The organism is Mycoplasma anseris ATCC 49234 (assembly GCF_000702805.1).
Classification (GTDB): Bacteria; Bacillota_I; Bacilli_A; order Mycoplasmatales; family Metamycoplasmataceae; genus Metamycoplasma; species Metamycoplasma anseris.
The window spans coordinates 1-57,671 of the sequence record NZ_JNJX01000003.1; the positions used below are offsets into that span (position 1 = coordinate 1).

General features: G+C 25.6%; 31 protein-coding genes and 3 tRNA genes (1 of these 34 running past the window's edge). 14 read left to right on the forward strand and 20 right to left on the reverse strand.

What is annotated here, in order from left to right; genetic code table 4:
* Positions 1-318 precede the first annotated feature (318 nt).
* On the forward strand, positions 319-10,701 hold the full coding sequence (locus T401_RS06490; protein ID WP_033178629.1) for a rhoptry family protein: 10,383 nt from the start codon (positions 319-321) through the stop codon (positions 10,699-10,701).
* Between the two features lie 72 nt (positions 10,702-10,773).
* Here the strand turns inward: T401_RS06490 and T401_RS06495 are convergent, their stop codons facing one another.
* The 3 genes from T401_RS06495 to T401_RS0100925 form a co-directional block, all read right to left on the reverse strand.
* Positions 10,774-19,056, reverse strand: a complete 8,283-nt coding sequence (locus T401_RS06495) for a hypothetical protein (protein ID WP_033178630.1) — start codon at positions 19,054-19,056, stop codon at positions 10,774-10,776.
* 9 nt (positions 19,057-19,065) lie between these two features.
* On the reverse strand, positions 19,066-20,679 hold the full coding sequence (locus T401_RS0100920; protein WP_033178631.1) for a TrkH family potassium uptake protein: 1,614 nt from the start codon (positions 20,677-20,679) through the stop codon (positions 19,066-19,068).
* Positions 20,680-20,900: 221 nt separating this feature from the next.
* Positions 20,901-20,976: transfer RNA gene (locus tag T401_RS0100925), tRNA-Lys, on the reverse strand.
* 222 nt (positions 20,977-21,198) lie between these two features.
* Here T401_RS0100925 and T401_RS06500 point away from each other — a divergent pair.
* The 5 genes from T401_RS06500 to T401_RS0100950 all read left to right on the forward strand — a co-directional run bounded on the left by T401_RS06500 (position 21,199) and on the right by T401_RS0100950 (position 31,968).
* Entirely contained in the window at positions 21,199-23,721 is a 2,523-nt protein-coding gene (locus tag T401_RS06500) for a lipoprotein 17-related variable surface protein (RefSeq protein ID WP_033178632.1), read from the forward strand.
* 99 nt (positions 23,722-23,820) lie between these two features.
* Positions 23,821-26,760, forward strand: a complete 2,940-nt coding sequence (locus T401_RS06505) for an SMC hinge domain-related protein (protein ID WP_033178633.1) — start codon at positions 23,821-23,823, stop codon at positions 26,758-26,760.
* Between the two features lie 157 nt (positions 26,761-26,917).
* Entirely contained in the window at positions 26,918-27,289 is a 372-nt protein-coding gene (locus T401_RS06510) for a Virulence-associated protein D (protein WP_033178634.1), read from the forward strand.
* Positions 27,290-27,387: 98 nt separating this feature from the next.
* Positions 27,388-29,070: a P80 family lipoprotein gene (locus T401_RS0100945; protein WP_033178635.1), complete on the forward strand. Its 1,683-nt coding sequence runs from the start codon at positions 27,388-27,390 to the stop codon at positions 29,068-29,070.
* Positions 29,071-29,088: 18 nt separating this feature from the next.
* Positions 29,089-31,968: a cation-translocating P-type ATPase gene (locus T401_RS0100950; RefSeq protein WP_052169641.1), complete on the forward strand. Its 2,880-nt coding sequence runs from the start codon at positions 29,089-29,091 to the stop codon at positions 31,966-31,968.
* 34 nt (positions 31,969-32,002) lie between these two features.
* On the opposite strand, the gene T401_RS06515 is transcribed toward T401_RS0100950, so the two are convergent.
* From T401_RS06515 to T401_RS0100980, 6 genes are all read right to left on the reverse strand, one after another.
* A complete protein-coding gene (locus tag T401_RS06515) occupies positions 32,003-32,914 on the reverse strand; it encodes a hypothetical protein (protein ID WP_033178636.1) in 912 nt (303 codons plus the stop codon).
* Between the two features lie 8 nt (positions 32,915-32,922).
* Complete coding sequence (locus T401_RS06520) at positions 32,923-33,819, reverse strand: DnaD domain protein (RefSeq protein WP_033178637.1); 897 nt, start codon at positions 33,817-33,819, stop codon at positions 32,923-32,925.
* Positions 33,820-34,154: 335 nt separating this feature from the next.
* Positions 34,155-35,048, reverse strand: a complete 894-nt coding sequence (locus T401_RS0100965) for a 5'-3' exonuclease (RefSeq protein WP_033178638.1) — start codon at positions 35,046-35,048, stop codon at positions 34,155-34,157.
* Positions 35,041-38,025, reverse strand: coding sequence for a DNA polymerase III subunit alpha (gene dnaE, locus T401_RS0100970; RefSeq protein ID WP_033178639.1), 2,985 nt, complete (start codon positions 38,023-38,025; stop codon positions 35,041-35,043). The genes T401_RS0100965 and dnaE overlap by 8 nt, the downstream gene beginning before the upstream one ends.
* A gap of 96 nt (positions 38,026-38,121) precedes the next feature.
* Positions 38,122-39,276: a tRNA uracil 4-sulfurtransferase ThiI gene (thiI, locus tag T401_RS0100975; protein WP_033178640.1), complete on the reverse strand. Its 1,155-nt coding sequence runs from the start codon at positions 39,274-39,276 to the stop codon at positions 38,122-38,124.
* Positions 39,277-39,285: 9 nt separating this feature from the next.
* Positions 39,286-40,953, reverse strand: coding sequence for a hypothetical protein (locus T401_RS0100980; protein WP_033178641.1), 1,668 nt, complete (start codon positions 40,951-40,953; stop codon positions 39,286-39,288).
* Between the two features lie 112 nt (positions 40,954-41,065).
* Between T401_RS0100980 and rpmG the strand changes: the two genes are divergently transcribed.
* The 3 genes from rpmG to nusG are packed head-to-tail and all read left to right on the forward strand — an operon-like array spanning position 41,066 to position 42,045.
* Positions 41,066-41,215 (forward strand): 50S ribosomal protein L33, encoded by a 150-nt coding sequence (rpmG, locus tag T401_RS03405; protein ID WP_084274535.1) that lies wholly within the window; start codon positions 41,066-41,068, stop codon positions 41,213-41,215.
* A complete protein-coding gene (gene secE, locus T401_RS06525) occupies positions 41,215-41,448 on the forward strand; it encodes a preprotein translocase subunit SecE (RefSeq protein ID WP_033178642.1) in 234 nt (77 codons plus the stop codon). Before rpmG ends, secE begins: the two co-directional genes overlap by 1 nt.
* Positions 41,449-41,457: 9 nt before the next feature.
* Positions 41,458-42,045 carry a transcription termination/antitermination protein NusG gene (gene nusG / locus T401_RS06530; protein WP_033178643.1) on the forward strand — a complete coding sequence of 196 codons (588 nt, stop codon included), beginning with the start codon at positions 41,458-41,460 and terminating at the stop codon, positions 42,043-42,045.
* A gap of 61 nt (positions 42,046-42,106) precedes the next feature.
* Here the strand turns inward: nusG and T401_RS06535 are convergent, their stop codons facing one another.
* The 6 genes from T401_RS06535 to T401_RS0101015 all read right to left on the reverse strand — a co-directional run bounded on the left by T401_RS06535 (position 42,107) and on the right by T401_RS0101015 (position 47,204).
* Complete coding sequence (locus T401_RS06535; protein ID WP_033178644.1) at positions 42,107-43,333, reverse strand: sialidase family protein; 1,227 nt, start codon at positions 43,331-43,333, stop codon at positions 42,107-42,109.
* A 167-nt stretch (positions 43,334-43,500) separates the two neighbouring features.
* On the reverse strand, positions 43,501-44,637 hold the full coding sequence (gene metK, locus T401_RS0101000; protein WP_033178645.1) for a methionine adenosyltransferase: 1,137 nt from the start codon (positions 44,635-44,637) through the stop codon (positions 43,501-43,503).
* Between the two features lie 222 nt (positions 44,638-44,859).
* Positions 44,860-44,934, reverse strand: a tRNA-Gln gene (locus tag T401_RS0101005).
* Between the two features lie 3 nt (positions 44,935-44,937).
* Positions 44,938-45,021, reverse strand: a tRNA-Tyr gene (locus T401_RS0101010).
* A gap of 182 nt (positions 45,022-45,203) precedes the next feature.
* The gene (locus T401_RS07345) at positions 45,204-45,440 is read right to left on the reverse strand and encodes a hypothetical protein (RefSeq protein WP_371836245.1); all 237 of its coding nucleotides are present in this window, start codon (positions 45,438-45,440) and stop codon (positions 45,204-45,206) included.
* A gap of 150 nt (positions 45,441-45,590) precedes the next feature.
* Positions 45,591-47,204 (reverse strand): ABC-F family ATP-binding cassette domain-containing protein, encoded by a 1,614-nt coding sequence (locus T401_RS0101015; RefSeq protein WP_033178646.1) that lies wholly within the window; start codon positions 47,202-47,204, stop codon positions 45,591-45,593.
* Between the two features lie 113 nt (positions 47,205-47,317).
* Between T401_RS0101015 and T401_RS0101020 the strand changes: the two genes are divergently transcribed.
* Positions 47,318-48,208: a diacylglycerol/lipid kinase family protein gene (locus T401_RS0101020; RefSeq protein WP_033178647.1), complete on the forward strand. Its 891-nt coding sequence runs from the start codon at positions 47,318-47,320 to the stop codon at positions 48,206-48,208.
* A 22-nt stretch (positions 48,209-48,230) separates the two neighbouring features.
* Here T401_RS0101020 and T401_RS06540 read toward each other — a convergent pair whose 3' ends face one another.
* From T401_RS06540 to T401_RS06555, 5 genes are all read right to left on the reverse strand, one after another.
* Positions 48,231-50,414 (reverse strand): hypothetical protein, encoded by a 2,184-nt coding sequence (locus T401_RS06540; protein ID WP_033178648.1) that lies wholly within the window; start codon positions 50,412-50,414, stop codon positions 48,231-48,233.
* A gap of 35 nt (positions 50,415-50,449) precedes the next feature.
* A complete protein-coding gene (locus T401_RS06545; RefSeq protein ID WP_033178649.1) occupies positions 50,450-51,622 on the reverse strand; it encodes an ABC transporter permease subunit in 1,173 nt (390 codons plus the stop codon).
* Positions 51,622-52,584 carry an ABC transporter permease subunit gene (locus T401_RS0101035; protein ID WP_033178650.1) on the reverse strand — a complete coding sequence of 321 codons (963 nt, stop codon included), beginning with the start codon at positions 52,582-52,584 and terminating at the stop codon, positions 51,622-51,624. Before T401_RS0101035 ends, T401_RS06545 begins: the two co-directional genes overlap by 1 nt.
* 11 nt (positions 52,585-52,595) lie before the next feature.
* A complete protein-coding gene (locus tag T401_RS06550; RefSeq protein ID WP_033178651.1) occupies positions 52,596-54,470 on the reverse strand; it encodes an MYPU_1760 family metalloprotease in 1,875 nt (624 codons plus the stop codon).
* An 81-nt stretch (positions 54,471-54,551) separates the two neighbouring features.
* The gene (locus T401_RS06555; RefSeq protein ID WP_033178652.1) at positions 54,552-55,271 is read right to left on the reverse strand and encodes a hypothetical protein; all 720 of its coding nucleotides are present in this window, start codon (positions 55,269-55,271) and stop codon (positions 54,552-54,554) included.
* Between the two features lie 156 nt (positions 55,272-55,427).
* Between T401_RS06555 and T401_RS06560 the strand changes: the two genes are divergently transcribed.
* The 4 genes in view from T401_RS06560 to T401_RS06565 are tightly spaced (at most 48 nt apart) and all read left to right on the forward strand, a layout consistent with a single transcriptional unit that may run on beyond the window.
* Positions 55,428-56,087: a hypothetical protein gene (locus tag T401_RS06560; RefSeq protein WP_033178653.1), complete on the forward strand. Its 660-nt coding sequence runs from the start codon at positions 55,428-55,430 to the stop codon at positions 56,085-56,087.
* 44 nt (positions 56,088-56,131) lie between these two features.
* A complete protein-coding gene (rsmD, locus tag T401_RS0101055; protein WP_033178654.1) occupies positions 56,132-56,674 on the forward strand; it encodes a 16S rRNA (guanine(966)-N(2))-methyltransferase RsmD in 543 nt (180 codons plus the stop codon).
* Positions 56,675-56,722: 48 nt separating this feature from the next.
* Positions 56,723-57,352 (forward strand): guanylate kinase, encoded by a 630-nt coding sequence (gmk, locus tag T401_RS0101060; protein WP_033178655.1) that lies wholly within the window; start codon positions 56,723-56,725, stop codon positions 57,350-57,352.
* A gap of 20 nt (positions 57,353-57,372) precedes the next feature.
* Positions 57,373-57,671 carry the 5' portion of a PP2C family protein-serine/threonine phosphatase gene (locus tag T401_RS06565; RefSeq protein WP_052169642.1) on the forward strand. The gene runs 445 nt beyond the window's last position, so 299 of the gene's 744 nt are visible here — the first part of the coding sequence; it begins with the start codon at positions 57,373-57,375; the stop codon falls past the right edge of the window.

Sequence of the window (57,671 nt, forward strand, 5' to 3'; positions counted from 1 at the left end):
CCTGGAATTCAAAACAGCAAAAATCCTAATCAAAAAGCTTTATCAATCACACAAAAAGGTGACAAATACTATTTAGTAGTTAAATTTAGTGCTCAACAAATAGAGCCATATTGAATCCTTTTGAATTAAAAAAAGAAATTAAAAAAGTTGATTAAGTTCAACTTTTTTTCTTCTAAAAATTATTGAAAAACAATCATTTTTCTTGATTTTTTGAAAAAAAATTTTTTTTTTTTTTTTTTTGTTTAACAAATAAACCAAAAAATATATTTTTTGGTACAATACTGAATATTTTAAGAAAAACAAATTTTGAGGTTATATATGAAAAAAAAGTTAAAAATTATATTAGGTGTTTTATCTATTGCGACTGCCACTTCAACTATTGGAACAGTAATTGTTTTATTGCAAAAAACCAGATATGAAATTTTTAAAGAAAAGTTAAGAGGATTAGAACAATTAAATAAATTTCTAAAAGAACAAGATGATACTGATTTTTATGATGAAAATCAACTACAAAGTCAAGTAGATAAATTTAAGGCAATTGAAGACATTATTAAAAATGACAATGAAAAAATAGAAGAAAGTATCAAAGAAATTGATGCCATTTTCGATTCATACATTAATCAAACTAAGGAATTATTAAACAAATTCAAAGAACAAATGGAATCAATAAAAGATAGTGAAGGTATATCAAAAAGCGATAAAGCTGAAATCGACAATTTAATTAAGGAAATCGATAGACAGCTAAAATATAAAGAACTATACGAAAGTTTAGCAACTGTTGAACAAAGCGACAAATTAGCTAAAGCCATTGAAACTAATTTAGATGCCGAATTAAGACAACTAGATGCAAAAGCAAATAAATTAATCAATGATAATCAAAACAACCCACTATTTACCAATGATGTTGCTGAATTAAAAAATGTAAAAGATAATGTCAAAGCTAATGCAAATACCATTTTAAATAAAGCTCAAGGAGTTATCGACTTAAGAGCTGCTATTGAAAAATTCGAAAATAAATTAAAAGCAGAAAATGAAAGCATTAAGAACAAAATTGATGAATTATTAAGTGAAATTGCAACTTTAGAACCAAATCCATTTTTCAAATCAGAAGTATTAAAAAATACTGTTAAGGTCGAAAAAGACAAAATTAAGCAAATACCTGAAAATGATTTTAAAAAGATGAATGAGGAAATTCCGGTTTTAATTGACTTAATTAACAAAATTAAAGAAGATATTAAAGCAAACCAAGATCAAGCATTAGAAGAAGCGCTTGAAAAATTAAGACAAAATATTAACAATGCTAATGGTAAAAAAGAGGCTTTTGTATCTAATGAAGCCAAAAATATTCTTGAAAATGGTATTCAAGATGCATTAAGAGTTCATGAAGATCCTCAAGCTAACATCGATCAAGTAAATAATGCAATTGATACTTTAAAAGAAGTATTAAAAAGAGCAGAAGCAGAAAATCAAAAATACATCAAAGACGGTAAAATTGCTGATCACTTAGAATTAGTTAAATTAGCAAACCAATTAGCTAATGATGATGCTTATTTAACCAACAAAACAATTAGTGAAGCTCAAAAACAAGTAATTACTGATACTATTAATGCTTTAAAAGAGGTGATTGCTGATAATACATTAGATGTAATTAATAATGCTGATAACATTAGCATTGAAGAACTAGATAATGCTAATAAAAATCTAAAAGATAATTATCTTAATGCTAAAGATACAATTAAAGCAATAATTGTTAATGAATTTATTAAATATGCAAATGACATTATTAGACAAACTGAAACCTTTGTGGATTCAACATCAAAAATTCATAACCAACCAAATGAAATGGTTGTAGTTTTAACTTCTGAAAAAAATGATTTCAAAACCAAAATTGATCAATTGAATTTATCAGAAAACAAATTCGAAACTGATTTAACTGAATATAACAATGCTTTAAAACACTTAACCGATAATTTAAATAACACCAAAGAAACATATAATGAATTTGATAGCATTTTAAAATTAATTAAACAAGATAAAGAAGCTTTATTAACAAAAATTAACCAATTAAATGAATTGGGGGCTGATACAACTAAATATCAAACCATTTTTGACAAACATAATGACGATTTAACTACTACTACCACATTAGAAACTTTAAAAGGTTATGATGAAGAACTAAAAAAAGCTATTAAAGAAGCTGATGCTGAAATTCAAAAGACTCCTTCAAAACAAAGTACAATAGCTGAAATTAACAAGTTGATTGAAAAAGGAGACAAGATTTATAGTCATTTAGAAGATTCTGAAATTAAAAGAGAATTTAATGGCTTAAAAGATGAAGCTGATAATAAAGATAATTTAAATGAAACAGAATTAACTAAATTAAAAGATAAGCTTACTAATTCAGTTGCTAAAGGAGAAGAAGCATTACGTAAAAAACTACTTGATGCAATTAGATTGAATTTAGAAGAAGCAAACAGTTTATTAGCTAAATTAACAACTCCATTTTTAAAAGTACCAAAAGCATTTTTAGAAAATGTTATTAATAGTATTACAAATTATGAAAATGATGGCTTTGAAAATTTATTAGTTAAAAAAAATGCGCTTGATTTTGCAATTAGAAATTCAAAGTTTGAAATTGAAAATGATAAAGAATCTAATTCTTATTTAGAATATGTTGATAAATTAAATGCCTTATTAGCAAATGAGGATGTTAAAACTAATACTAAATTAGCTTCAACTATTGCTAATATTAAAACCAATATGCAATCCTTAGCTTCTAAATACAATGATTTAAAAGATCAAACCGGTGGAGATAATTTAGCTGATAAAAAAGATAAAATGATCAGACTAAGACAAGATATTGTTAATAAACATGACACATATTTAGCCGAAATTAAACAATCATACCTAAATGATATTAATGAATTAATTACTAAAGTTACTGAAACAGAACCTCATTTAGTACATGAAACAACTAAGAAAACACAATTATTAGATGTAATAAAACCACAATCAACAAATATTACTGAATCATCAGATTTACAAAGCATTATTGATTACCAAAAAAATCTAAAAACTGCTTTAAATGAAGCAATTCAAGCTGAAAAAAATGTGTATAAACAATGAAGTTTGGACAATAAAGACCAAACTGCTTTAATCAATCAATTAAAAGAACTTGGGCTAACTAGTGAAGCTGATAATTTAGCAAGTAAATTAACTGAATATTCAACTATTTTAGAATCAGCTGACAGCCAATTAGCACAATTAGCACCAACTAAGAAATTAATGGAAGATTTAATTGCTAATGCCAAAGCCAAGCCAAGTAGTCACACTGAATTTAAGAAATTACAAACTCAATTAGCAAAATTATTAACAGAAGCTGATGGAATTAAGAAATTAATTACTACTCCAAATGGAAATGATATTAAAACCGAATTACAATCTGCAGTTGATTCAGCTAATATTAAAACCAATAATAACAACCCAAGCCTAAATGATGGTTATGAAAATGTAATTGCTAAATATAATGAAGTAATTCCACAATTAACTAAAGCTATTAATGCAGCAAAAACTAAGTGAAAAGCTAAAGAAGAAACTAGATACAATGATATTCATGCTAAAGCGGTTGAATTAGGAAACTACAATGAATACTTAAGCAACAAAAACATTGATGATGACCAAAAACAAAAAATTACTAACGCTTTAGAAACTTTAAAACAAATTATTAAAACCAATACAATCGATAATTTAACTGAAGCTGAAGTTAATCACATTACTGAAGCTGCTAATAATTTAACTGATGGATATAATAAAGCAAAAAATCAAATTTCATTAATTATTACTAATGATTTTGTTTCTTTTTCAACAGAATGAACAACCAAAGTTGATGAATTCATTGCTTCAAACCAACACATTAGTGATATAACTGATAATACAATTTCTGAATTAAGTAATTTAAACAAAGAAATGAAAAATCAAATTAATGCTTTAAATTCATCACCTAATAAAGATCACACCAATCTAGCACCATATAACCAAAAATTACAAACTTTAATTAAAAAATATGAAAGTGCTAAAAAAGAATACCAAGCATTTTCAGATGCTTTAAGTGCTATTAAAAGCAATAAAACTATATTAAATAATAAAGTTGAAAAACTGAACAATGAAGGATATGACACCCAAGAATATCAAACTTTATTAAATAAATACACTGAAGAACAACTAAAAGCATTGACTATTGAACAATTAAATACTTATAATCAAGAATTACAAGATGCAATTACTAAAGCTGAACAACAAATTAATGTAATTCCATCTAAATCACAAACCATTGATGAAATCAATAAACTAGTTGAAAAAGGAAATGGATTATTTGATAAATTAGGTGATTCTAGTCAAAAAACTGAGTTTGCGGCTCTAGCCGAAAAAGCAAAGAATGCTTCAACATTGAATTCCACTGAATTACAAAAATTAAAAGATAAATTAATTGAATTAGTTTCATGAGCAGAAGAAGCATTAAAAAATAAATTAATTGAAGATATTAATGCAAAACTCGAAACTGCAAAAGCATTATTACCCAAAATGGCTTCAAATTTCTTAAGCAAACCAAAAGAATTTTTAGAAACACAAATTGCTGAAGTTGGTACAGATCATACTAATGATTCTTTAGAAAAACTACAAGCAAAAGTAGATAAGATAGATAAAGCAATTAAAAACAGCAATCAAGAAATCGAAAACAATTCTAATGCTGAAAAAATTGAAGCAATTATTGCCAAAATGAAAAAACTTGCTGAAACCCCTGATATTAAAGCTAGTGAAAACCAAACAATTAAGGCAACTTTAGTTCAATTAATAGCTGATATTAGTGATGTGGAAAGAGATTATGCTACACTAAAACAACAAACTGGTTCTGAAAACTTAGATACCAAAAAAGCAGCTTTAGCTAAATTAGTACAAACAAGTGGAACTAAATACTTTAATGATTTAAATGGCTTTAAAAATGAATTTTATAATGAATTACAAGCTGTTATTACTAAAGCAAATGACACAATGCCTTTATTAACTAATGAAACAGAGGCTAAAAGTGCTTTAACAACTAATAAACAAGCAGCTGAAGCACTTCAAAACAATAGTGATTTAAACAGCATTATTGAAAATAAAAATACATTAGCTTCATCATTAAATAATGCTATTGAAGCTGAAAGAAATGTTTATAAAGAATGAAGCATAGCAAATAAAGACCAAACTACTTTAATCAATGAATTAAGAAAACTTGGACTAACTAGTGAAGCTGATAATTTAGCAAGTAAATTAACTGAATATTCAACTATTTTGGAATCAGCTGACAGCCAATTAGCACAATTAGCACCAACCAAGAAATTAATGGAAGATCTAATTGCTAATGCCAAAACCAAGGCAAGTAATCATACTACATTTAAGAAATTACAAGATAAATTAAGTAGTTTATTAACTGAGGCAAATGATTTAGCCGGTTTAATTAATAATGAGATTGCTTCAAATGTTATTAATAAACTAAAACAAGCTATTCAAACAGCTAATACAGATACTAATAATAACAACCCTGATTTAAGTAATGGATATGATGAAGTTAAAGTTAAATATGATGAAGTAATTTCAAATTTAACTAATGCTATTACTAAAGCCAAAAACGATTGAAAAGAACTAGAAAAAGCAAGATATGATCAATTAAAATCAAATGCAAATGCTTTAATTGGCGATAAAAGTTATTTAAATGACAATGCTTTATCAAAAGAAGCTAAACAAACTATTACTAGTGCTTTAGAAGCTTTAAATGATGTAGTTTCAAACAATAACATAACTAACCCAGAAGCAACTGGTAATGATCTAAAAACTGCTAGTGATAATATTAAGAATAAATATGATGAAACCAAACAAATAATCAAGGATAATCAAGCTAACGCTTTAATTGCCAAGGCAAATGACTTAACTGGTAAGATTGATCAATTTTTAGCTGCTGATAATCATATTAGTAATTTCACTAATACAAAAAATGCACAACTTTCAACTAATAACCAACAACTTAAAAATAAAATTGCTGAATTAAGCGCTATTAAAGACAAAAAGGATTTAGATTTAAGTTCATATACTGAAACAATTAATGCTTTAACTACTGAGTTTGAAGAAGCAAAAACATTGTATGAAAATTACAAAAATGCTTTAGATACAGTAAAACAAAGCAAACAAACATTGTCTTCTAAAGAACAACAACTAAGAAATGAAGGCTATAACACCCAAGAATATCAAACTTTATTAAAGAAATATGATGAAAATGGATTAAAAGCTTTAAGTGTTGAGCAATTAAATGCTTATAATCAAGAATTACAAGATGCAATTACTAAAGCTGACCAACAAATTAATGCAATTCCAACTAAATCACAAACCATTGATGAAATCAATAAACTAGTTGAAAAAGGAAATGGATTATTTGATAAATTGGATAATTCAACCGAGAAAAATGAATATAAAAAATTGGTTGAAAAAGCAAAAAATGCTTCAACATTAAATGCTGCTGAATTAAAAGATTTAAAAGATAAATTAACCAATTCAGTTGCATGAGCAGAAGAAGCATTAAAAAATAAATTAATTGAAGATATTAATTCAAAACTTAATACTGCTAATTCATTATTACCTCAAATGAATTCAAATTATTTAAGTAAGCCAAAAGAAGCATTAGAAAGGTTAATTACTCAAGTTGGTACAAATCATACTAATGACTCATTAGACCAATTATTAGCCAAAGTTGATAAATTAGATAAAGCAATTCAAAGTAGTAATTTAGAAATTGAAAATAATACTAATGCTGCTAAACTTGAAGCTATTATTGCTAAAATGAAACAACTAGCTACAAAATCAGATATTACTAATAGCCAAAATCCGGCAATTCAATCAACTTTATCTCAATTAAAGGCTGAAATTAGTGATGCTGAAAGAGAATATGGCAATTTAAAACAACAAACTGGTTTAGAAAATGCAAAAACTAAACAAACTAGATTAGCAGAATTAGTAACATCAACTGGAGCCAAATACCAAAATGATCTAACAAGCTTTAAAAATGCATTTCACAATGAATTACAAAGTGTTATTGCCAAAGCAAATGAAACATTACCTTTATTAACTAATGAAACACCAGCTAAAGCCACTTTAACAACCAATAAACAAAATGCGCAAGCAATTCAAAGCAATGCTGATTTAAATACCATTATTGAAAATAAAAACACATTAACCTCTTCATTAAATAGCGCTATTGATGCTGAAAGAAATGTTATTAAACAATGAAGTAGAGATAACAAAAATCAAACTGCTTTAATAGAAAAATTAAAAACCCTTGGTTTAACTACTGATGCTAATAATTTAACAAGTAAATTAACTGAATATTCAAGCGTTTTAGAATCAGATCAAACCCAATTATCAAAATTAGCTTCAACTAAAACATTAATGGCTGATTTAATTAATGATCTAAAAACAAAAGCTACTAAACACGAGGATTTTTTAGCTGAACAAAGAAAACTTACAGCATTATTAACTGATGCAAAAAGTTTTATGGATTCATTGCCTCAACCTGAAGCAGATCAAATTAAAAATACCTTGTTAACTGCTTATAATCAAGCAAATACTCAAACCAATAACAATAATCCTGATTTAAGTCATGGTTATGAATCAATAATGCAAAAATATGCACAAGTTATTTCACAATTAACAAGTGCATTAACTAAAGCTAAAAACGATTACAAAGCCCTTGCTTTACAAAAATACAATAATCTTCATACTGAAACAGCTGACTTTATTAACAATAAAGTAAACAATGACCCAACGTTACAAAGCAACTTTAGAGATCAATTCAATACTAATTATGGTGGTTCGGTTGATAATCTAAGCGCAGACGCTATTTTAGCGAAATACAATCAATTAGTACAATTTAATAATTCTATTATTGGTCAAGCCTGAAATAAAACTGTTCAAGATACTAATAGAACAATTGAAGAAGTTAGAACATATCCTCACAATGAGAAATATTTAACTTCATTAAATACTCAATATACAGAGGCAACTGAAAGTGTAGGTCAAACTAATACAAATGCTAATAAAATTGCTCAAAGAGATAAATTGATTACAGCAATGACCCTAAAACAACAAATGCTAGATAATGCTTTGGCACAATGAAGAACATTATGAGATGCTTCAAATGAATATAATAAAAATCCATGATTAACTAATAGAGCTTATCCAAATACAAATTTTAATACTTATTTTAAAACTATTCCTCGCAATAAATTTAATGATTCTCCAAGAAATTTAGAAGAATATAAGAAAGTTTGAAGTGCCATTGAAGAGTTGCAAGGCAAATTATTTGATGCAAATAATCAAATGATAGGATTATTTAAAACTCATCCAATTAAACGTCATTTCACATGAAAATCAGAAGATTTATCTATGAAATATACTGAATTATTTGTTTCTTACATAAAAGAATATACAATGTTAATTAAAAATGGTAATTTTGATTTATTAAATGATCGTCTAGAAAAAGCACAAGGTTTAGAGCAATTTTCAAGAACCATTTCAAAATATTGAAATTTAAGAAAACAATTTAATTTCATTAGCTCTAATTACACAGAAGAACCATATAACACTATAATGGGTTCATATGTTAAGGCAATGCAACCAATATTAATTAAAGGTGTTGATGCTGATTCTTCAGTCGATGAACTATATACAAAATTATTAAAAGATATGGAAATAGGAAAAATGATTAGTGACAAATTTGATGAAGGCAATGGGTTTGCTGAATTCTTAGCTAAAAATAATAATTTCCGAAACAGAACTCAATATTTAGACAACATTACTCAAAAATTTGAAGATAAATATGAAAAAAATGCATCTTTAATTACATCTCAAGGTGTACTAATGCATAAAGCAATTACTGAATATCTAGAAACTGAATGAAATAAATTATCAAACTTAGTACTTACAATCTTACCAACAACAGCAAGTAATATTGCAAATCAAATTACTCAGGGATTAAATGCTACTGAAACACAAAAAAATGTTGCAATAAACCCTAATACACCTAATAATACTTTAACAACATTAGAAACTGATGAGCAGCTTTTAAGAAATTTAGTTTCAACTAGAGCACTAGTCGATGATGCTTTAAAACAATTAAACTCAGTGGCAACAAGAAATTACACTACTACTTTGTTGGGTTCTACTAAGATTCAATTAGCAACAATTAAGAATAAATTAAGTTCATTATTACCAAACCCAACTTATAACAGTGATATTGCTGGTTCATTAAGAAGCGGATTGAATAATTTCATTAATTACTTTAACCAACAACACGAATTATTAACTAGATTGTTTGAACAAACTAAATCAGCGCCTAATGAAAATATCAATCTAAGAATTCAAGTACTTCAAAAAACAATTGAATATGCAACTATTTATTTAGAAAGATTTATAAGCTACACAACCGTTGGAGATGTTGGATATGAAATTGATGAATTAGTAAGTAGATTCTTTAGAACTTATTATTCAACCAATGTAAGCAAAGGGCAATATGGTTGATTAAATAAAGAAGCTGTTTCCATGTTTATTCCAAAACTAGATTCACCTGATGCTCCTAATAATTATTTAACAAGAGATAATGCCTTTAATTATATATATGATATGAAAGATTCAAGAGGTAATGCTCAATCTAGAGCTATTAACCACATCTTAATTCTTGACGGTTTTCTACCTTATGTATATCAATCATATAAATCATTGGATGATTTATTAACCAAATTAAATAATTGAAATACAATCAAAAATGATTTCATTAGATCAGCAAAATCTACAGGAACAACTCAAGTTGAAAATGTTAAAAAAGTATTAAATTCTGTTGAAAAAGAAATATTTGATTTTTATCAATACTTTGTCACTGAAAACCCAATTCCATGAAAACCAACTGTTGCTGATGATATGACTCCTCAATATAATAAAATTCTAAATGTTGTTCAAGAAAAAGCTGAAAAAACAAATGATGGTACTTCATTTGGTAAATACATTAGATCTAGAATTTATGAAATAACTTCAATGGTAGCAGCTAATAAAGCTAATGCAAGTTCTTTATGAACTGCTATTACAATGTTGCATAACACAAATCATACTTTTGAAACAATGCGTAATTCAAGTAATGATTTTGAATTAACTATTTTTAATGAAGGGTATTTCCCTGGATTTTATAAGACCGCTAATAAAACAGCCGATCTACTTACAACCTTAAAAATGTTGAATGACAAATTTGCTAATACTTCAAAAACTTTTGCTGTTCTTCCACAATTAACAATTCCAAGAACAGAAACTGCAGGTCAATTATTCCATTATGGAGAAAGAAAATATGATGAAAAATTTGGTTCATGAAAAGAAAACGAAAGTGAATTAGATAATAAAAATCCAAACTTTGCTGTTTTCAAACAAAATGAATATACAATTCATACTCAATATAAAATATGAGCTAAATACATATATCGTTTTAAAATCTTTGAATTAGATGAAAATAAATTAAATAGATTAAAAGAAATTGAAAGAAATGCTTTAATAAAATATAACGCCAATGCTCCTGAAGAAGCAATTGCAATATTAAAAGCAGGATTAAAAGAATTATACAATTTCCAATAAAAAAGCCAACAACACTGTTGGCTTTTTCTTTTAATATTTAAAAATCATATTTTTGATTTCTATTACATTTTTTTATTCAAATTTTGTTGTGTTTTTTAAATGGCTTCATTTGCTAATTGATTTTTGGTTGTTTAATGCCATAAATTTTGCAAATCCACCTTCTTTTAAAGTTAATAAAATATATTCTTTTTTAGAGATTTCATTGGGTTGCCCATTTTTAGAAATCTTGAATTTGAATGGTTTTAATTTATTTTTTTCTTTTTCATTATAACCAGAAGATACAATCAAATACATAATTGAATCAGGCCCATAATTATCTTCATTATAATAATCATAAACATATTTAAATTTACTTCATTCTCAATGATAATCAATAATATAATTATTCATTTCACGACGATATTTTTCTTCTAAATAATATTGCATACCAGCAAATTTGGAAGAAAGGCCAGGAATTGCTTTAATATTTGTTCCTTCTTGAAGTTCTCAAAGAATTGATCTAACACCAGAATATAGATTTATAAAACCGTTTGAATCTCTTTGACTTACTAATGTTTCCCTACCAAACATTTCAAATAAAGCGAAATTAATAACATTGGTGAAGCGATACATTGCTTGGTATTCAGGCAATTTTGCTCTTATATGATAATTATCGTTTGCTCCCGGTGTGCGTTTAATAGCTTGATTTAATTGATTTGCCATCATTTTATATAAAGTGTCAATTGTTCTAAAAATATCTACACTAACAGTAATATTATCGGGATCACTAGTATCACCTGTTGCGCCTGGTTTAAAAGCGTTTTTAATAGTATTTGAAATTTGATCATTTAAATATTTCATTGTAGTTCTTTTTGAAACGTCAGGATCTTGATTTAAGTTGCGTAAAGCATTATATAGCACTGAATTTTCGAAATTAGATTTTCCAAAGAAAATGTTAATTAGTTTCACTAGTTTATCTCCAGTTACAACTCTATTATCTCCTATTAAAGGAATAATTACCAATACATCATTAAAACTAAAGACAGATGTTACTTGGTCAAAGGCATCTTGTAGTCATTTTGAAGGGTTTGCAATATCAAAATCTTTTGCATGTTTTGCTAATTGAACAATAGTTCTATTTAAGAATTTTCTTTGATATAACTCGGTTTTGGTTAATTCAGGAATTAAATCTTTAATTAAAGTTGCTAAGAAGGTTTTGTCATCAGGAGTTATATTTTCTAATTTCATAAATTGAACTAGATTGTCAATAATAATATTAATAATTTCATCATCTTGGGCAAATTTCAAAATTACATTGGTAATATTTTGTTTTAAATTATCTTTGATTTTCAAAATAATTTTTGATAATAATTCACCAAAATTGCTTGCTTCAGTTACCTTTGAACCAGCCATAAAATCATTAATTAAAGTATCAATAATATTTTTTGTTTCATTATAATTAACTACTTTTGTAATAATTGATTTCAAGACATCTGTAGACAAAACAGGGTTTTTAAAAAGAGAATAATCTAAAGCACTGATTTGGTCTTTTAATATTCTATATAATACATTACCTAAAGCAGTTTTACCATTGACATTATCTTGTTTAATTGAACCATTTAAAGCACTTAGACCGTTGAATAATAATTTTTCAACTTCGGCTAAAAATGCTTGTTGTTTAGCATTATTAGTTTCTGTGTTTGCTTCGTTTGGGTTGGTTTCGGCAGATGAAGAAACATCTAATGAATTATTTTCTTTTTTATTAAATTTATTTAAATTATGAACAATAAATGAGTATAGTGCTCATAATTCTGATTCAAGTTGACTTACATCTAAGGTTTTGTCTAAGATGGTTTCTAATAAATCTTCAATATTTGCTGTTGTTAAATATTTACTAAACTGAATTGATTTTATTGTATTGATAATATCACCAATTAATCCTTGTTGATTGAAATGACCATCATTGTCTAAAATATTGATAGTAGTTGTTAATTCTAAGAAATCATCAATTAAGGATTCAACAATGTTTAAAGAACCTAATTTCATTACTACTCTTTTTAGTAATGATTTAATATGATTAATTTGATCACTAGTTGTATCTAAATGATATTCTTTGATACTTCAATCTAAAATGAATTGAATTGTCTTATCTACTGTTTCTTCATTGCTTAACATGTAATCAATAATGTGATTTACAAATGATTTAAAGGCAGGTTTATTGGTTCTAATTAGATATGAGAACAATTGATTAAAATCATTAATTGTTTCAAAGGTTTCATGATTGATTGAAATTAATGAAATTAATAATGAATCAACTAGGTCCTTAGTTGCTTGGTCTTCAAAAATAATATGGTCAATTGATTTAATAATTTCATCAGCTAATTCAATACCTGATTGATCTAAATTAGGAATATTTTGTTTAATTTTTTGAAGTTGTTGATTTACTCAAATACGCATATTTGGTTCATTGATAAATCAAGTTGATAATTTTGGCACAGCAGCAATAACTTCTTGACGGTCTTCTTCGTTTAAAATGGTAAACACTGATTTAAATAAATTAAAGAAGACATTGATGTTAATAGTAATGTTGCCTTCAAATACAATAATTGGTCTTTTTTGTGTGCTTGAATTTGAATTTGGTTCTGAAACATTATCAGAATTATTATTGCTTTCAGTGGGTGATAATTGAATAATGTGACTAAATTTATCAATATTGTTTAATAACAACAACATAACATTTTTTAATTCTTGTGAAGTTAAATCATGAATATAATGATCAATATTGTCAAAATTTAATTTATTAATAATGGCTACCAAATTAATTGTTTTGGCAAAATCATATGTAGCAAAATTAAAGCGGTTGGTTTCAAGATTTTTAACAATAACATCTAAGACATTTGGCACTAATCCATCAAACAATTTAAAGCTTGGAATATAACCCATTAATTTTTCTAAAGTTGATATTAAACTTTGTTTACCTGTTTGGCCAAATTCAACCCCTTGAAGATCTTGATCCATTAATTCAACTAAGAAAGTTGCTAGGGCGTTTTTTAGAATTGAACCCTTTTCACCATTAACAAAGTTTTCAAAAATGTCATTAATCTTAGTCAATAAAAATGTTTTGTTTTGCTTAATAAAGTTTGCAACTCAATTATGGAAACTGGTTGCTTTTAAGGCAACTTCATTACTAAATAAGTTAGCAATTAATTCTTTAGCTAAAGGGACAATAAAGGTGTTATATTTTTCATTAAAGAAATCTTTTAAATAAGTTTTTACAATTTCTAATTGAGCTAAAGTGGCTTGGTTAAATCTTATTTGATCAAAAGCAATATTATTAATTTGATCAAGTACTAATTTCTTAATATTAATAGTATTAAAGATTCAATCAACAAATGTTTCTTTATCCATTAAAACTTTAGCAACTTGAATAACTTCATTAATATTGTATTTATCACTCACTAATGTAATTTCAAAAATTTGGTTTATTAATTCATTGTTGTTTTTTAGATCTTCTTTTATATTGTTAATTAATAAATCTTTTAATTCCTCAAAAGTTTCATTACCAGTTAGGTTGTTTGCTAAAGTGTTATAAATTAAAGTTTTTAAATGATTAAATAAAGTGGCATTGTCTAAATTCTTTAATACTTCTTTAATATAAGTAGTCAATTTTTCGCTTTCAGCACTTGATAAAGTTGTATTGGTTTTAATCTTAATTAAGGCTAATAAAACATTATTAACTTTATTTAATAAATCATCATTATGAGTAATATTGTTTATTAATTTATCAACTAAAGTACTTAATGAATTTTGGTTTATATTTTTTAACACCTTTATTAATAATTCTTGTGGAGTGTTTCAAGTATATAAATCACCATTTAAGACCATATGAGTTAATACTTCTTTAAATAATGAAATATTTTCATCATTAATTAATTCACTTAATAAAATATCGACAACTGATTTGGCATATTGATCAACATTTCTATCAGTACGATCTAAATGAACCATTTCATCAAGAATTGGGCGTTCAATTTGTAATAAAGCTTTTTTGATGAAATCTTTTAAAACTTCATTAATTTGTTTATCTCTAACAATGGTTTTTATTGTTTCACTTGATTCATTAATAATTTGTAATTTGTCATCTTTTGATAATTTATTTAAAATGGCTTTAATTATTCTAATGATTGTTTCTTGATTTCATGATGAAGCAGTTGCATCTGGAGTTGATGAATCTGCATTAAAATCAGTGGTTTCATTTGGATTTGTATTGTCGGAATTAATAGTCTCTTTAAATGAAATTTTAGACAAAATAAATGAGGTATTATCGAATAATATTTGAATAATATTTCTAATATCTTCATTGTTTAAATCATCATTAATAAAGGCAATGACATCATCAGGATTAAAAGCACTTAATAAAGCCTTAATATTAATTAGGTCTTGGAAATTATACTTAGTTGTGTCAAAACCAAAATTATTAATGTTTTCAGTGATTTTAGAAATAAAGTTTTCAATTAATGAATTATGAACATTTAATTTATATAACTTACGGATTAATTTTTCTAATGTCTTATTTAAAATGGTTAGTTTTTCTGGTTTTAAGACTAAATCGGGTACTTTTTGTTTTACAATGGTTAAAATCAACTGAGTGGTTAATTGAATTCTATCTGGAGCTTGTTTGTCAAATAAGAATTCATCAAATAAAATCCCAGTAATTTCTTTTAATAATGATTTAGCATCATTTAATCCATTAACAATAAATTCCTCTAATGTATTTGAACGATCAACATTTTCTTTGCTAAAAATTCTAGTAATTAATTGTTTAATTTTAATTAGAATAATTGAATCTCATTTTTCATTAATAAAGCTTTTTAAATCAACTAACAATGTAATTAAATCATTTTTGGCTATTGAATCTAAACCTAAACTGTCTAAGTTAATTTGATCAATAGCATTTAAAATAATAGTTTTAATATCCAATTTATTAAATATATAATTGATTAAAGTTTCTTTTGATAAGATGATTGATAAATTCTTAATCAATTCTTTTGATTCAACTTTGGAAATATTGCTTTTATCTTTAACAAAAATGACATCCAAAATTTCATTTACTAATGTTTGGTTATTAAATGAGAAATAAGTTAAAATGTTTTCTTTTAAATAAACCACAAAATCATTTATATTAGCAATATCTGAAACAACTAATTTGTTTGCTTGCTTATTAATATGCGCTACAAAATTACTAAAGAATTTGGAATCAGGAATATTGCCTATCATTTTTCTTATAAAGCTTTTTAATGAAGTTTTTTCTTCATTTGTAAATGTGGTTTTAGTTTCATCTTTAACAAAACCAAATAAAATGTCAACTCCTTTATTTCATATTTCATCATTATTAACAATGTTTTTAATTAGACTAGCTATAATATTTGGAAATTGATTATTTGGGGCTTGTTTAAAGATTTTTACTAATAATTCATGAGGTTCATTAAATTGATAATTTTGATTATTATTGATAATATCATGAATTAAATATTTGACTGAATCAACTAAATCAGTAGAAATAACACCATCATAAATAGAATAGAATCAATTTTTAACATAATCTTCTAAATTAGCAAATTCAGAATTAGCTAAAATTTCAGCTTCTAAATGTTTTTCTCTTAAATAATTTGTAATTGGAAAAACACCTAAATATTCAATCACATGGTTGTAAATTTGTTGTAATAATGAGTTTTTAGCAAAAGCATCATTAAAAATTGAATCAATTGTTGCATTGAAGAAATTTTTGGCTTGAGCATTTAATAAATTAGCATCTGCCTTTAAAATGTTTTTAAATAGATTGATTAAATTGTTTCGGTAATTATTATCCGTTAAATAAGTTAAGTTTTGTGGTCTTAAAGCATCTAAGGTTTTAATAAAACTAATTCCTAAAACATTCAAGCCATTTTGGTATTTAGTTTCATCAATATGATTTGGTTTGAAACTTAAAAAGGCAAATAATAATTTATGGCTTTTATTAACATCAAAGTTATTTGATTCATTGTCAAACAAATTATAAATAGTTTGACTAATAAGATTTAATGATTCTTTATTGCCTAAATTTTCTTGATTACGTTTAATAAAGGTTTGCACTGCTAAAGAAACAAAATCATTGATTTTTTCAAAAGAATTAAAATTATCAATAAAAGTATTCACAAAATATTTAAAATCATCAATTTGTTGTTGATTAAAATGTTCATTGTTAATTAAGTATTTAGCGCTAATAACATCAATCATATTTTGTTTAAATACATCAATTACTTTAACTTGTTTGTCTTGGATTAAAACGGTTTTTTGTTTTGCTAAATCAAGAATGGTTTTAATTAATTCAGTAATTTTAGTATTAGATGAGGCAAGGATTTTGTTTAAAAAGGCTAAACTAGTATCAATATTTTCGAAATAATCAACTGGATTATTAATAATTTCATCCAATACGTCATCAAAAATCGCTAACATTTTTTGTTTAATAGTTTTTTCTTCTAAGAAATCAGAAACAATATTATCCAATTTGGCATTAAATAATTTGTTAATTAAATCTTTATTAAATAAACAATCCAAAATACTTCTTAAAGAAGTTTTAAAATGTTGCTGGTTATTTGAATTTAATAAAAATCCTGAAACACTAATTTCTTTAAAAATAGCAAAAATATGATCAGCAGATGTTAAATCATTTGCAATTGCTTGTTTAAATTGATCAAATTGAATTTCATTTGGTAAGGTGTTTTTAAAAAGAACATCAATATCGTAATTTAATTTGTTTATTTGTTTATTTAAATATTTATTATCACAAACATTATTTATTAAATTAATTACAAATTCTTTAAATTCAGCATTAGTTAATAATTCATTTAATTTGTTTGTAATTGGTAAAAATTGTTCATTTGGAAAACCAATAATATTGACAATTTTATTAAAGAAGTCAATTAGCATTTCATTAGAAACATTTTTGCCATTATTAAAATAATATTTAAAAGATCTTAAAATATTTTGATCATATTTTTGATTCAATAATTTGTTTAAAATAACTTGGTTATCATTAATTTTTTCAAATTCATATTCCTTTTTAAAAGAAGTAACATTATCACCTAAAACACCAACAATCTGGGTCTTAATGCTAGTTGGTTTTGATTTGAAATCAAACACTTGATAATAAGGCTTTTTAACAATTGGTTGAGCTTCAGGATTTGGTTGTTTAGATTCATTTACAATATTAGTATTTTCTAAAGATTTTATTATTGGATGAGAATAATAATTTTGAATCAAATTAATGTAATCATTTTCAGATAAAGACATTTTCATAAAAATATCTTGGATCATTTTTTTAATTGCTAATACATTCGGTTTAACGCTTAAAAAACCATCACTTAAATAAGAGATATTTTTATTTAAATATTCATTATCAGTATAACTAAAGAAATTAATATTATTGTCTTTAGAAGCAGTTTCTAAAGATTTATTTAAAACGTTGGTTAATTCAAATAAAACATTCTTGTTTGAACTATTTTCAATTACTTTAGCTAATTTTAAATATGGAGTAGCATAACCAATTATATTAATATTAAGATGTTCATTAATTTTTCTTAATTCTTTAATTAATAAATTAATCTTGGTATAAACAAGATTCGCCCTTTGTTGGGCTTGAGTAATTAAATTTTGAATAAAAGTTTGGGTTTCTTCATTAGTTTTGCTTTGAGTTAAATGGAAAACGATGTCTAATAATTCTTGTTTCTTAAAAAAATCATTAAAACCTAATGAAATAGTCATGAAATTAGCATTAGCAATTGAATTTGATAAGAAGCTAAATTTGTTGTCTTCTAATTGAAAATTATTGAATAATTTTGCTAATTTAGCTTGGTTTTCAATCATTTCATTAAGGTCTTTTTGTACATTTAGATTGTAATCAAAATGATTTTGATTAAAACTTGAATATTTTGTTGGATTTAATAAGTATAATCAATCATCAATTGTAGTATTAGCTAAACTAAAATTGTAAAATGAAGATAATTTGGTATATTCATCATCAAGCATATGAATAGCATTAGCTAAATATGAAGCATAAGAAAGCCCATATATTTCATTACGTTCTTTATTGAAATAATTTGCCTCATGGCTTTTTAAAGAAATTTCAGCACTGCTTGATCATTGATCACCAATGGCAACATAATTAACATCGCCTTTAATCATGGCTTGTTTTGGTTGTTCAATAATTTCATTTTTTTTGGTAATGTTGTTTTCTTTTTCTTTTTTCTGGCATGAAGTAGTAGCAATCACTGTTGAACCAATAATTACACTAGAACCTAGCAATTTTACTAGGTTTTTAGTTGTATTTTTTTTCATTATGATCTCCTATCCTATTGAAACATCTTCATAAATGTATTCATAGTAATCTGGTCTTTTGTTAGCTTTTCCTCAAATTAAAATGGTTTGAGTAATGCCTAATTGTCCAATAAACATGTATAAAATTAATAATAATTTTGAAATTAAACCTAATTCAGAAGTTAACCCAGTCGATAATCCCGAACTACCGAATGCTGAACAAACTTCAAAGGTTATATGTGAAATATCAAATTGTTTATAATCAACATTATTTAAATGTAAACCGGAATGTTCATATGAAGAATAAGTTATTAATACTCCGATCAAAATTAAGGCAACACCAATTGCAAAAATATTAACTGCTTTAATCAAGGTCTCTTTACCAATTTGACGTTTAAAAGCATTGATTTTGGTTTTACCTCTAATCATTGTTATAATGCTTAAGAAAATAACGGCAATAGTAATATTTCTAATTCCTCCAGCAGTTGAAACTGGTGAAAAACCAATAAACATTAAAATTGCATGAACAATAATTGATTGGGTTGAAAAATGATAATAATCAACAACTGTAAATCCGGCTGATCTAGTTGATACTGTTTGGAAGAAAATGCTTCCTATTTTTTGAGCAGTATTCCCATATTGTTTTTGATTTCAGAATGATTGTGGATTTTTAGAAATTGTTTCAAATAAAATTGTTAATAAAAATCCAATAACAGTTACAAATAAATAAGTAATTAAAGTTAATTTAGTGAATAAGTTGAAACGGTGTCTTGGTTTATTTTTTCTTAAAGAAACTAATTTTTGATAAACATCATATATAACTGGATATCCAATTCCACCAATAAAGATTAAAATAATGGTGAAGGTTTGAACATATCAATCAAAATAAAATGGTTGTAAGCTTTTTGAGCCAAAGATATCAAATCCAGCATTACATAAAGAACTTATTGAGTGGAAAACAGCATATCTTAAAGATAATGTTAAATTTCCTTTTGGATTAGCAAGCTCAGATTCATAAGGATTAAAAACTTGAAATTCTTTAACATTATTGGCTTGTGCATAATCAGCAATTTCTGATTCAATTGTTGTTTTATTTAAAGTGGTGATATTTTCATTATAAAACCTACCATGAGGGCTAAAATAAAAAATTAAAGTAAAAGTTATAACTGCTAAAACCAACACAATTAATAAAAACGAAATTGAAACTTTGATTAGCTTTTTGGTATCTCCTCAAGTATTAGCCCCTCTTTCAGTTTGAGAAACTTGACTATTAAAAACGCTCATTTTAAAACCAAAGATATTTTGAATAACATAAACCTTAATCGCAAATATTCCAAGACCACCAACAAAGATAGCAATAGCAATAATAGCTTGTCCAAATCCATTAAAGCCTTTGCTAATGGCTAAAGTGGAGAGACCAGTATCACTAAAAGCAGATGAAGCTAAAAATAGGGCATCTGAATAATCAAAATTAGGTTTAATAACCTTTAAATCATTTGTATGGGTAATTGGTCAATAAAGTAATAACGAAATAATGAGTGTAAAAAGAATGTACACTATAAAAATATGTTTAACAGGTCCAATACTTTTAAAAAAACTAAAAAATTTATTTGTCTTTTTTGCCTTTGGTTCTTTGTTTTTCATAATGCGACAATTATAAGTTTTTTAATAAAAAAATGGTGTTTTACAGAAAGAAATAGGAAATTTACACAAAAAAATAACTTTTTGGTGTTTAAAATTAGTATTTTTTAGATTTTATTATGATTTATAATCACTACTTTTATATGAACTATGTTCATAATAAAAGAAGAAATTCAAAAAGAAAATAAACAAAAAAACTTGTGGTTTCACAAGCTTTTCTGAAATGGTACACCCTGTGGGGCTCGAACCCACGACCCAGGGATTAAGAGTCCCTTGCTCTGCCAACTGAGCTAAGGGTGCTTTTTTAATTTAAGTCTAAAATTTAATTTTTAATTTTATAAAAATACTCATTGATTTTTTAGACCTAGAATATTATAAACTATATTTGTGGGTTTTCAAAAAAACTATTTCAAAATAGGTCAAAAAGTTAGGTTGAAATTAACATTTTTTAGATATATATTCTATTGAATATAAAGAAATTATAATTCTTCTGGATATTTATGAAAGGATTATAAACTAAAAATGAGTAAAAAAACAAAAGTTATATTAGGTATATTAGGAACATTAACTCCACTTGTTTCATTACCTATAATTGCAACAAAATGTGAAAAAGACAAGCCAACACCACCTAAACCAGTTCCAGTTCCGGGGGGGGAGACTAAGCTTACAAAAGTTCAATTAAATGAAGAATTAAACAAAATCAAGATTTCAGTTGCTGAAAAAGTTACTGGACCAGAAGTTGTAAGCAATAATCAATTAGCTGTTTTAAGCGGTTTTGACGCTGAAAAAGTTAATGCTAATATCATAGAAGTCGTAAATGTTGATGATACAAATATCAAAGTTAAAGTTGAAGTTGTTGACAAAAAAGATGCAACTAATAAATCTGATGCTAAAGAAATTAATGTAGTTGTATTTTCAAGTACTGCTAAAGAACAAGAATTAAAAGCTGTTTTAAATGCTGAATTAGAAAAAGTTACTTTAGGAATTTCAGATGCAACCAAAACCGGGCCTGAAATTCAAGATGATAATAGCATAATTACTGCTAGTGGGCATGATGAAACTAAAGCAAAATTAAAAATCAATGAAATTCAAATTGAAAATGATACCCATATTAAAGTTGTATACACAGTAACTAATCCAAATGGAGCTTATACATCAGACAATACTAAAGAAGCTAGTTTAGAAGTATATTCAACTTTACAAAAAGAATTAGACGCAAAAGCTGAAACACTAACAGCAGTTTATTCAAAAGAAACTTTAATTAATGCCATTGGATTACAAATTGCTGACATTAAAGTTAAAGATGGCGAAGCAGATCTAGCTAGTGAATATGCTGTTAATGGATTAGCATTTGTTAACAAAGAACCTACTGAAGAAGAAATTAACACTGGTAAAAGATTAGTAAGTTTTTCAATTACTAAAGATTCTAAAACTTCAAAAGTTGTCCAAAAATCAGTTCAAGTTGAAAAATCAAATAAAGCTGTCATTTTAGATCAAAAAGAAAAAATTAAAACTGGTTTTGAATTAATTGATACATATAAATCAATAGAAACTTTAGAAGCTCTTGAAGAAGGAACAGTATTATCATATGATTACAAGACTTTTAAAGTATTCAGTGGTGAAAAATGAAATTCACCTGATAGAGTTGATTTATTTAAATTAAAAGATAATTTGTCATTAGATAATTTAACTAAATTTTATTCAGAACGTGATATGAATACAGGTAATAAAGTTGTATTGCACAAAGTCGCAAAAGGACAATATGAAATTAAATTTTATATTGGAAATCACTCATTCAATAAAGAAGAAAAAGCAATTGATGTTGAACAATTAACTATTACAGGTTTAAATTCAAAATTATTAGATAAAGCAGCTTTAGATGCATTATTAGAATCAAAAGCAACTGAATTTGTATATTCAACCAAAACTGAAGTTTATGCTAAAGATGCTAATGAAGAAGGAATTACAAAACCAGAATTTCCAGAAGGAGTTTCAGTTTTAATTTCTAACTTAACTAAAAATGCTAGTGAAGGTTCAATTACTTTCAATGTTGTAATTTCAACAACTGATGCTGAAGGAACTTCAAAATCTTCAGATCCAAAATCAATAACTATTTCTGAATTTAAACAAGATTCATTGGGTACTGAATTGGAAGGTTTAACAGTTGATTATACAACCAAAACTACTAAACCAAGTGAAACAACAAATATTGAATTAATTACCGTTAAAAAAGGCGAAGCAGATTATAATCCTGAAGGAATAACAGTTTCCAAAGAAATTGTTGCTGCAAAAGCAAATGATGTTAGAGGAGAAATTGTTGTTAAGATCACTTTAACAAAAGATTCCCAATCTACTTATAAAGAATTTACTATTGGTGGATTTACAACTAGTGAATTTAATTTAGATGATTTTGTTAATGGATTAACAATTGAATTACAAAATGTTGCAAATAAAGCAGAAACTTTAGCTTCATCAATTAAAGAAAGCAACATTAATGTAGTTGATCCAAAGGGAAATACTAACTTAGTTACAATTTCACATGAATTTAGTGCAAATAATGAAACTGGTAGTCTAACTGTAACCACTACAATTACTAAAGATAGTGAAACAAAAACCAAAACTACTAAATTTACTGGATTTAAAATTGTTAAATCAGATGAAACATTATTAAATGAATTAAGAGAAGCTGCAGCAGCTGGTACTTTATTATCAACTGAAGGTATTTATGCACTATTTGAACAAGCATCTCAAAGAAATAAATATAATGCTAAAAATGGTTTATATGTACATCAACAAACACTTCAAGTTGGTGTTTCAAGTAGTGATTCTAAAAAATCAAAACTTGTATTCCCATTAAAATTCCAAAAAGAAGAATTTAATAGCGATTCAAGATACGCAGAATTATTAAAAGCTAACTGAATAACTTCAATTAGTGGTACTCAAAAAGCTATGAAACCTATTAAACAAGAAGATGGTTCATGATCATTTAGTTATGTAATTGGAGAAAAAGGAACAACTGAATACACTTTCTCAGTTTCAGCTTAATTAATAATTTAAAGGGGGATTAATAATCTCTCTTTTTCTTTTGTTTTAAATTGTTTAAAACCATTTATAATTTATTTTATTCTATGGAAAGGACATATAATGAAATTAATACAAGTTGAAGCCCATGGTTTTAAATCATTTGCTGACAAAGTTTGTTTAAAACTTGATGGTGGAGTTTGCGCTATCATCGGACCTAATGGTTCAGGTAAGTCTAATATTAATGATGCCATTAAATGAGTTTTAGGAGAAAGCAGTTCTAAAGCATTAAGAGGAGATAACATGCAAGATGTTATCTTTGCTGGATCAAAAACTGAAAAAGAAATGGATCGGGCTGAAGTTATTTTAACTTTTGATAACCGTGATCATGCTGTTTCAGTTCCTCATGACTTCTTTACCATTTCTAGAGTAATTCACCGAGGAAAAGGTGAAAATGAATACTACATCAATGGTGAAGAAGCTTCTAAAAAAGCAATTAAAGAAATTGCTATGGAAAGTGGTATTTCTAAATCAAGTTTAGCAATTATTAGTCAAGGGACCATTTCTGATATTGCTGAAGCAACTCCAGAAAGAAGAAGAGAAATTTTTGAAGAAGCTTCTGGAACCTCAATGTATCGTTCAAGAAAAATTGAAGCTCAAAGAAAATTAGAAAAAACTGAAGAAGCTTTAAGTCAAATAACCATTGTTATTGATGAACTGGAAAAACAAAGAAAACCATTAATGAGACAAGCTGAAAAAGCAAAATTATATAAAGAAAAAATTGAACAACTAAAAGATGTTGAAGTTACATTGTTAGTTCATGACTTTATGGAATATTCAAATCGTCTTAATGTTTTAAACCAAGATGCAAGAGAATTTGAAATTGTTAAAGAAGAATTAACAAGTAAAAGACAAAATTACGAAACTTCTTTAATGGCTAAAGGAACTATTATTAATGAGCTTGAAAAAGAAGTTGAAGCATTAAGCAAGGATCTAAATGAAATTATTGATAATATTACTAATTTAGAAATTAGATCAGCTAAAGAAGAAAAACATCGTGAAATGATCTTAAGCGGAGAAATTAAAGTTTCTACTAAAGATCAAATTGATGCCTTAAAACAAAGTTTAAGTGACTTAAATGACAAAATTTCTTCATACAAAAAATTCATTAAAGATAAAGAAGAAGAAATGGAAGCTATTAATGAAAGAACTGTTAAACGTTCTTCTAGAATCGCTGAAACCAAAAGAAATCTATCTTTAGAAATTGATAAGTTAAATAAAGTTAAAGGAAAAATTGATCTAATTAAAGAGGTTAGAGACAATAAAGCCACTTTGGCTAAAGGGACAAAAAATATTGTTGAAAATGCTGAATTATTTAGAGGCTATAAAGCCTTAGTTAGTCAACTAATTCAAGTTGAACCAACTTATGCTAGAGCAATTGAAACAATTTTAGCAGGTGCTACTCAACATATTGTTGTTGATAATTCTGAAACTGCTGTTGAAGCAATTAATTTCTTAAAACAAAACAACGGAGGAAGGGCAACCTTTATTCCTTTAAATTCAATTAAAGCTAAATTTATTAATGAACAACACATTGTTGTTGCACAAACTCAAAAAGGTTTTTTAGGTGTTGCTAGTGAATTGGTAAGTGTTGAAAAAGAATACGATGTTTTAAAGAAATTCTTATTAGGAAATATCTTAATTTGTGAAACCATCGAATCAGCTAATCGTTTATCTAAATTATTAGAAAAACGTTATATGGTCGTTACTTTAGATGGAGATGTTATTAGAGTTGGTGGAGTCATGTCTGGTGGTCAAGCTTCCCAAAATGTTTCTACATTTGGAATGGATAAGCAAATCGAAGAACTAGAAGCTTTAATTCCTGCTTTACAAGAAAATGTATTGACTTTAAAACAAATTTTAGGTAAATTAGAACACGAGCAAGACACTGATATTACTTATAGTTCTAATATTGCTTTAGAAAAAGTTACCTTTAAAAATAAATTAGATGAAACCATTGAGGAATTTGATAGATATAGACAAAAATTTGCCCAATTATCAAATGAAACTTTAGAATTAAGTGAAAGCACTGACTTTGTTTCAGCAATTAGTAAATTAATGACGGAAAAAAGTGCTTTATTGGTTAAATTAAACACTCAACAAGACATTCTTAAAAAGGCTAAGGATGAATTTAGAGATCTAACCATGAACAAAAGTCAAACTGATATTGAATTGAACAAATGATACGAAGAAAATCAAACAAAAATTACTGAAAAAGCAAAAGCTGAATCAATTATTGAAAATGCTAAAAAACGTTTATCAGAACAATATGGAATGCTTTTTGAAACTGCTAAACAATTTTACAACCCTGAAATTGATTTCAGTGTTGCAAGAAAATTAGTAAACAACTTAAGACAAGATATTAGAGAATTAGGACATGTTAACCTAGACTCAATTGAACAATTAGAAACTGTTGAAGAGAGATATAAAACTTTAAAAGAACAGGAAACAGAAATTACTTCAGCAAAACAAACAATTGAAGAAGCAATTGATGAAATGGATAAAATTATTGTTCAAAAAATTACTGAAACAGTAACTTTAGTAAATAATGAATTTAAATATGTCTTTTCAAAAATGTTTGGTGGAGGAATGGCTGAAATTAGATACACTGAACCTGAAAACATCTTAGAATCAGGAATTGATGTTATTGCTCAACCTCCAGGAAAAGCCATTAAGAACTTAAAACTATTTTCAGGTGGAGAAAAAGCTTTAATTGCAATTTCATTATTATTTTCTATTTTAAAAGCCAAGCCTTTACCTTTATGTATTTTAGATGAAGTAGAAGCAGCTTTAGATGAAGCTAATGTTATTAGATTTGCTGAATTCTTACAACATCTTAAAGCGGATACTCAATTTGTTGTTATTACTCACCGTCAAGGAACAATGGAAAGAGTTGATAAGCTTTATGGAGCAACTATGCAAAAAAGAGGGGTTACTACTTTCTTTGGAGTAAGTTTATCTGAAGCCAAACAACTAATTGATGAACAACAAAAAAAACAATAATCAATAATAAATGACCTTAGTTTCATTGCTAAGGTCGTTTATTTACTAATTAATTATTAAACCATGGTGTTTAGCTCTTAAAATACCTAGAAAATGGTATAATAGAAATTAACAAATACTATATTTTTTTAGCTTAATAATTTATTGGAGGTTAATCATGTATGGCTTAATTTTTTATTTAAACAAAGACGTTTTAAAAGAAGCATATGGTTTAGAAAAAAACCATCATGATGCATATGAAGAAATAAGAGACATTTTAAGACATTATGGTTTTCATTGACTATCAAATAGTTTTTATTTTTCAAGAGGATTAAACAAACTAGTTCACGTTTTTCAGGCAGTAAAGCATTTAAAAGGTAAAGAATGATTTGTAAAATCTTTAGTAAGCTTAAATGTCTTTAAAATGGAAGATATGTCTGATTTCACTGAATATATTAGATCTGATAAAGAATTGATTTTATTAGGTGAAGAAGAGGATGATACTGACATTGAAAAAGGAAAAACCAAATATAAAAGACCGCTTCTATAAATTAATAATGGTCTTTTTTTATTATTTTTTTCTATTTAAATCTCAGATTATCATTAATAATGATAAAACATATATAATATTATTATTTTAGGAGAGAAATGAAAAAGAAATTTTTAATTGGTTGTTTAACATTAACTGGAATTTCTTTAAGTGGTTTATCAATAAGCTGCAGTAGAGAAACCAATGAAGTTGATTTTGCAATTCCTTTTAGTATTAAAGATGAACGTGCTAAATCATTACAAAAATTAGTCAATAAGTTTAATCAAGAAAATTTAATCAAAAATAAAGATGATAAACCTGTTGTTTTAAACTTTTATCAATCAAGACAAGACCTTTATCAAAAATTATCAATTCAATTAAAAACTAATGATCCAGCCATAGCAAGTATATTGATGTATTATCCTTCTGCTTCAAGATTAATTTTTTCTTATAAAAAGGAAATTGAAGTATCTGATGTAGTGTCTTCAAGTAATATTCTTCCTGAATTTTTAAAAACCAATCAATATATTAATACTGAACATCCTAATTCATATTACATTTTACCTTCAGCAAATAGCACTGATATGTTAGTTGCTAATAAACTTAATTTAGGATATGTTTTAAATGAATTAGACAAGAAAATTAAAGAAAACAATATTAAAAAAAATGTTATTGCTTCAGAAAATGCTGATTTGTTAAATGAAGCTTTAAATCATTATAAAAAAATTAGTTCAGAAAATGAAGGAATCAAAAATGCTATTGAAAATTTTTGGGGTTTAGCTAAAAAAAATATTGATGTTAATATTTTAAATACACTAAATTTAGAATACACAGATGATATTTTTAAATATAATTATGATTTGCTAAAAATCGCAAATGATTTTGGAAGAATAATAAATATTAATAAGCAAGACAAAACTGAAAAAAAAGTGTTTTATCATAAACATATTGCCAATTTTATTTATTCCTTAGCATTTAATGAAGCTAATGCTAATTTTGATGATTATTTCTTAAAATATAATTCAAATAATCTTTTAAATTACGATGTTATTTATAATCAAGAAACACCTGAGTCTAAAACAATAAAAACCGTGTTTGAAAAAATCTCAGACACTATTAAAAATGGGGGATTACAAATTGATGCAACCATTAATTCTTTAAACCGTATTTTGCCACCAGCAGCTTATGATACTATTTTTTCAATTAGTACTAATAATGCTTATAACTGAATAACAAACGGGCAAACAATTCAAGATAAAAATGGAACAAATATCAATTCTATTCTAAAAAAAGATGACTTTATTTTTAAACAAGCCCCAACTAAAAATCAAGTATCACAAACAAAAGGTTCATTTTTGATTCAAGGTTTGAATATTATGGGAATTAGTCATTTTAATCAAAAAGATAAAACTGTGAAAAGATTTTTTAATTGGTTATATTCAGCTGAAAATAAGCGTGACTGAAATGGACTTGGTGAAAATAACCCTTTTATTAAATCTTTAACACCAATTGAATTTTTTGCTTATCAAAACAATTACATTTTCCCATCGAATAATTTTTTAAATAATTATGACAACAAATCATTGAACAAAAATGAATCAAATTTAAATTTAATTTCGGAAATCAATAAAATTAAAACAAATGAGAATGCTGTTTTCGAAGAACCAGTTGATGGCAATAGTGATTATTTTAGAAATAAATTAATTTCAATTATGAAACAATATTATCTATATGGTTTACGTAATACTGATAATCAACGTGATTTTGAATGATTTATTAATGCTTTAGAAAAAGAAATATAAAAATAAAAAAGGAGAATTATGAAAGAAATTCAGACTAAAAGTGAAATTATTGATACTTCGTCGTATATTAACACTGATGTTAAATTAGGACTTAATAATGAAGAAGTATTAAAAAGACAAAGAGAATTTGGTAAAAATGAATTACCAATAGCCAAAAGAAAAAATTTCTTTTTAATTTATTTAGAACAATTTAAAGATTTATTAGTCATTATTTTAATGTGTGCCACTATTTTATCTTATTCATTGGCTATTGTTCATGGTGTTCAAAATAATTGAATTGCTGGGCCGGAATTGACTATCAGTTTTGTCGAACCATCAATTATATTATTCGTTGTTCTTACTAACTCGTTAGTTGGAGCTATTCAGGAATTAAAAAGTCAGAAGGCAATTGATGCTTTAAAAAAATTAAATCCACTTCATTCTAGAGTAATAAGAAATGGGGAATTAATTATTATTGATTCTTCTGAAATTGTCATTGGGGATATTGTTTTTATTGAATCTGGTGATATAGTCCCAGCTGATGGATATTTGATTTCATCTTCTAATTTAAGTGTAATTGAAAGTTCACTAACTGGAGAAAGTGAACCAGCAAAAAAAGATCATAATGTGCCAAGAGATTTATCAATTCCAATGGCTGAACGCAAATTTGCTTTATTTTCTTCTTCAATTGTAGCAACAGGCACCGGCTTTATGGTTGTGAATGCAATTGGAACTAATACTGAAATTGGAAAAATTTCAAATCTTGTCAACCAACAAAAGACAATAACAAGCCCTCTTCAAATGAAAATAAATAAATTGGGTAAAATCTTTGCTATTTTAGGAATTGTTTTATTTATTTTATCAGTACTTATTCAAATCATTATTCAAGCTGTAACAAAAAGTGAAGCACTTAAATCTGATGTTTTTTGATCTACAACTATAATTAATGGGGTTTCATTAGCTGTGGCTGCTATTCCAGAAGGTCTAATTGCCTTTTCTTCAATAATCCTAGCTATTGGTGTCCAAAGAATGGCTAAAAGAAAGGCAATTGTTAAAGACTTAATGGCTGTCGAAAGTTTAGGCAGCTGTGCAGTTATTTGTTCTGATAAAACTGGTACCCTTACCCAAAACAAAATGACAGTTGTAGATTTATTTGCTAATAATCAACAATTATCAATCGCCAATTGAAATGACAATTCATTTTTAAACCTTGTAGAATATAGCGCCTTATGTACAGAGGCTAATTTATCAAGCGATGGTGAAAATAATATTGAAACTGGTGACCCTACTGAAGTTGCATTACTTTATATGCTTGAAAAACATTCTAACATTAAAACTAAAAAAGAATTAGAAGCTCTATTTCCAAGAATAAAATCATTACCATTTGATAGTGATCGAAAATTAATGACTTCTATCAACGAAATTAATGGACAAAACCTAGTTATTGTTAAAGGTGCTCCTGATGTTTTAATTAATAAATGTTCAAACCTTAATGAAGAACAAAAACAAATTATTAATCAAAAAAATGATGAATGAGCAAACAATGCTTATCGAGTATTAGCTTTAGCAACAAAAAGTATTGATAATGAATCATTAAATAAAATCAATCAATTATCAACAAATGATCAATATATTGTATTAGAAAATAAACTTAATTTTGTTGGTTTAATAGCGATGATCGATCCACCAAGAGAATCATCAAAAGAAGCTATTAAGGAATGCATTAGTGCTGGTATTAAGCCAATTATGATAACTGGAGATAATATCAATACAGCAATTGCAATAGCTAAGGATTTAGGTATTTATAAAGATGGGGATATTGCTTTAAGTGGCAATGAATTATCCCAAATGAACGATAATGAATTATTTGATAAAATTGAAAAAATTTCAGTTTATGCTAGAGTTGTACCAGAAGACAAATTAAGAATTGTTAAAGCATGACAATCTAAACACCAAGTTGTGGCAATGACTGGTGATGGGGTAAATGATGCACCAGCTTTAAAAGCTGCTGAAATTGGTACAGCAATGGGAATCACTGGAACTGAAGCTTCAAAACAAGCCTCTGATATGATTTTGGCTGATGATAATTTTGCAACTGTTGTTAAAGCAGTTGAAAATGGTCGTTCTATTTATCAAAAAATTAAAAATGTCATTCAAAACTTATTAATTACTTCTGTGGCTGAAATCATTTTAGTTTTCTTTGGACTAATAATTCTTCAAGCTATTTTTAAAAAAGAAATTCAAATGTATAATACAGAGTTTTATGTCTTATCTGCTTCACAATTGTTATGAATTAACTTATTTACTCATGGTTTTCCAGCAATTGCTTTAGGATTGCAAGATTCTAAAGAAAACTTCATGAATCAAAGACCAATTTCTAAATACGAATCGATTTTTGCAAAAGGAATGGGCATAAATACTTTATGAAAAGGAATTTTAATCGGAATTATTTCTATAATTGGGTATTATTTAGCTGCTATATGAGCTTTAAAAAATGGTAATCCAACAGAATTTGTTAAAGCTGGATCAAGTGTAGCATTCTTAATCTTAGGAATTTCAGCAACATTTAATGCTATTAATTTAATGAGCAAAAAACCATTTTTTGTTGATAATCCTTTATTTTATTGAAGAGTATATGCATCAGTAATCTTCTCATTAACATTTTTATTAATTGTTGCTTTAACAAAAGATATTGCAATTGTGTTTAAGTCTTATCCTGATATAACCTCAAGTGCTCATTTATTAGGATATGGTTTAGGTTTCCCTTTAATCTTAATTCCAATTTATTCTATTCAAAAAGCTATTGAATTACTAATTGATAAAAAACAAAGTAAAACTCAAACAATAACGTCATTTGAATTGATTTTACCTCCTAAAAAAATGTTAGAAAAATTGAATAAAAAACAACAAATAAAATAAATGAAAAAACAAGGATTTCAAATTCCTTGTTTTATTATTTTTTGATTTTAAAAGTCTCAGTTCCATTTGATATTAAGCTTTTAAAAAGCTGTTCTACTTTTTCTAAACCCGTATTGTATTTATCTTTAGAATTAAAAATAATTGGATATTTAGGGTCAAGGATGTCAATCGGACTTGATACAAAAGTAATCCGATTATTAATTTGACGATCAGATAAAATGTTGATTAACAAATTAATGAAATTTTCACTTTTTGCTCCAATTCCCATCCGATCTAAAAATAAATAATCAACATTAATTAATAAATTTTTAACATTTGAAATTACTTCATTGTTTTTTAAATTGGTATAAATAAAATTATTTAAAATGTTGATATCTAATCAAGCAACTGTTTTATTTTTTAAAGTTGCAAAAACCATTGATAAATATTTAAAAACACTTCTTGAATAAATAAAATTTTCATCAATTAAATAAAGGCCAGTTTTAATTGGATCTAAATTGGTTAATTGTTTGATTTTGGTTTGTAAATTTGGAGGGAATTTCTTAAAAGCTTTATAAGCTTCTAATAACACACTTCTTGGTTTATTTTTATTAGCAATTGTTAAATATTCATAAACATCATTATCTAATGGGCAAATGTTGGTTAGCCAGAAATTATTTAGCATTTTTTGTTTTTTATACACCACTGAATTAGAAATATCAATATCTAGTTGACCCAAAGAATTAATAATTAATCTTCATTGCGGACCATTATTATTTTGCTGATAAGCATCATAATATCTTAATAAAAAAGTCATGCCTTGCTTAATTTGGAAATCAGATAAATTATATTTGGCAATAAGCTCTTTAATTTTTGGGTGTTCTAGAACATCTTTATATAATTTATCTTTTTCAGCTTGTTCTTTTTCATCGATTCTTATAACTGAATCCAAAAGTGATTTCTGCATAACTCTCCTTAATTATCTCAATTATCTTCATTGGCAAGATCCAACATAAATTCACTGGTTTTTTCTATATTTTGTGAATTATTATAATGTGAATAATGGCTAAAAATAAAATCATTTTTTGCTTTGGACATATAAGCCATTTGCAATTCTTTATCAATTTCATCTGCTTCAAACAATTTCTTATTTGCATAATCTTTTGCGATTTTTTCAATATATTTAACAACAATACATTTATTAATATTCATTGAATAATTGATAAATAAATTAATTTGGTGGTCTTGAAAACCTAATTTAGTTAAATGTTTAATCATTAATAATTGACTAGGGCTTGGTTCTTTTTTAAGAATATATGATATATATTCTTCACTTTTTAGTTGTTTTTTAGCAACACTTTGATCTGATAATTCAAAATCATATGTCTGAACCTCATTATGAACATAATTATCTAAATCGAAAACCTCATGATATTTTTTGGAAATTTCTAGCATTGAATTCTTATTAAAATGAAAATTAGCTTTTTTATTAATTAATTCATCAAATCTTTTTTGACCAATTTTTTTAATTAAAAGATTGGCTATAATTTTATTTTTCACAATATTATTAGCGCTTAACGGTTTTTTTAATTCAAATAACAACATACCATCATTTGTTTTATAAGATTTTAATAAACCTAAGGCTTCAAGCATTTCTCTAGCTTCTATTACATTACTATTATCAAAAGAAAGAAATTCTTGGGTATCTTGTAAATCAAAAGTATCTTGGTGATGATTAATTGAAAAGAGATCAAATAAATATTGATAAAAAGAAATGGCCTTAATACCTAAAATAGGAGAATAGAATAATCTCAAATTTTCTAAATCAACATGATCAACATTATCATTATTTTCAATTAAAAATTTTTGCATTATTCACCTCCTTTAATTTTATTTATATTTGCGCATTCATGCGAGATTAGTGTATAAATTATGAAACAAGTGCTGGTTTTTTTATGCTTTTATAACAGTTTTTTCTTAATTTAAATTCATGTTGATTTTGTTATTAACATATCACATTCAATAAATAACATTCTATATACAATATTTTTTTTAAAAAACCATATTTATTAACAAAAAAATGTTGTCAAAATTCTCAATTTTTTAAAGAGAATTTTTGGTTATTTTTTTATGTTTTTTATTGTGAAAAATAAATAAAAAAAACTCCTATTTTTTATATTAAGTATAAAAAGGAATTTTTTATGTATTTAAAAGATTTCTAACGAAATTAGTTTGTTTTTAATTTCATTAAGTTCTAAATCGTCAAGAATTTTAAAAGTTTCATTAGTTAATTGCATATTGGATAATTTTAAATTAGATAAATCATTAGTTTTAATTTCAAAATCAGTTCTTAAAGTAGCTAAATATTTATCTCTTTGAGCATCTTGCTTATAATCAATTAACTTTTCTTTAACTTTAGGTCTGATATTATCTAAATTTTGATAAATATTTTCTAATGTATCAAATTCTTTTAATAAACCACTAACAGTTTTAGGGCCTAAGCCTGGCACACCCTTAAAATTATCACTGCTATCACCAACTAAAGCTTTATAATCGATAACTTGTCTTGGTTTAAAGTCATAATATTCATTAAAGTTATTTAAATTTAAAATAATATTTTCTGATTTATATTTCTTTATAATGGCAACGTTTTCATTAATCAATTGATTTAAATCTTGATCAGCTGAATAAATTAGGATTTGGTGATCATTTTGAAACTTAGTTGTTAATTTGGCAATGATATCATCAGCTTCAAAACCATCAACATATTCATTGGCAAATTTGCATGATGTTAATAATTCTTGAATTTTTTCTAATTGTTTATGAAAATCAACTGGTGCTTTTTGACGATTTCCTTTATATTCGGTAAACAATTCATGTCGAAATGTTTTTTTTCTGGAATCAAAGGCAAAAAAGATAAATTCCGGATCCACTGTTTTAATTAAAGAAAAAAAACTATTAAAAAAGCCTACTATAGCATTGGTTGGAAAACCTTTAGAAGTTTGGATTGCTTGACCATTAAAAGTTGCATACATTGTTGCATAATAAGAACGATATGCTAAATATGTTCCATCAATCAATAAAATTTTGTTTTTAACCATTGATTACACTCCATTCTTTTAACAAATATTTTGATTCGTCCTTTTTAATAATTTTCACTTTTACAATTTTTTTATCAAATTCTTTTCAATTGTCAATTTTTGAGTAATTTAAAATTGTAATTTTTTTAGTTGAATCTTGTAATTCAATTACATAATATGGTTTGCCATATGCTGAGGTTTTTTCAGATATTCGATTGCAAAATAAAGTTGTTAAGTATTCAACATTGTTATGCATATCTCCTAAACGTGATCCTTCAATTTCATAATTTTCAGTAATTGAAAAATTATAAATTTGTCCCAATAAATTTATTTCATTTTGGTTTTCTTCTTCGATATCGCTTTTTAGTATTTCAGTTGGCTTATAATTATTGATCATTTCCTGAGTTTCTTTTGAGTCAATTTTATTAATAAACATTTTTAAAATGATTAAGGTGTCACTATTGTCTTTAGATATTTCTGACAACATTGTTTTTTGATTTAATTTAAATTCTTTTAACGCATTGGCTTTAATCAATAATTCAATACTACTTAAACCAAATGATTTTAAATTTTGTGTCCTTAATAAGAAATGAAAAAAGTTTAGATACTTACCATTGGTTTTTCGTTCATGTACAAGCATTTTAGTAGTTTCAGGGCCAAATCCTTTAATCATATTTAAAGGTAAGATTATTTTATTATCTTTAATAATTGCTTTATCTTCTGAATCATTAATTGTAGGTGGTAAAACTTCAATATTTAATTCCTTGGCTTCATTAACAAATCTTGATATTGTGTCTTGATTGCCATGAGCAGAAGAAATAATGGAAGCAAAAAATTCTAAAGGATAATGAGTTTTTAAATATGCCATTTGATAAGAAATTTTAGCATAACTAACAGCATGTGATTTATTAAAACCATAGTCAGCAAAAGCTTCAATAGATTCAAAAATTTGGTTTGCCTTGGTTTCGTCATATCCGTTTTTAATTGCAGCATTCACAAATTTGGTCTTTTGTTCAATCATTTCTTCAAATTTCTTTTTAGAAATAATTCTTCTTATCATATCAGCTTCTGCATAATCAAAACCAGCTATTTTTTGAACTATTTCCATAATTTGTTCTTGATAAATAATGATGCCATAAGTAGAAGCTACAATAGCATCAAATTCTTTACTGATTGATTCAATTTTAATTTTCCTATTCTTTCTTTCGGCATAAGTTTTAAGATGTTCCATAGGTCCGGGTCTATATAATGAGATAATAGCAACAATATCATCAAATGAATTAACTTTAATTTGTCTTAAAGCATTATTCATGCCATAACTTTCTAATTGAAAAACTCCAATAGTTTTACCTTTAGTTAATAATTCAAATGTTTTTTTATCATCATATGCAATGGTTTCTAAATCTAATTCAATTCCTCTTTGGACTTTTATTAAATTCAATATTTCCTGAATTGTAGTTAATGTTTTTAAACTCAAAATATCCATTTTAAGCAATCCAAAAGATTCTAAATATTCCATACTAATTTGGGTTTGCTGAATATGATTTTCTACTAAATAAGTTGGGATTTTTTTAATGATTGAATCTGATGAAATAACAATTCCAGCTGCATGGGTCCCAGTTTGGCGATAAAAACCTTCTAATTTATTGGCTTCTTTCAAAACTCTTTGAGGCAATTCAAAATCTAAATTACTAATTTTATTTAACTCATTAGCAAAACGTTTATTAGAATGAAATTCTTCCAATAAATCAATATCTTTTGAAGAAATGCTTTTAGAAATATCATTAATTGAACTTGGATTAACCTTATAAGCTCTTAAAACATCTCTAATTGCTGATTTTTTGCCTAAAGTCGCAAAAGTAACAATATTGGCAACCCTTGAAAAACCATATTTTTGAATTAAATATTCAATAACTTCTTCACGGCGGTTATCTTGAACATCCACATCAATATCAGGCATAGTAATTCTTTTAGGATTTAAAAAACGTTCAAAAATTAAGTTGTATTTAATTGGATCAATTGTAGTAATACCTAAAATATAACTAACTAAAGATCCAGCAGCACTTCCTCTTCCTGGTCCAATTGAAATGTTTTTTGATTTTGCTCAATTGATTCAATCTTGAATAATTAAAAAATAATCTTCAAAATTCAAACTTTTAATTATTTGTAATTCATATTCTAAACGTTTAACATATTCAATTGTTCAAGAAGATTTATTGAATTTTTTTACAATGTTTTCTTTTAATAAATAATCTAAATATTCACTTGAACTCATATTTAAATTATTTTCAAATTTAGGAAGAAAATAATTATTTTGTTCCAATGGTATATATAGAGATTTTAAAAAATTATTTGTCTGTGAAATCAATTCATTGTATATTTGCAAATTATTTTCAATATTAAAAACAAGTGGTTCAAAAAAAGAAGTAATTGGTGCTTTTTCGCTCATTGAAAAAAGCACTTTCATGATGTTATTTTCTTCAATATCAATAATTGCATTATGATTAATTAATAAAACTTTAGACCAGTTTTGTTGAATAAATGCCTGATTATTTTCTAAATCAAAAGATTGAAACGAATAATAATAATTAAAATGTTGAATAATTTTGTTTGTTTGTTTATACACACCTAAAATTGGGTGTTCTACAAATAATAAATCTTCATTATTTCAAATATCATCAACTTTTATTGCTTTTTGACTTAATAATTCATATGAAAGCTTTTTTAAATCCATAAATCCATTTTTGTTTTTAGCATAAACAATATAACGATAAGGTTTATTATCTACATATAATTCACAATCTAAAGCAAAAATAGGTTTCAAATTTGTATTAAAGCATTTATTTAATATTTCCCCGTAACTAAACATATTATTATGTTCAGAAACAACAAAATATTCAACATTTTGTTGTTTTAAAATTTCAAATAATTTTTCAGTCGTTATAACGCTTTCTAAAAAAGAAAAAGTTGTATTTAAATGTCCATTAATTAATTTCATATAAATATGATATATTTTTTAATTTAATTAATTAAAAAATGCCTTCAATTTTAGGAAAATATTGGGAATAAAAATTAAACCTTAACAATTAAGGCCTTATTCATTGATATTAGCAATAATTTTTTTATAAGTAATGTTTTCTAAAATTTTATCTTCTAACTCATTTAACTTTGTTAATTCGGCTTCTAATTTCTTGGCTTCTTCTATGTTTGGCTTAGTGATTGGTTTTTTAGGTGCAAACAATTCGCATGTTTCACATGCCTTGATGATTGATAAATGAAAAGTATTAATTTCATTGGCTATCTTAATTGTCTCATTTTTATCAAATGATATTAAAGGTCTAAATACTGGCAAATCACTTGCTTCAGATATTGTATGAATAGATTCAAGGGTTTGGCTAGCCACTTGCCCTAAACTTTCACCATTTGATATTGCTTTAATATTTAATCTTTTAGCCAATTTATTAGCAATTCGATAAAAACTTCTTCTCATTAAAGTGATCTTATATTTTTGATTAGAAGTAAGTCCAATGTAATTCATTAAATCTGAATAATTTAATTGATATAAATAAGCATTGCCTTGGTATTTGGCTAATTCCTTAATCAAATCTTCTACCTTTTTGACAGTTGTATCATCAGTTTGTGGTGGAGTAATAAAGTTTAAAAATGTTACTTTTAGACCTCTTTTTTGCAATAAATAAGCAGCAACTGGTGAATCAATCCCACCACTCATTAAATGTAATACATTTCCTTCAGATTTTAAGGGCATGCCTCCTAAACCTTTTATTCGATCAATAAAGATATAACTATATTTATCTCTTATTTCAATTGAAATTTCCAAATCAGGGTTTGTTAAATTAACGTTGGCATTACGTCTTCGTCTTAAAACAATTCCACCAAAATGCATATTTACTTCATTAGAAGTCATTGGAAAGTTCTTATCATGTCTTTTTGCATTGATTGCAAATGAATTAAATTCTTTGTCTTTGATCAATTCTAAAATCATATCCTCAATGTCTAATAAATTTGATTCTACTTGATAAACAATTGAATATGAACTAATTCCGAAAATATATTGTAAGGCTTTTAAATTGGCTTCAGAATAATTTAAAAAGGCACGATCATATTCCATTTTTAAATCTTCTTTAGCAACAAAAAGTAAAATATTTTCTTTTAACTTATTGATAAAATCAATTTTATTTTCGCCTTTTAAAGTTAATTCCCCATATCTAATTAATATTTTTTTAGTCATAAAAGCTCCTTAATTTATTTCTGAGTCAATAAATTCATTTATTAATTTTATACAATATTCAAAATTATTTTGTTTGTAATTAAAATCTAAATCCTGATAAAGTACTAATGCCTTATTATTTTTAATAACATTTGGCCCTAATTTTTGCATTACAATCTTGATAATTTTGGCTTGTTCAATTTTAATAACCACTAAATTTGAGAAATCTAGGGTGTCGTTTTTTAATTCATTATCTAAATTTACTAAAACGCTAATTTCATTATTTCGCAAATCTTTTTGATTAGCGTTAATTTTATTCATTGCATCTTCAAACAATTTCATTTCAATATCATTTAATGCAATTCCCAATTCTTCAATTTGTGAATAAAAATAAATCAACATCGAATGATAAAATTCAATATTTATGCAATGTTTTTCCTTTTCATCTTTTAATAAATTAATTAATTCTTCTAAATCGATTTGTTTATCAACAGCAATTTCTAATTCTTTAAAAAAATCAATTGACTTTATTAATTTTTCAAATGTTGTGTTTGCATTTTGAATATTTTTGATTTGACTTTCTAATTTTTCTTTATCAATATTTACAAATTTTTTTAATTGATCTCTTTCACTGGCATTTTTTACTTCAATTGCATTTTTTTGGTATTTATTCATTAAAAAATCGAAATAATATTTAACTTTATCTTCATTGTTTTTAAACAAGTTATAAAAATGAATTTCTAAATTTAATTCTTTTCTTGCTTGATTAATTTGCAAATAAATTTCTTTAATTTTATTCTTAATATCTTGATAATTAATTTGTTTTTGAAGTTGCAAAGTTTGTTTGATATTTTCTAATTCATCAATAAATTCATTATTACTAAATATGTTTTCTAAATGTGAATTAATAAAATTTGATTTGTTTTCAAGAAACTTGTTTTTACTTAATAAAAATGAATTTTCTAATTGATTAGCTATTTTTAAACAGCCAAAACTTTCATACATTATCAAAAATAATTGCTTGATTAAATAATTTAATTTTTTAATCTTTTCTAAATTCTTGGTAATTTTATATTTTAAAAAAACATCTTCATTAAAATGTTCAAAGAGCGATAAAATTTCATTACTTATTGTTTGGATGGATTGTTGAAAAAACGCTTTATATTCAATGTTTTTTAAATCATTAACCAATAAGTTAAATTGATTAAATTGAATTCTTAAAAAGTTAATTTTTGGTAAAACAAAATTAATTTGTTTTGTGTTCTTGTCAATGAATTTTAAAATCGAATTAACTTTTATATTTAATTCTTGATTTAATGATTTTATTTCTTTAAAAGATGATTTTAATTTAAAGTAACATTTGATTTCTAAACGATTATGACTATTTTTGTGATTATTAATCTTAGTAATTAGATTTTGTGATTTTCATTCAAAATCATGAAAAATATTTTCAAAATCAATAGCACTATTTGCTAATTTAGTTTCTAAATATTTGTACTCATTATTATTTTTAGCAAACGCGACAAACTGTTCATTTGCCTTTTCAATTTTAGTTTTCAATTCAAGAAATTTATTTCTAATTTTTTTAATTTTATTAGATCAACTTAATAAATTTCAATAAGATAAAAACATTCAGATCATTAAAAATTCAAAAATTAATAATAATACTAAGATGACAATGGAAATAATCATATTCATGGTATTAATTATAATCAAATTGATTAATAAACATTCATTAATTCCACTTTAAAATAAAGAAAGACAAATTATATTCGTAAATAATTTAAAAAATTATTTTATAATAATAACCATGAAACGAACAACAAAGAAAATAACATTAGCTTGTCAAGAATGTTTTCATAAAAATTATTCTATTAATAAGAGTAATGATGCAAGATTGGTCATTAATAAGTATTGTAAATTCTGTAACAAACAAACTGAACACAAAGAGGAAAAATAATGAGTGAAGAAATAAAATTTAATGTTGAAGAATCGGCTAAAAGCAAAACTAATAAAGAATCAACTATGAAAAATTTCGCCAAGGAAGTAAAAAGAATAAGATGACCAAAGACTAAAAAAGTTTGAAAATGATTTGGCATCACAATTGTTTTTTTAGTTGTTCTTGCTGTTTTTTGTTTCTTAATTACACTTGGTTTTACAAGTTTATGAAATGTGATTGGAATCAAAGCCTAAGGAGAAGATATGAACGAAGATAATAAAATTTTTAAATGATACATGGTATCAACTGTTTCAGGTAAAGAAGATAACGTTATTGAGTCTTTAAAAAACAAAATTTCAGCACAAGGAATGGATGAATTTTTTAAAGAAATTAGAATTTTTAAAATGCCTCATTTATCAAACAAAGAATTAGAAAAGAAAACCAGAGGTGAAGATTATATTGTCAAAGAAGTAAACATCTACAAAGTGTATATTTTCATTAACATGTCAATGACTGATGAAGCTTGATATTTAGTGCGGAACACCCAAGATGTTACCGGATTAATTGGTTCTTCAGGAAAAGGGGCAAAACCAACTCCAGTAAGTAAAAGAGATTTCCAAAACATGATTGAACAAGAAAGAATTCTACGTGAAAAATTTGAAGCCGGGGATATTGAAACAGCTTTTAAAGAAGGAACTATTGTTAAAGTAATTAGTGGTGTCTTTGTTGGCGAAATTGGGGAAATCATTAAAAATAATGATGTGACCCAAAAAGCTTTTGTTAATATTGAACAATTTGGAAGAAAAGTTCCAACTGAATTTGATTACAAAGATTTAGAAATCTGTGGATAATTTATTTTTAAAAGCACAAGAACAAAAATCTTGTGCTTTTTCATATCTCAGTGGTTTTTTCTTATTTAGTTTGTAAAAGAAATTTATTTGTTTTTATATCTTCAATTACTTTTTTTAAATCTAAATGAAAAGCAACTATACAAGTATTTTTACGATCATCTTTTTTAAACTTACCATAACTTATAACTACTAATTTATCATTTTTATCGATATAGGCACCAGTATAGCCAGTATCAGGATTAGCAAGATAATTAATACCGCCAGAATTTTTTATATATGTATGGCCCAATTTAACCAAATAACCATGATGTTCAGGATTTATTATGTCATTTATATCATTGGCAATGAACATCATCAGCCCATGAGAATACATATAAAATTTAGATTTAATATTCATGAAATTCTGATAATAATCAATTTTTCTAAAGAAGATGACTATTTTATTATCACTAGTAAAGAAAACTTTATGTCGATCTCCAGTAATATGATTTGGCAATTCTTTAGGTTCTAAAAAAGTTTTACCATTATCATTTGATATTGCATAATATGAATTAGAATTTCGCGCTTCTGTTCTTATTAACATCATCATTTGATCCTTATTTTTAGTTTTAAAAATCTGTACTTCACTAAATTTGTGTTTCTTTTCAATACTTCGATATTTCTCAAATACCTTTTCAGGTTCAGATAAAACTAATTTGTTGTCTTTAAAAGTTATTTTTATTCGATATATAATGAAATCATAATCATGAAAATAACCATACCAAGCATCTTCATTGGCAATTTTATGCATAGTTGAAAAAGCAACTATTGGATTTCATACACCTTTTTTTCTTCTATATTCTTCTTGTTTAGCATTTGGACCAAAATAATTAACATGTTCTGAATAATTGATACCATCATCAGATAATGAAATATCAAAACCCTCACCTTTTTTATTTTTAGCATTTCAACCAGGTCTTGCTGAAATTAATAAATATTTTTTCTTTCCATTATTAAAATTTAAAGTAAATATTGTAGGGGTTTCTTCTGTATTCTTGAAACTATTTGGCAAATCAGTTCTTCTTTTTGATCAAGTTTTACCATAATCTGATGAGGTTTTTACTATTGTTTCTCCCTTACCATGCCCATTTACATAAAAAGCAACGAGTTTCTTACCATCATCTAATGAAAGTAAATCAGGATGTGCCAAATATTTATTCTTACCTTGATCATCAACAAGAACAATATTATTTGTGTTTGATAAATCATAATATTTAAGTGAAACTGGCATTTTAATAAAGGTCAACATAAATAAAAATATTAATATCAATAACTTAAATATTAGTAGGAAAAATATAATTCTTCTTTTTTTATTTGTCTTCATCATATTTATATAATATATGATTTTTATTTTGATTCTTAAGATTAAATACAAAAAAAGTCAAGTTGTAAAACTTAACTTGTAGACAATTTATCTTATTTATTTAAGCTAGTTTTGATATCTTCCACTTTATTAAGTTCTTCTCATGGCAAATTTAAATCTTTTCTACCAAAATGTCCAAAGGTTGCTGTTTGTAAATAAATAGGGCGAAGTAAATCTAGTGATTCAATAATTCCTTCAACACTCAAATCAAAATGCTTATTAATAATATCAATAATTTCTTGTTCAGAATAATCTGAAGTCCCAAAAGTGTTAATATAGATTGATTGTGGTCTAGGTAAACCAATTGCATAAGATAATTGAATTTCAAATTGTTTTGAAATGCCTGCAGCTACCATATTTTTAGCAATATATCTTGCCATATAAGCAGCACTACGATCAATTTTAGTTGCATCTTTACCACTAAAAGCACCACCACCATGATGAGCAAATCCACCATATGTATCTACAATAATTTTTCTTCCAGTTAACCCAGTATCACCAACTGGACCTCCTACTACAAACCGACCAGTTGGATTAATTAGTAATTCGTAATTTAAATCAAAATGATGTTGTTTTAAAACATAATCAATGATTTCTTGTTTTACAAATTTCTTAAATTTCTTTTCATTGAAATTTTCTTGGTGTTGAATAGACATTAAAACCTTAGCAACTTTAAAAAGTTTGCTTTCTTCATCATATTCCATGGTAACTTGACTTTTCATATCAGACTTAGCTCATTTAAATTGTTTTGTTCTTCTTAAATGCTCAGCTCTTTTTACTAATTCATGAGAAAGCACAATTGATCAAGGCATATAATATTGATTTTCATCAGTAGCATATCCAAATAAGATTCCTTGATCACCAGCTCCCAATTCCTTATCATCTTTTTTATCAACCCCTAAAGCAATATCAGGGCTTTGTGGATAAATACCATTGATAATATTAAAATCACTTTCTTTGTATCCTAAGGGTTTTAGAACTTTTCAAGCTTCTTTAATAGTGTCTACATATGATTTAGTAGTAATTTGACCACCAATATAAATTAAATTATTGTTTGCTAAAACATCACAAGCAACTCTTGCATGTTTATCCTTTTTCAAAATAGCATCTAAAACAGCATCACTAATTTGATCGCAAATCTTATCAGGGTGCCCAGCGCCAACACTTTCACTTGTTAAAAACCTTTTCATAATAAAAACCTTTCTAACATAGAGAAAGGTAATTAATAAATCCACATACATGTTAGATATCAATCCCTCACTATCCACCTTACATTTGCAGGTTGGCATGCGTCAAAGCAGTTATGCTACGCAACTCTCTATGTATTTTTTAATAAAATAATTTTAACTTAAAAGTTAAAAAAATAAAATAAAAAAATCCTAAAAAGGATTTCTTGGTATTCATACGAATATTGGCTGCCCTTGTTAGATTCGAACTAACGGATGGCGGTACCAAAAACCGCTGCCTTACCACTTGGCTAAAGGGCAAAATGGTGGAGGGGGAGGGATTCGAACCCCCGAACCGTGAGGAAGTGGGTTACAGCCACCCGCGTTTGGCCGCTTCGCTACCCCTCCAATAAGCATTAATATTATACATTAAAATTTTTTTTATGCTAAAAAATAATAATGTTGTCATTCATTAAATGAATTATTTGTTATTTTCCATGTTTGAAGATGAACATAATTAATTCATAAAAGTTGAATTTGATTTTATCTCTTTTAATTCTCATTATTCTATTTATTAATTGAACAATAATTTAATTGTGAAATGTAATATTAAAACTTTTTAAAACATCTCTTATAAAAACTATTAAACGACTTCAATTTTTTAGTCTTATCCAATTACTAATTTCGACTCCTGCTCTAGATTTTGTCTTAATATCTACAATATTATTTTTTGAAATTATTTCATCTATAACTTCTTCTAAAAACTGTTGAATTAAATCTTCAATAGTTACTATTTTGTTTGATGAATTTTGAATTTCATCTGTAATATAATTTTATTTTTTACTATATCCTAATAATTATAGTTTATCATATTGCCTTCCAAAATAACTAATAGGGCTACATCTATACATAATAATTTTGCACAATGTTGCAAATAAAAAGCAATGCTATACAAACATAACATTGCCTTAATAATATTAATATCCCATTGCTTCTTCATATTCTTCTAATGTTCCGTAAAATAAATAACTTTCATGTGGTTTAATTTCTAATAAAACATTAGCACATTCTTTGATCATAGCACGATTATAAGTAGTAAAAATACATGAACTCTTATATGCTTTTACTGCCTCGATTAAACTATCTATTGATTCTGAATCTAAGTGATCTAAAGGTTGATCTAAAACAATAAAATTGCTTTCTTCTAGCATCAATTTTGAAAACATTAATCTTACTTTTTCACCACCACTAGTTACTTGTACGTTTTTGAATACTGAATCATTTGAAAATAACATTCTTCCTAAAAATGAACGCATTCTGCTATCTGAATTATCTTTAGTTTCTTGAGTTGAATTATTTAAGGGTCATTTGCTAATTCATTCTAAAATGGTTTCATTTTCTGTAAAATATTCTGAATTATTGCTTGGAAAATAATTAGGTTTAATAGTTATTCCTCAAGTTACTGTTCCTGAAGTTGGTTTTCTTTTTCCCATTAAAATTTCTAAGAATCTTGTTTTAGCAATATCATCATCGCCTACAATAACCATTTTATCGCCAGGTCTTAAGGTGAATGAAACATTTTCAAATAAGGTATCGCCTGCATCATTTACATAACTTAAATTTTCAACACTTAGAATTTGTTTTCCAGGTGTTCTATTTAATTCAAAACGAATAAAAGGATATTTTCTTGAAGAAGGTTTAATTTCATCAATTTGGATTTTTTCTAATAATTTCTTTCTACTAGTTGCTTGTTTAGATTTTGAAGCATTGGCAGAAAAACGGGCAATAAATTCTTTTAATTTTTGGGCTTGTTCTTCTTTTCTTAAATTAGTTTTTTGTTGCATTTCTAAAATTAATTGGCTTGAAATTTTTCAAAATGTGTAATTACCAACAAATAACTTAGCTTCTGAAAAATCAATATCCACAGTGTGAGTACAAATAGCATCTAAAAAATCTGAGTCATGACTAACTACAATAACAATATTAGGATAATCCATTAAGAAATTTTCTAATCATTTAATAGTTTTTAAATCTAATCTGTTAGTTGGTTCGTCCATTATTAAAATATCTGGGTTTCCAAATAATGCTTTAGCTAATAAAACCTTCACTTTTTCATTTGCTTTCAATTCTGACATCTTAATTGTTCATTTAGTTTTATCAATACCTAAATTTGATAATAATGTTTGTGCATCATTTTCTGCGTTTCAACCACCCATTTCACCATATTTTTCTTCTAAATGGCTTGCTCTTTCATAATCTTCCATTGTTGCTTCAGGGTTTTCATAAATTTGGTTTTTTTCAAGATTTAAATTATAAAGTTCTTTATTCCCCATAATAACAACATCAGTAACTATAAAGTCATTATATTCATCTTGATTTTGAGATAAAACACTCATTCTAGCATTTTTTTCTTTTACAATTTGTCCTTCAGATGCTTCAACTTCACCTGATAAAATCTTTAAAAATGTTGATTTTCCTACTCCGTTTGCTCCAATTATTCCATAAACATTACCAGGTAAAAATTTCAAATTAACATTTGTAAAAAGTTTTTTATCTGAAAAAATCTTACTTAATCCGCATACTTCTAACATATTTCTCCTTTAACTCGCATTAATATTACTTATTTTATCAAAAAACTTGCTTTTAATCCCTTTATAGTCAATTAAAAATGTTGATTTTAAACATAATATTTTATAATTGTTCTATGATTTTTATTTTATATAACTCTTTATCTAAAACCGGTAAAAATATTAAGAAAATTACTAGGATTACTAATCAAGCCAAAAAGGTTTTTGGGAACCATGAAACCAAAATCATTGACTTAATAAGCATTAAAGACACTAGAGGTTTCGTTGACAAACTTCATCCCAATGATGACATAGCAATTATTATTGGTGGGGATGGTACTTTAACTAAAGTGGCAAACCAAATTCATGAATTAAGCAATTTGCCTAAAATCTATAGTTATAAAGCAGGAACTGGAAATGATTTTTTAAGAGCTATTAGCAAACATAAAGAAACAATTATTTTGAAGAAAAAATTCTTTTTTATTACCCCTTATTTAAAAAAATTGCCTTGAATTAAATTTAATAATCAAAAATTGTTTTTTTTAAATGGTGTTGGAGTTGGTTTAGATGCTGTGATTGCTTTAGCTTTAAATAATCTTAAAAAGAATAAATCTCCAAATTCATTTTTTCAATCATCAATTAATTCCGTTTTGAAATTTAAAAAATTAAAACGTGTTGAAATTGAATTAGATGGTAAGCCAATAATTTATCATAATGTTTGATTTACAAGCATTATGCAAGGAAAATATTATGGTGGCGGAATGAAGATTGCTCCTTATGCTAACCGTTTTTCTGATCAATTAGAATTGATTATTTTTAAAAATATGTCCAAAACTAGAGTAGCTTGTTTATTTCCATTGGTTTATACTGGGTTGCACCGTTTTCAAAAGGGTGTAATTAATTTAAGAGGAAGCCATATAAAAATTAAATTTTCTCGTCCTGAATGATTGCAAATTGATGGCGAAACCTTTCCTAGCATATTAGAAGTTGAAATAAAAAAAGAAAAGAACCTTGAAAAAGATTCTTAACCTAATTCCTACGGGAATTTTTTTATCCAATACTTGCCTTAGTAAACGAAGTATAAAATAAAATTTCAGATCCTGATTTATGGTGAATAAAAATAGGAAATGATTTTAATTGATTGGCATCAGTGTTATTAACATTTAATACTATTTGATCATTAATTAACAATTTGAAATTAAAAATTCCAAAGAAATTAGCAATAAATGGGTATTTAGCATTAATTTGGTATTTAGATGGGACAAGACTTAGATCGCCAATATTACTGTTTAAAATCTCAGGCTTATCAGTCGCTTGATATTTTGTGTTTCAAGAAGAAGAATTGTCTAATGAAAAAATCATTGATACATTATCTTCTGGGTTTAAATCAAAAACATTATTGTAAGCACTACTTTCTAAAATGGTATTAAAAAATGAACCGCCTAATGAAATAAAATGATGCTGTGATAATGTTTGTGCAGTAATCGCATCAGCTTTAAATACAAAAGAACCTTGTTTGTCAAAACTCTTAACAAATTGGGTTTTTATGCCTTTAAAAAATTCATTTTCAAAATTAGCAGCAAGAAAGTATTTGAAAAATGATACTCAAAGCATATCATTATATTTTATTAATTCATTATCGCTAAAACGATTTGATCAATTAGTATTTCAGTTTTGAGCAAGAATTTTTTTTAAATCATTCAATGAGACATTAGAAATATTGTTCAAATTCGTATAATTTTTAGGAATTATTCTGAAATCTTCTAAAGATAAGGGAATAACATTATTAGGTTCAGGATCAATCCCTTGAATAAATATTCTTCCTTGAGTATTTATAGTGGCAGCACTATTGTCAATATCGTTATTATACCTAAGAACCAATTGAAGCATTCTTCTTCTTTGATCATTGAAATTAAATGCTAAATTAAAAGTACTATCTTCATAATTTATATTATCATTAGAAACTTCTTTATAACTGCCATATCCAGGTTCTTCAAGATAATAGCGAATGCTTATATTGTGTTGTTTAAGATAATTTAGTGGATATTGTTTATTGTTAAAATTTAAAAATATTTTTACTCTAAATTCACTATTTTTTTCAACAATATAAGTATTACTATTTTTTTCTAATTGTGGAAAATAAGAAATACTTAAAGTTTTATAATCAGTAGGTATTGTGTTGGCTTCATTAATAAAATTGGTTAAGTTTTCTTCAATATTATTAATTTGTTGCTTGAATTCTTGAAATTCATTGCTATTAATTGGATTTTTATTTTCAATTGTTGAAGCAATAATGTTTAATTCTTCTTCAAAATTTAAGACATAAAAATTTTGTTGTTGGTATTTGGAAATTTTGTTTTTCAATAAGTTAATTGATTGTTGTAATTCAATCTTGGCCTGATTATTTGGTTGAAGTTTCAAAAGACTTTTTGCATTTAAAAGCTTTGCATTTATTAAAATGATTTCATTTAATAAACCATTATTTTCAATAGGACTAATTTTAAGTTTAAACTCATTATTTAAAACTTTAAAAATATTATTTAGTTCTTTTTCAAAGATAACTTTTGAATCTTGGGTGTATTTTAAATATATTGGAGATTCTTTGATAGTTGTTTCTTGATGATAACTATTTATTAATATTTGAATATTGGTTGCTATATTATTAAAATTTGTATTTCAGGTTTTGACTGTTTCAATGGTTTTTACTTTTGAAATAGCATTTTTAATTTCTTCAACAATAGAATCATCAAAATATTGCTTTATTAATTTAAAATTTACCAAAAACAAGTGTTTTTGCTTATTTAAATCATTTTCTGAATTAGCTTTTAAAAGAATTGCTTGATTATTTGTGGTGTCTAATAATTCATCATAATATTTGGTTTTATTTGTTAAATTTAGATATTCTAAATCTTTTATTTCTTTAAAGGCAACTAGTTTTGAAATATAACTAGTTTCTAATTGATTAATTTGTGATTCAATACTTTGGCTAATATTGTTTTTATCAATTTGCAATCTAATATCATTTAATTCATTTAAATATTTTTCATTAAGTTTATTTAGATAAATATAGTTGTTCTTTTTTATTTTTGATTCTAAATTATTGATTAATGCAAGAATTTTATTTTGTGAATGATTTTTATTATTTCTTGTTTTTAAAATAGCAATAGGAATAACTATCAAGAAAGTAAAAACGATTAAAAATCCACTTAATAAAACAATTTTTTTCTTTTTCATATAATTCCTTTAAACAAATATTAAAAGTTTTAAAATTAACGGATTTTTTGATTATAAGTTTGACTTAATTTAACAAAAAACAATTTTAAAGACATAAAAATTAATATAAGGGGGGTAATTAGTGTAATTAAATATCAAATATTACTTTTAATGTTTAATAAAGCTTCTTTAAAAACAACCCCAATATGTAGATCATTAGAATTTGTAATAAAATCTAAAAGTGATAATGAACTAATAATCAATAAATTCATTGCTAATTTATCAACAATTAGAATTAAAATAGAAGCAAAAATTTGTTTCCAAACATGTTTAAAAATTAATTGGGTGGGATTTAAACCAATTGAAATAGCTGCACTAATAAAATTTTGGTTTCTTAAAATCTTGGTTTCATTTTTAGTAGTTTCGTAAAAATGAGTTCAAGAAATTAAAACAAAAGCAATCACAATTGAATATCATTTTGTTCCTAAAAAAATACAGAACATAAAAATTCAAATTAATTCCGGAATAGCGCCAATAACATTAGCAATTCCCTCAATAATTTTGGCATATCATTTGTCTGATTTTAAACCCACAATTGCGCCAAGACTAAAACCGATAAAAATGTTAAAAATTAATGATAATAAAATGATTACAAATGTTAATCAAATAGAACTAAAAATTCTTGAATAAATATCAACACCATTTTGATTAGTACCTAATATTAAAAAATGATCAATTGAAATTTTTGTTTGATTTGATACGTTCAAATTTATTGCTTCAATTAATTGATATGGGTTATATCATAATGTTACAATATCAGTGTTTACTGAAGTTGAACCACCAACATCTAATGATGAGTCAAATAGAATTTTAAAAACTGGTGGTATACCTAACGAATTAGATCTTATTAATTCTTGCTTTTCAATAAACCTAATGAATTCCAATTCCTCACCTCTTTCAAAACTACGTTTAATAATTGGAGTGTATTGTGAAGGCAAATTATTAACAAAATCAGATTGTTGAAAAATTGAATTACTTGGACTATTTTTAATAAATAAACTAGCAATAATTAAACTCAAAAGAATAATTATTAATGAAATGAAAATAAAAATGTTAATTTTTTTATCAAAGAATTTCTTTCAAAAACTCTTTGTATTATTTGTATGAACAACTGGACCCTTTAAATTGGGTTTAAATTTAGCGAATTTAAATAATTGGGTTTCTTGCATTACTTAAACCTCCTTTTAGGAGTCTTAAAACTGAATCAAAAATTGTTCATGGTTAAATTTTTTTGTTCTGGATTCAAATAATCTAATATCAAAGCAAAAATAAATTTGGAAATAAGAAGAATCGACAAATTTACTACAAAGAAAAACATTACTAAATTTATTTCAGCATTCAAAAATGCATAAGAAATAAATATACTTTGACCAGGAATTGAAAAGATTCTTTCAATTGCGATTGAAGAAGAAATTAATAGTAAATAAAAGGGAACAAAGACTTGTAATTCACTAATTAATAATTGTTTAAAAATTATTTTTCAAAATGTCTTTTTAAAAGAAAATCCTAAACTTAAAGCAAAATGATAATAATTACTTGATAACACTTCTTTTGTTGTTTTTCTGGCTTTTAAGAAAAATAAACTAATAGTACTAAAACTAGTAATTAGAATTGGAACAAATAATGAGATTATATTTAAAGGCGCATCATAAATAAATTGTGAGGGATAACCAACATTAAAACTAATGCTTAAACTTAAAATAGCAATAATAATTAGTGGAACAGAAGCAAAGAAAGAAATACAAATGTTAATTAATAAATCACTGGTTTTATTATATTTAAAAGCACTATAAACTCCTAAAAGATTTCCAATAATTAAGGACAAAATAAATGTTAATAAAGTAAATAAAATTGTTCATTTAAAATGAAAGAAATACAAACTAGCAATTGAACTAGAATGTTTGATTTCACTAGCATATATTTGCCCAAAATTACCAGTAAATAAATTCTCTAAATATAATCCAAATCTACTAAATAAATTTTTATCAATTTGAGAAGCAACAGCGAAGGTCTTATCAATTTGTTTTTGTAAAAGAATATTAATAGCAAAGAAAATAAAAGTTATAGCAACTAAAAAGATTGCTATATATGAAATTATTCGAATAAAATAATGTTTCACTGTTTCTTTCATTTTCCTTCTTTCTAATATCTTTTTATTACATATGAAATGGTTTTTTGTAATGGGTCGTCTTCAATTTTAACTTGATAAGTTTTGTTGTTTAAAATGTTGTGCCCTCAAGTCATAGGAACTCTAAAATTAGTTATTGTTCTCTTTGTTTCTTCAAATCTTAATTGATTGTAAGTCATATTTAAAGGCAATAACTCTTCTTCTTGTTTTAAATTATCTTTATTTGTATCAATTCAAATTTTGGCATCAAATTTTTGATTATTAAAATATTTATTAATATCCTCATAAGTTAATTCGTCAGTGAAATAAGAATATTTATGAATCTTGTAATCAAGAAAATCAGGTTTTAACATATCTTCGCTATAAACTTCATTATATGATTTTTTAGCTATAAAATTATTAGCATGAATATGCATATTTAAATCAATGCTTTGATTTTGTTGATTGCTTAATACTAAATATGTTGGTTTATCAATATTTTTTTCATCATAATCAAAGGGTAAAAAACCACCAATATGCATTGATTCATTTTGTGAATCAATACTATGATTACCTAAAAAACTTATTGCTTGTCCATAACCATATAAATCAACATAAGCTTTAAAAAGACCTTTTAAACGATAATTAGCAGGGTAAATTGCAGTGTTATATATTTTTATACCTTGTTTATTTACTAATTTGGCCAATTCTTTGTCAAACACTCAGTTGGTGGAAAACAATAAATCTTCTGATCTAATGCCTTTTCCAATTGATTTTAAAACATCATCCCCGATTGCTGTGACCCAAAAGAAATCTCCATTTGTATAATATAAGAAATTATTTCAACCGCTTTTATCTTTAGGAAAAAAATTAAATAAGCTATCTTTAAAAATCAAATCACTAGCTGGAAATGACATTTTTAAAAATTCTCTTGGAATTAATTCTTCAAATGAATATAAATACTTAATTATTTCAGTATCAGCTGGAGTAGTAAATCTAGTAGGACTAATCCTTGAATTATTAAAATAATAATTTTTTTCTTGTAATTGATTTCAATTTTTAGAAGCATTAAAAGGTAAATTTGCTAATTCAAACAAATCATATGCACTTCATTTACTAAACACATTTATTTCATTTTCAGGCGGAGTAATATTTTTATAATAAGGAATTTGATCAATTATACTTGGGTTGTATCCTAAATACTTTCGAAATTCAGTTATAAATTTTTTGTTATTAACATAATTAGCTTTGACTACCTGACTTGAATCTAAGTTATATTCTAAAGTCTTATCACTGTTTAGATCATTAATGCGATGATTGTTATTATAACTATTAGCAACAAAATGCATATACTCATGGACTAAAACAGCCAAGACCATATCAACCTTAATGCTTAATTTTTCTTCTCTTCAATCATGATCTAAATAATTTGATGGATCAACTATAGCTGATATTGATAAATAAATTTCATCATCACTTGGTAAATAATAACCATTTGCTTTTTTTTCTATATCTGAACTTTTGTTGATATATACATTTCTTAATAAGTTAATCTCAGGCCCATACATTGCCCTTTTTTTAAACTCTTCATTAAGAAGTTTTAGTCCTTCGGGGCCTAAAAAATAAATTGGATTTCCGTCTTCATCAACTGAATAAGCATATTCTTTAATGCTTAAATTTCCATATTCATAAGTTTTTAAAATTTCATTTTTATTAGAAGAAGCATATTTTTGGTTATATAAAATACTTTTACTTTCGTCATTTGCAATAACTTTTCAAAAAGGAACACTTTTTATTAAAGAAGGAACAAAAAGATAAGCAGCATACCCAAGTCCTGCTAAGATTCCGAATCCAAATAAGATTCCGAATATTATTAAAAAGATTGTTACACTCTTCTTATTTTTTTTCATGTTGCTCCTTTTTATTTAATTAAATTTTAATATATTACATCACAAATATTAAATAAATGATATCTAATGATATCACTTACTTTATTTAATAAATTTTAATTTGCTTTGTAATTCCTTGTTTGAACCATCTTCATTTTGTAAATAAACTTTTTCAAAATGAATTTCATTAGCATAATCAAAGATTTCAACATGAGTTAAATCAATGTCTAACTCTCTCTTATCAGTAGCATTATCATCAATTTTAATTTCAACATATTCTTTTAGTTTATTCATAAATGATTGTTTTGATTCTGATTTAGCAGCGATTAATTGATCCAGCATGCTTGTGAAATTAATGTTTGATTTTTTAAGCTTAGAATTTATTTCATATTTTCCGATTTTTATTTTTGAATCAACAGAAGTTGTTTTAAAACCACTAATTTCAAATCTTTCAGTTTCTTCATTACCATTATAAATTCTTGTAATAAATAAATGTAAAACGCCAGATTCTAAATGTTCATGCGTTGAAGAACTTACACTATAAGAAACACCTTCAGGGGTATCCTTATCATCGTATTTAATTTGATATTTATTTAATAAAGTTTTTATTGAGTTTCAATCTTTGGCAGTTTTAAATTCTTCAGATGCTGTAGCAGAACTAATCTTTTGTTGATTAAGTGCAGCATTTGCAATCTTTAATCCTAATTTAGTTGTAAATTCCACATTTTTTTCTTCATTATTACCATGACAATTAGCTGCAATTAATGGAATTAATAAAGTTGAAGGGCTAATAATGCCTCATAATAATTTAATTTTTTTCATAATCTATCCTCTCTAACAAATTAAATTGTAATACAGTTTAATAAATAAAGTTGAATTTTTAATTATATTTATCATTTTTTATTAACTTATAGTTTTATTTTTTTTGTTTTAAAATAAAATTCATTTCTTAGTTTATTTTAGAATTATAATTTTTGTATGAAAAAAAGACTGATTAATAGGATAATTTTAGGAAACACCTTTCTAATTCCATTAGTAAGTTTTTTTAGTATTTCATGTAATTCTAAACGCCCAAAATATGATGAGCGAATCATTAATTCAAAAGAAATAGAAAATGCATCTTATGATAATGCCAATATCATTATTGATAAATCCAAATTCAAAATCGAAGGTAGTTGAAATAACTCTTATAACATTTCCAAAACTGAAATTCAAAAAATCTTTCAAAAATACAATATGGTTTTAACTGAAGAAGGCAAAAAGATAACTGCTAAACAATTTTATGACATTGCTTATGCAGAAATTGTAAAAAGAATCTTGCCAAGTGGAATATATTTTGTTGAAGGCAAAGAATCTTTCGAAGCAATTTTTTCTTCTAATCCTATAAAAAAATATTTAAACATTACATGACCTAATTTTGCCAAATTTGATCAAAACTATTTTGAAGTGAGATACCGATTAGAAGTATATAACCCAACAACTCCTGATGAAATCACTATTCGAGCACAATTCTTTCATAGTGATAAATTCCATATTGATAATCGTTATCCAAATATTGTTATTCAAAAGCATGATACCGGAATTAGCGTTGGACCAAAATGATATTTTACAATTAAAGGTTTTAAAGCATCAGAATAAAGTTTTTTAGATACTTTATAAATTAATTTATAATTATTATCAATATGATAAGAATTATTGCTGGTAAATATCGTTCAAGACTACTAGAACAGCCTTCTAAACAAACCACAAGACCAACAACTGATAGAGCTAGAGAAGGTCTTTTTTCATCGATTCAATTTAATATTGAAGGAAAAGAATTTTTAGATCTATTTTCAGGTAGTGGGGCTTTTTGTTTAGAAGCTCTATCAAGAGGGGCTAGTCATGCTGTTTGTGTTGAAAAAGATAAAAAAGCATATGAAACAATAATTAAAAATAAAAAAAATCTAAAAGAAGCAAATCTTGAGGTTCATTGAACTGATTGTTTTAATTATTTAAAAAATAATTTTTTTAAACAATTTGATTATATTTATTTAGACCCACCTTACAAATTAAGAAAAGAGTTATATCAGGCAATTGATATGATTTCAACCAACAATATGTTGAAAGATGGTGGCTATTTAATAATCGAAACTGATTTGGATAATTTTGAATATGAATCCAATGGTTATAAGGTTGTAAAAACAAAGAAATATGGTAAAATTTATTTCTACTATCTACAACATTAATTTTTACATAATAATCAATAAATTTATTTAAAACTTAAGGAGAAAAACATGGCAAATAATCGAAAATTAATTATTTTCACTGGACCCAGTGGAGTTGGCAAAGGAACTGTTGAACGTTGTCTTTTTGAAGATGATTCTTTAAAATTAAAATTATCAGTATCAGTAACAACAAGAAGACCAAGAGAAGGTGAAATTGACGGAGTTCATTATTATTTCGTGAGTCAAAGTACATTTGATGCTTGTTTAACAGAAAACAAATTGATTGAATATTCAATGCATTTTGATAATTATTATGGTACTTTGTATTCAGAAATTGATCGAATCTTATACCAAGGAAAAATTCCTTTTTTAGAAATCGAAACAAATGGTGCTATGCAAGTTATTGAATATTACAAGAAACAAAATAAAGTGGATGAAATTGTTTCAATTTTCTTAATGCCACCTTCATTTAAAGAATTAGAAAGAAGAATTTTAGGCAGACAAACCGAACCTGAAGAAATTATTAAAAAACGTTTAATTAAAGCAAAAGAAGAAATCGGCCAATCAACATTATTTGAATATGTTGTAATTAATAATGATGTTGAAAAAGCAGCTAACGATATTAAAGAAATTATTAAAAAAGAATTTGCTGAAGTTTTAGAAACCAAAAAGGAAGCAAGCGAAGGAAGAAATGCCTAATTAATAAGGGAGATTAGTTAATGGACTTTTTTTTAAAAACAGATAAAGGCTTAATAAGACCACATAATGAAGATCGTGTAAAAATTTGTTTAGGAAGAGAAACTGTTTTAGCCATTTTGTGTGATGGTATGGGCGGTCATTATGGTGGTGCTAAATGTGCAAGTTTAGTCACTGATTTATTTGAAACTTATTTTAAAACTAATTTCCCACATGATGTGCAATATGACAATAAAATTGCAATTAATCATTGATTTATTGATGCATTAGAATTTATTAAAGAAAATTTAGAAAACTTTGCAATTTTAAATCCTGAATATAG